Origin of the sequence: Bacillus sp. CH140a_4T (genome assembly GCF_008923725.1) — a bacterium.
Taxonomy (GTDB): Bacteria; Bacillota; Bacilli; order Bacillales; family Bacillaceae_G; genus Bacillus_A.
Map to the genome: position 1 here is coordinate 517,086 of NZ_WBPF01000013.1, position 57,671 is coordinate 574,756.

Here is a 57,671-nt window from a genome sequence, read left to right on the forward strand (position 1 = left end):
TTTATCCATTTCCTTTTAAAAAACAACCTATTACAAAATGAGAAATTATGGTTTTCATCCGTATATTTTACATACTATCCTTCTATCCAATCGAATATTTTTTCATCCTTTTTTCTATACCGAAAGCTTACTTTATAGAAAACTTCTTGTTTGATTTTGCACTGCAACGAAACGAGAATGGAATCATTTTCAAAGACGTAATTCCCACTTGCTTCGCCCTTTTCATATTGAAAGAAAAATGTATCTTCCTTTTCTTTTTGCTGTAAGTCTTTTTTTATATTTGTAATCGATTGACTTAGTAGTTCCTCCAGTACAAACTTTTGCTCTATTTCAATATAAAATTTTTTATCTATAAGTAACATATTCGTTTCGTATACAAAGAACGAAGTTAATAATACAAGAAAAATGATTGTTCCTGGCATCGTAAATCCATCTTGTTTTCTCATATATTTATTTCCATCTCGCTATACCTTACAGCTACACCTTCATATACTTTCCCACTCATATCTTTCACATTTATAAAGAGCAAGTGAGGGGTTACTTCATATGAAACCCTTTCAATATTTTGTAATATAACTTCTCTTCCGCGCATATTCACTTTTCTTATAAGATGATTATTCAATTTTTCGTACGTCACTTCATCTCCAGTACGAAGGCGGAAGCGCAAAAGATTATCTTTATTTTCAGGGACTATTTTTTCTACAAATGATACTTCACGAAATTCTAATTGTACTTGTCCTATAAACACATCCCATTCCCAATTATTTAATCCTTTCGATTGTTTGTTTTCTATTCCGATAAAGTTTAAACGTGGCAAGAGTAAAAAGAACAGTGATAACATAAAAAAACATACGATCATTTCTATTAAAGTAAATCCAACTTCTAATTTGTTTTTTCTCCTGCATAAAAGCATTGTTCCATCATTCTTCCTTTCACATCTTTCCACATAGCACAAACTTCATTTCCTCCCCAATATGTGTAATATACATTTCCATTTACGACTTTTTCTTTCTGTTGTTTTTCCTCATTCTCATACATATATAAAGCTGCTTCTCTTTTTAATAATACAAATGCATTATAACGAATTTGTATGTTCTTTCGTTCTTGCATAATTAATACTGTTTGCGGAAGTAGTAAAGATACCGCCATCATTACTATACTTAATGCCACAAGCATTTCAGCCATCACTGACCCTTTTTGACATTTCACGATACGTAAATCTCCCTCTTCCAAGCTGAAATACAACCTCATATTTATAACTTCGATACGAAAGTAAAATTGTACCACCTCTATTAATATTTCCACTCGGATTATATGTCATCGGATTGGGAAAAGTATTCAAATCAATTTGTATATCGCTATCATATTCTCTTTTAATGATAGCAATATTCGTACTCGATTCCCCTATATAGTACATATTTCTATCTTTATACCATCGTAATGTATAATGTTTTTGACGGTTTATCGCTAATTGTTGCATATACAAAATATCATTTGAAAACTGTCTCAAAAATTGTTCTATTTTTTGTTTTTCATATAATGAATGTACATTGTAATACATGACCATACTTAGTACAGAAATTGCAAAGAGAACGAGTAGCATTTCTAACAGAGTAAAACCTTTTTCTTTCACAGTTTCCCACTTGATACTGTTCCATCATTTGAAATATGAATGGATTCACCATTCGGACACTTATCAGATGTAATATATTTTTCATCACTTAGCTCTTTTAGCGAGGGAATTTTATTATGTTGTAATTGGTATACTTGTATTTGTGCTTCTATAGATTTCACATAAGCTTTACATCCTTTTCCTTCGACCGATGAACGCTGTGTAACTACATTAGGAATAATTAATAGTAATAATACAGTTATTACGACCATAACTAATAACATTTCTAAAAGGGTAAATCCCTCCTCATTCTGCATGTAAATACCTCCTAAATAGAATTCATCATTTGAAACATTGGCATAATCATCGCTAAATACATAAGAACGACTATTCCTCCAATACACGTAAATAAAATCGGTTGAATGATCACTAACATACGTTTAACTTTTTGCTCCATCTTCTCCATTATAAGATCGCTATAGTCACCTAATTCAATCGCCAAATTACCGTTTGCTTGTCCATGCGTAATAATATAAGATAGCTCTTCCTCGTAATATCCGCTTTTTGCAATAATAAATTGCAACGGTTCTCCCGCAATTAATTGGTGTTTAATTCGGCCCGCTTCATACTGAAAGAATGGATGATATTTTTGCTCCATCATTATTGTTAGAGCCTCAAGTACTGATAGTCCTCCGTGTAATAAGCCGCTCAATTGAGTGGCGAAATAATGCGAATGCTTTAAAATAAGAAATGTTTTTATGAGGGGAATACGAAGCATAATTTTTATCTGCTTCATATGCGGGAGTTTCCGAAAGTAAAATATATATACACTACAGCCAATTAAGACGATAAAAATAGTGCTAATAATAAGATAGGGTAGCAGCTTAATTGCACTTAATATTTGTTCTGTAAGTAAAGGTGCTGTAGAACCAAACGAACTATATACCATGTCAACCTGCGGTAATAAAATGCGGTTAAAAACAAAAATCATGATCATTAAAAAGAACGCCAAAAACATAGGGTACTGCATTATTTTCATCATATCTTTCCTATACTTATCCTTTTTATAAAGAAGTGAGCTCCCTTGTTGCAATGCAAAAGAAATATCACCATGTTGCTCGGCATAAAATAAATAGCTTAACATCTCCTGATGAAACTTTAATTGATGAAAAGAATCGTGTAGACTTTTTCCATCTTTTAACCCATCAATCATGCGCTGTAATTGTACTTTCTTTTCTAAAGGTAATTGAAACCGTAAAAATTCTAATGCCTGCAAAAGGGAGTATCCTTTTTCTAATAGTTCTCCTAATCGTTTCAGTAATACTACTTGATCACTTAAACTCCATATTTTCTTAAACATACACATCCTCTTCTAAAAATCCTAAAGCGTATCCTTTTCGTAGCGAAGATTCCAATGTCTCATGCTCGTATGTGACACATTCCCCGTTTGCTTCTTTAATCGCTTGTTTTAACTCATATCCATATAACAACTCATAAATACTCGCTTGTCTTACTTGCCTCATTGATTTACATAAAGTTGAACACTTTCTTTTGCAAAACGGACACTTCAATTCAACAAGTCGCTGTGCAGCTATTGCCAATAAAGATTGTTCAATCTCTTGCCTCGTTATGCCAAAGTCCATAAACCGGAGTATCGCTCCTTTCGCATTATTCGTATGCAATGTCGTCATTACTAAATGTCCAGTCAAACTTGCTCTTATAGCAATCTTCGCTGTTTCTTCATCACGAATTTCACCGACTAAAATAATATCTGGATCATGGCGTAAAATAGCCTTCAGTCCCGCCTCGTATGTGATACCTGCTTTTTCATTTATTTGAATTTGTAATACATCGTCCTTTCTTTTTTCAACTGGATCTTCCAGTGTAACGATGCGACGTGTTTTCTTTTTTCTAATTACCTCTAATAATGCATACATTGTTGTTGTCTTTCCTGAACCAGTCGGTCCCGTAAAGACGAGTAACCCATGCGAATAATGCAAAAAAGAAAGTAGTTTCTTCGCTGTACTTGGAAATAACGAAAGATGAGATAACGGCTGAATAGATGCTTGTAAATGAAGACGAATAACGAGACTTTCTTGATATACGGTTGGAAGCGTGGAAAGGCGCAAATACACTTCTTGTCCATCCATTTGTAAATACAATGAACCATTTTGTGGCTTCCGCCTCTCCCCTATATCCATGGATGCTAAAAATTTAAAGTGTGAAACAAGTTTTTCTCCAAATTCTTTTTCGATACGGTGTTTCGTCATTAAATCTTTTCCTATACGTAATTGAACCGCTACATCCTTCTTCCGGGGCACAATATGTAAATCCGAAGCTTGTACCCTACACGCCTCTTTCAAAATCATATTCGCAAAGCTTTCAATTCCATTCATCATTTTCCCTCCCCACTATGTATATAGCATGAAAAAATCCATAAGAAAAATTAACACTTTTGTATTTTCACTAGCGGAAAAAGGAAAAATATGTTTGTGAAATTATGAACAATTTCCGAATTATTGTCTGAAATTACCTATATGGAAGTTTATCTGTATTATAATGTTATTATCTTGGATAAAGTGATAAAGGTGGAGATCCTCATGGAACAAGCTTTAAAAATTACAGGTGTTTTAGCTGACCCAACTCGTTATTACATTTATAAATATATTTCTCAAAAACATAGTTACGTAACTGTACAAGAAATTGCAGATGAGTTTGACATTCATCCAAACGTAGCTCGTTTGCATTTATCTAAATTAGAAGATGTTCATATGCTGAAATCGGAAACGAAGAAAACTGGAAAAGGCGGAAGACCAAGCAGATTATATGTGTTATCTGAAGATGTAATCCAATTGCAATTTCCATTCCGTGATTATCAATTGTTAGCAAGAATAGCGTTTAATTCTTTACTTAGCCTTGGCGCTGCTGGTGAAAAAGCGCTATACGAAACAGGAAAACAATTCGGGGCCGAATTAATGCAACAACATATGCAGCGTTTACATGTGAATGAAGACGCTTTAACAGTAGAGCAAAAAGTCCAAATTGCAAAAGAAGCATTCTCAACAGCTGGTTTATCACCTGCATTTGAATTAAGTGCAGATGGAACGAAAATTTTCTATGATGTACACAATTGTCCATTTAAAGAAGTTGCTGTTCATCACCCAACTGAAATTTGTAATATGCACGGAGATATGATGAAAGGGATTTTTGAAATCCTATTCCCTAACACGGAATTAACACGAAATGATAGTCTACTAGATGGATGTAAATCTTGTAATTATAAGCTAACGATATAATTTCTCATATAAAAAGAAGTCATTTATAAATGGCTTCTTTTTATATGAAAGAATATTTACAATAGTAAGAAAAATAAACTATAATGAGATGAGGTTTACTTTTTTAGAAAAGGAGGGAGATGGCATGGAGCGCATGTTTCGCGTTCTCGGCTTTTGGACTGGAATTTTCTCGGTTATGTTTTACGTAGGGGATATGCAAGAGGCTGCACTACTATTTTTAGGACAAACAGGTTTCTTCGTACTTTTAAGCTATTTAAAATTAACAGAGCGTATGTATATATACGTATTCGGGGCATATTTAACTGTTTTCTTCATAGGATTTACATACTACACGACTTTCTTACATGTCCCTGGGGCTGGACATTAAAGATGGCATTTTGCCATCTTTTTTTTAATTCCGCAATTTCCTAGTTGACTTATAGGTTTTATTACCTTATATTCTATATAACAGATTGGAATTAGGGGGAATCAACATGAATACACTGCTTGTCGGAATTAACGTTGCAATCATGCTCATCTTAGTTGGCGTATTATATTATATGCAACGTAAGCATGTATCTTTTAATAAACGTGTATTTACTGCTTTAGGAGTCGGAATTATATTCGGTCTTATATTACAATTTATTTATGAACCAACTTCTAAAGTAATTATTGAATCGAATACTTGGTTTGGCTTAATCGGTAACGGTTATGTGAAATTACTTCAAATGATCGTTATGCCACTTATTTTAGTATCTATTATTTCAGCATTTACAAAATTACAGTTAACGAAAAACCTTGGTAAAATTAGTGGTCTTATTATCGGAATTTTAATTCTTACTACAGGAATCGCTGCAGCTGTTGGTATCGCTGCAAGTGCAGGATTTGATGTATCAGCAACAGGCCTACAACAAGGTGATGCAGAATCTGCTCGTCTGAAGCTAGTTGAAGAAAGATTTACTTCTATTGAAAAAACAACAATTCCAGATAAATTATTAGAGCTATTGCCTACAAATCCGTTTCTTGATTTAACAGGTGCTCGTCCAACATCAACAATTTCTGTTGTAATATTTGCAGCCTTTATCGGTATCGCCTTTATCGGTGTAAAACGAAAATATCCAGAACAAGCAGAACTATTTAAGAAAATGCTTGATGCTGTCTATGCAATCGTAATGCGTATGGTAACATTAATTTTACGTCTTACTCCATACGGCGTATTAGCTCTTATGGCAAAAACAGTTGCTGGTAGCGATATAAATGCTATTTTAAAACTTGGTAACTTCGTGTTAGCGTCTTATGTAGCACTTATCGTAATGTTCGTTATCCACTTATTATTAATTGCTCTATCTGGTTTAAATCCAATTCAATATTTAAAAAAGGTGTTCCCTGTATTAACATTTGCATTCACATCTCGCTCTAGTGCTGGTGCAATGCCATTAAATATTGAAGCGCAAAAAGAAAAGCTTGGTATTTCCGAAGGGATTGCCAACTTCGCAGCATCATTTGGAGTATCTATCGGGCAAAACGGTTGCGCAGGTATTTATCCAGCAATGCTTGCAATGATGGTCGCTCCAACTGTAGGAATCGATCCATTACAACCACAATTTATTTTAACTTTAATCGCTGTCGTTGCTATTAGCTCATTCGGTGTTGCCGGTGTTGGTGGCGGTGCAACGTTCGCAGCGTTAATCGTACTATCTACAATGAACTTACCAATCGGTATTGTCGCTCTTGTTATCTCAGTAGAACCATTAATCGATATGGGTCGTACAGCTCTTAATGTAAGTGGTTCGATGACAGCAGGTCTTATTTCTAGTAAATGGCTTGGTGAATTAGATCAAGATACGTACAATCAAGATGATACAAAACCTGGTGAAATTGCTTCATAATAAAAAGGACGCTAACAAAAACTGTTAGCGTCCTTTTTTAGTTCTTTCCATCTTTCTCTTTATCTTTTATACATAAGGCATCACGTATAGATATAACAAAAATATACCATTTTTCATTTTTTAATAACTATTAATTTTAAATTAAAGACTAACTATTATTCCTCATCTGCAAACTGTAAAAACTCTTCCAACCGCCCCTTTAACTCCTCCTCTATCTCACAATAAGATTCATCAACAAGTTCACCACTTAGCTTACTTCCCCAAAACCTTATTTGAAGCGGTACTCCTAAAAAATAATTACAACATTCCCAGATAGGAACTGTATAAAATTCAATCATCTCTCCTTCTTCATCTAATACAGCTATCGAAATGGATGAATAATATCCTGTTTCAAAAGGATCTTCTTTATCTCTGATGAGTTCTATAAATAATTCCATGTTTTTTTCTATGTACAAATGTGAATAATCTTTAAAAAGTTTAAATGATATTCTCTCTATTTCCTTCTCCATACACTGAATGTTCTCTTTTAACTCCAATGTAAAATCTTGTTCTTTATACTTCATTCTCGCCTCCTAAAACAGTGAAAAAAGAGAATACCAATCTCGTATTCTCTCATTCTTATGTTGCTACAATTATTGTTATTATCTCACAGCCCGTCCTTTTCACAAATAACCATTTTGTTCGCACCATGTATGAAATTGTCCTACATCTACTCCAACTAACACGATATCCTTTAGCTCTACATCAATGATTTGTTCTCCAATTGCAATAGCAAACTGCGATTCTAATTTTGTCTCGCTGTTCTTTACAATTCCAATTCGGTTCCGATGCGGTCCATCTTTTATATATGCTTTTTGTCCTACAATATCAAAGTTCAAGATTCTCACCTCTTTTATTGCGCTTTAATTTGAAATACGAACTAAAATTCGGAAAATTTCCTTTCATTGCACTATTTCTCTATATATATGACGAAACAATAAAAGAGTCCTTCCTTCTTTACAATTATTTTTTCTTTGTTTCATTTTTATGATTGAAACGTAAAGTTTATAATAAAATACACTTGGAAGCGCTTTCTATGTAATTTTTTATGTTATAATGTATAAGTAGAACTTCGTAAAGAGGGTTAAAAAATGAATACAAAAATAATAAAAAAAGTAATTGAAGCATTAAAAGTATATGGATTTCAGGATGTATCATTCTGTGACAAAACGAAGCAATTTTTATTTCATAACGAAACCGATATTATGAGCGGTTATGCAGAAATAACATATAGTAGTCAATTTGAAAAATTCAACGTACAAATTCATCCAATTGAAACACATCACCAAGCAGAGTTACAAGAGGTTGAAAGACATATACAGGCTTGTATAAGAAAAGTGGAATATTTAAATGCACTTCTTAGCGGGCAAACAAAACTCGATGACAAAATACTTATAATGTAAAAAAGAACGTGAGACTATCACGTTCTTTTTTACATTATACGTTCATCTTTTCCTTCAGTTGTAATCCTGTAATGGACTCTAATACATCCATTGCTTCTCCAAATGTCATATCAAAAATTGTCTTTTCTTCTATGTATGGAAATTGTTTAAAACGCTTTTCTAACATTTTCACGGCGTCCGACGTAAAGTGTGCACTATCAATGCCAAATTCTGTTTCAACAAGAACGATCCAATCTAACACGTGAAAACCTAATCCATTTACGAATGAAATAAGTTTTTCTTCTGGTTGTGAAGATAAGAATACGTATCGTTCCATCTCACTAAAAAGTTCTTCTCCTAAAATATCAGCTAATTCCTCATCATGTTCGCGTTCAATGATTTCTTCATAACCATAATCATCAACAAGCTCCTCAACTTCTTCACTATCCTCACAAATCAATTGACTAAGAAGTGCCTCTTTCTTAAATTCACTATTTTGTACAACTTCTAAAAAGCTCGTTTCCCAACCATTTTCTAATTTCATATTATGTACTCCTTTATATACGTTTCTTATCATCACTGTACCCAAAAGATCACTTTTATAACCTTTTATGTAGTTACTATTATTTCACATGATTCATAACATGAGACGCAAATTCAGTTGCATCTCCTTCAAAAATATTTATTTCTGGCAAATGATAGAACGTTGTTTGAAGCGGGTTTCTTTCATGATATACATATATCTTTTTTTCTAGCGCAATCGCCATTCCAAACTCTGTATGGCTCCCGTTTCCGCCATCTAATATAAGTAAAAATACGTCCGCATCTTTAATAGCATTCTTTTCTGCCTGACCAATGTCTCTTAATTGTTCTTGATTGACTGCTCTTTCGTTTCTTGTCCAATCATATGTATGGTTCCATCCTGCATGTTTCAGTTCATTTGCTATGGAACGTACAAGATGTTTATTTTGGAAACCTGAGGCGATATAAAAATTCATTTATATACACTCCTTCATTATGTACGGGAAACTCCTTTTAGCGTTACTTGCTATTAACATAATAAAGAACAACTTCAAAAAAAATCCCCATCTTTAAAACTTATTTGCGTTTAAATGATGGGATGCTTCATGATCTTCTTTTATTTTTTGTTTTTTATAACTTTCATCAGCTAACATTTCTAGTTCAGCTGTTATTTCTGATTTTTCAAGCTCTCTTTCTTGCGAAAATTTCCTTGAAATATAAACAATAACACTACCAACGTACAACACAAAGCATATAATAAGTGCAGTATTTTCATAGAGACTTAGCTCCAACACAGTCACTCCTAATCCATTCGTATTTTCACGCTTCATTAATTGGAATTTCCCTACTAATCCATTCATTATTGTAACATAAAAATATCAATCCTTGGAATCTTTCATCCTACTAAAAAAGACATGAGTGTTTCATCATGCCTCTGAAATATGTTGAATGATTGTTTGAATTGCTTCTTTTCCATTATATTTTTTTAATGCTGTTTTATACATCTCATTATTTTGATTTAATTCTTCAACATGCTTTATAAGAGAGTTCACAGTCACATCTTCTTCATACAATACGGAAGCATATCCTTGTCTCTCAAAAGACTCCGCATTTAGTATTTGATCTCCACGACTTGCAAATTTCGATAGCGGAATTAAAAGCATCGGCTTTTGCAATGTTAAAAACTCAAAAATGGCATTAGAGCCCGCACGTGAAATAACAAAATCTGTTATCGCTAATATGTCTGGCAGTTCTCCATGTACATATTCAAATTGTCTATATCCTTCTTTATTTTGTAAACTTTCATCAAGATTACCTTTTCCGCAAAGATGAACAATTTGATACTTTTTCAGAAGTTCTGGTAACGCTTCTCGAACCGTTTCATTAATTTTCTTTGCGCCCAAACTTCCTCCCATAATGGTAATAACCGACTTTTTACGTGAAAAACCTAAAAATGCTAAACCCTTTTCCCTATTTCCCTTTAGCACTTCTTCACGTACAGGAGATCCTGTATAAATTACTTTTTCTTTCGGTAAGTGTTTCGCAGCTTCTTCAAATGTAACAAATATTTTCGAAGCAAAACGGAGCGCAATTTTATTTGCTAGTCCTGGCGTCATATCAGATTCATGTAATAAAACAGGGACTCTGTTTAGCCATCCTCCAATTACGACTGGTACAGATACGAAACCACCTTTTGAAAAAATCACATCCGGTTTTAGTTTTCGAATTCTTACATATGCATCCATAACACCGATACGATAAACTTAACTAAATCTATACAATTCAATCAAATTTACACGAGTTAGTGCTTCATCGTGTTCTCGCAGCCCCAAAGGGACGAGGGGTATAACACTCCACACGAGGCAGTATCGTTACCTCCTATTATCAAGCATTTATTTTACCCATCTTGATAAATTTATCGCAGCATTTACATCCCTATCGTGATGGCTATTGCATGAAACACAACACCACTCACGTATTTTTAAACTCCACTGTCCTTCTGGTTGAACTGAATGGTCGTATTTTACGCCGCAACATGAACAAATCTTGCTTGAGGCGAACCATTTATCAGCTTTTACATATGCAATGCCATACTTCTCGCACTTGTATGATAAACATTGAAAGAAGAAGTGTAATTTTTGAAAGGAAAATGCTTTCGATAGTTTTTTGTTTTTTAACAGGTTTGAGATAGATAAGTCTTCCACAACAATCCTCATTGGTTTGGTTTTCACCAATTTAGCTGTTGCTTGATGGATATGGTTATTTCGGATATTCGTAATTTTCCTAGATAACCGCAGGTGCTCAGCTTTCGCTTTTTCATATCCGGCAGATTGAATTTTTACACCTTTTTTAAATCTCCTAGACATATCTCTTTGCGCTGACTTTTTCCTTTTCAAAAGTTTTTTAACCTTGGCATCTTTGTTTATATTTCGTTCTTTCATACCATTAGAAGCTACAAACAGCTCTTTTAACCCAACATCCACACCAATCGACTCATTGGTTAGTTCTTGGGATTCAAAATCTTCTTGGAACCCTACACTAATCCACCAGTGACGACCGTCAAATGTAACTCTTGGATTGGATGGCTTTTTGTTTCTTGGTAGTTGTTGACTTGTTTTCACTTCACCAATGGACTGAATATGAACCACTTTCTTTCCTATAACCAGTCTTTCATAATTGGCATAAAATCCTTGGATTACATCTTTTTTGGATTTATAAGAAGTGTGAGAACCATTTTTGTACTTTTTGAACGAATGTTTTCTCGCCGTATCAAAATCTTTTGAAGCCTGTTTGGGAACTTGTGCATTGATGTCATGTAACCACTCATATCGCTTTCGCTTCTTGATCTTTGTAAATCGTTTCTGTAAAGCTAACTGTGAAACAGATTTTCCAAATAGCTTATAGTATCTATCACTCATTCTTTTACAATAGTTATAAGCGAATCTTGCAGCACCAGCATGGTTTCTAAGCACTTGTTCTTGTTCAGGCGTTGGAATCAGTCTGACTTTCTTCGCCAATATCATCAGAATGTAACTCCTTTAATGAAAGATTTGTTCTTCTGAATCGTAGCGTGTTCCACCAGCATTCTCCTGAGACTACTCGGATGCAAACCTGTTAATTCTGATACTTGACTAACTCGTAAAAATTTCATTATTATTCTTACCTCATCAAACTCACAATAGCACATACGTTCGATAGATTCAATGAGGTTGGATAGATTTAATTAAATGTATCTCGTTCAACTAAGGGCGCAATTCCTTAGCCAGTTCTCTTATGAACTTCTCATGTTTTCACATGAGCGCAGACTATATGTTTATCTCTTTAGAGATAGAGGATTTTTCCACCACCATAGGCTTGTGATGTACTCTCGTCAGTTATACGAGATAGTCGTTGAACGTTCATCTTATCACTTTTGACTTAGATGATTCGAGGCGGAAGACCCATTGTTCTAGTGTTTAGGATTTAACCTTGCACCATCTGATTGATTTTTTCTGCTTTCGCGACATTCACGCTCGCTATTTTTAGCCACGTTGTAGTTCAATCAGCTTTAGGGATTGCCCGCAGTTAACCCTCACTACTAGCCAATCACTTGACTAGCAGGGCTTACTGATAGATTTAATTAACTTTCGTTATAATTGGTTAAATAAATCGTAACAGTTAGTTACCCTTCATTACAAGAAAGGGATCTTTTATATTTTTCAAATCAAAATAACGGCGTAGCTTTCCGCTTGCAATACTATGATACGGAATGCCTTCCTTTTCTATAATCGTTTTCTCAATTCCTTGATGAGAACCAATATAAGAAATATCCCAATTTTGTTCTTGTAAATGTGGAATGATGGCTAAATTAGGTGTTACATGCCCTGCCGAACCGCCACCTGTAAAGACTATTTTCTTCATACGTCTCCCCCTTCTACACTATAATACACTAAAATATCTTGCCTCAGGGTGAGAAAATACCATAGCCGTTACAGATGCTTCTGGCTCCATCATAAATCCTTCCGTTAATGAAATACCTATTTCTTCTGGATGAATAAGGTGGAATAATTTTTCTTGATCTGCAAGTTCTGGACATGCTGGATAACCGAAGGACACGCGTATCCCTCTATATTTCGTACGGAAACGTTCTTCCATCGTCAGTTCAGGTGAGTCCGGAATGCCCCAGCGGTCACGGATAAGCATATGTGTTTTTTCAGCAAGTCCTTCTGCTAGTTCAAGCGCTAACGATTGAATCGCATGGCTGCGTAAATAATCCCCCTTCGCCTTCCACTCTTCAGCAATGTCCCGAACACCTTCCCCAACCGTAACAGATAGGAAAGCAACATAGTCCATTTCATCTCCAACTGGTCGTAAATAATCACCTAAAGTACGATATGGCGCTTTTCCTTGTCTTGGGAATGTAAAACGTTCTATAACACGCGTATGATCTTCTGGATCATATATAACAATATTTTGTCCGTCGCTTTGTGCTGGGAAAAATTGATACACTGCTTTCGGTTTTAACCAAGATTGTCCTTCCTGCAATAATTCGTCTATTAAATCATTTAATTCGTGTGCTCTTTTATCTCCCTCTCGCAGAAGCTTCTTCACATTTCCTTTTAATCCAAGGTGATGTCCAAGTAACATCTGCCTATTTAAAAATGGAGCGAGATGAAGGGCTGGAATATCACTTAATACAATCCGCTTTGTTGAATCAGGCACGATAACCTCTGCCTTCGCTAATGGCTCAATTACTGCTGGAATCTCTACTTTCTTCTCCTCTTTTTCTACGATATGAAGATGACGCTCTTTTTTATCTTGTTTCATCTTCTCACGCTCTTCTTCCTTTTGAAGCTTATTAATAATATCAAGACCAGTCATCGCATCACTCGCATAGCATACGAGCCCTTTATATGACGGTGAAATACGGTTATCTGTAAACTTTCTCGTTAACGCTGCCCCGCCTACAACGATTGGAACATCAATATTTGCTGCTTTTAAATCTTCAGCGGTCGTTACCATTTGTTGCGCTGATTTTACTAATAAACCAGAAAGACCGATAATGTCAGGCTTCTTTTCTTGTACTTCTTGTACAATTCGATCCGAGCGAACATTGATTCCTAAATTAATAATCTCATATCCATTATTCGATAAAATAATTTCAACGAGGTTTTTCCCAATATCATGTACGTCACCTTTAACAGTTGCTAATAACACTTTCCCTTTTTTCGCACTATCACTAGATTCCATATGTGGCTCTAAATAGCTTACGGCAGCTTTCATACTTTCAGCACTTTGCAATACTTCAGCAACGATAAGCTCATTATTATTAAATAATCGTCCCACCTCATCCATTCCTGTCATAAGTGGACCATTAATAATATCCAAAGGTTTTCTTCCTTCTGTAAGTGCAAAGCTTAAATCTTCTTGTAATCCTTGTTTCGTACCTTCTACAATGTAATTTGCTAGCCTTTCATCAAGAGTTAATGTTTCTTGGATAACAACATCTTTCTTTTTTGCCGCGCGATAAAAATTCGTAAATTTTTCTAACGTCTCTTGCGTCGTTTCAAAAAGCAATGCATCTGCAAGACGTTTTTCTTCCTCTGGAATTGACGCATACCGTTCTAATTTTTCCGTATTCACAATCGCATAATCTAATCCTGCTTTCGTTGCATGATATAAAAAGACGGAATTTAATACTTCGCGTCCAGCTGGTGGTAAACCAAATGATATGTTACTTACACCTAAAATCGTTAAACACTCTGGTAACGCTTCTTTAATAAGACGAATTCCTTCTATCGTCGCTGCCGCCGAACCGATATATTCTTCATCACCTGTCCCTACAGGAAATACAAGTGCATCGAAAATAATATCTGACGGACGTATACCATATTTCGTCGTCAATAACTCATAACTTCTTTTCGCAATTTCGAGTTTTCTTTCCGCACTTACTGCCATACCGTCTTCATCGATTGTTCCAACTACAATTGCAGCACCATATTTCTGAAGAAGTGGTGTCACTTTTTTAAATCGTTCTTCTCCATCTTCTAAATTAATTGAATTAATAACAGCTTTTCCTTGAATATAAGTAAGAGCTCGCTCCATCACATTTTCATCTGTTGAGTCAATCATAATCGGTACTTTTAATACTTTCGTAACTTCTGCCAAGAAGTTTTCCATATCTTCTATTTCATCGCGATCAGGATCTGCCATACAAATATCAATAATATGAGCATTTTTCTTCACTTGTGCTCTTGCGACTTCAGCAGCCTCTTCAAATTTCCCTTCTGCTACTAATCGTTTAAATTTACGTGATCCAATAACATTTGTTCTTTCACCAACAAATAACGGTCTCATAGAGTCATCATATTGAAGTGCCTCTAATCCACTAACCCCGTGTCCAGTTCTTTCGTGGTGTTCACGCGGCTTAAGAGAAGCTAACACAGATTTCATTGCTTTTATATGTTCTGGTGTTGTACCACAACAACCACCGATAATATTAATCCATCCTTCTTCAGCAAATCGCTTTACTTTTTCGGCGAGAGAAGATGGAGATTCATGATAATGTCCATCTTCATCAGGAAGACCAGCATTTGGATAACAAGAAATGTAACACTCCGACAAATCAGATAGTGAACGAATATGGTCTCTCATAAACTCTGGACCAGTCGCACAGTTTAATCCAACAGATAATGGCTTCATATGTTCTATCGATAAGTAAAAAGCCTCAATTGTTTGCCCAGCCAGAGTCGTCCCCATCGGTTCAATTGTTCCCGAAATCATGATAGGTACAATTGTATTTAGTTCGTCAAAAGCTGCTTGAATTCCAATATACGCAGCCTTCACGTTACGCATATCTTGACTCGTCTCAACGAGTAATACATCAACTTCTCCCTTCAATAATCCTCTTGCCTGCCGCGTATAGGCTTCAATTAATTCTTCAAACGTCACACCACCAGTAACACTAATCGCTTTCGTTGTCGGCCCCATTGCTCCCGCAACATATACTTCCTTCCCGCTTGCTTTGACCGCTTGCTTTGCTAAACGTGCTGCCTTCTCATTTAGTTCCTCGTCTAAATGAGACAACGCATAATCACTTAATACAATATTTGTCGCCCCAAATGTATTTGTTTCAATAATATCCGCTCCAGCTTCAATATAAGCTTTATGAATCTTTAAAATGACATCAGGCCTTGTTTCTACTAAATATTCATTACACCCTTCGTACTCTTCTCCTCCGAAATCTTCCGCAGTTAAGTCCTCTTGCTGGATCATTGTTCCCATTGCACCATCTAATAGTAAGATGTTATTTTGTAATTTTTCTTCTATACATTTCATCAGTTAATACCTTCTTTCACTTCTTGCTTTTCTCTCACATATTTAACAAGGTGTTCTGTAATTTCATATTTTAGAAATGGTGTAATAAGATAAATGCCGTTAAAATATTTCATCGCCGCATCGATCAATTCTTGCGAAATGCGAATCCCTTCCTCAATTGCTGCCTCTTTCGTTTCATGTCCATCCATTCTCTCCCTTATTTCTTCAGGTAACGTAATTCCTGGCACCTCAAAATGAAGGAAATCTGCATTCCTTTTACTTATTAGTGGCATAATCCCAATAAAAATAGGTTGTTCCAAATGCTTTGTCGCTTCATACACTTCTTCAATTAACGCGATATCATAAATTGGCTGAGTTAAAAAATATTCGGCTCCAGCTTCTATTTTCCGTTCCATTCGCTTAACCGCTGCTTTTAAATGTCTTACATGCGGATTAAACGCACCTCCCACTGAAAACCGTGTTGCTGGACCTATTGATTTCCCTAAAATCGAGCGCCCATCGTTCATTTCTTTAATCATTTTAATGAGCTCAATAGAGGACAAATCATATACAGAAGTGGCACCTGGAAAATCACCGACGCGTGCTGGATCACCAGTTAAAGCTAACACTTCTTCCATACCTAACGCTGATAAGCCTAGTAAATGAGATTGTAGTCCGATGACGTTATGGTCTCTACACGTTAAATGCGTCAATACTGGAATATCATGCTTCGTTAATAATGCCCCCATTGCCATATTCGAGATGCGGGGCGATGCTAATGAATTATCTGCTAGAGTAATAGCATCTGCCCCAACTCTTTTCAATGCTCTTGCGCCTTCAAAAAATCGCTGCGTATTTAACGTTTTCGGTGGATCTAATTCCACTACTACTGTCGTTTGTTTTTTTGCTTTCGCTGCTAATGTGACATGAGCTTTCGAACGTTTCTCGTGTTTATGAACTACTTTCGGTCTTTGAACCGTATCCTTTTCTATTACAGGTGTAATATTTGCAATTGCACGCTTCATACTTTCAATATGTTCTGGAGTCGTGCCACAACAACCACCTAATAACCGAATACCTTGCTCAATAAACTTCGGCGTCATCGCTTCGAAATAAGCTGGACTTCCCTCATATACGTAACGTCCCTCCACATAATTAGGGAGACCTGCATTTGGATATGCTGACAAGTAGCCATTTTGCGGAATCGATATCATTTTAAAAGCTTCCGTCATATGAAGTGGTCCTAGTTGGCAGTTCAATCCAACGACATTTGCACCGTAATCTAAAAGCTGTTTTAATATTTCATTTACATCATTTCCATTTTGAGTCGTACCTGCCTCATGTAACGCTAATTGAGCTACAATTGGAATTTTCGTTTGTTTTCGTAACACCTGAACAGCATGAAGTAATTCAAATTCATCATAGAAAGTCTCTAATAGCAGCCCATCAACCTGTTCTTCTAGTAATGCACTTGCCTGCTCAAGTAGCATAAATTCTCTTTCTATATCAGTCGTTGTAACAGCTCCGATATGTTTCATACCACCAATTGTTCCTAAAATTGCATTTCTATCTGTAACAGATGCTTTCGCCAATTTTACTGCCGCTCTATTAATTTCAGTAACTTGATTTTCTAAACCATACATACGTAATTTTGCTTCATTTGCTCCGTACGTATTTGTTTGAATCACATCTGCCCCAGCAGCTACATATTGCTTATGAATCGATATAATTAAATCTGGATCAGATATGTTCAATTCTTCAAAACTACTTTGCAAACCATGTGAATGTAATAACGTCCCAACCGCACCATCACCTATTACAATTCCTTTTGATAATAAATCTAGTAATTTCACAAATCTCCCTCATTTCTATCAATATAAAAACCCCCTCTTCACTTTGAAGAGGGGGACATAATCGTTCCTCCTCTTATTATGCAAAACAATCGTTTTGCAGGTATTAGCACCGTTTCAAACATTTCGTTTGAAGGTTGCCGGGTTTCACAGGGCCTTTCCCTCCACCGCTCTCAATAAGAGTTTGTCTTTATTATTTTATTTATGTAGCTAAAAGGAAATGCGTTCCCCTTTTAACAATGTTTGTTAATTTTTTAATAAATTTAGCACGCACAAATACAAAAGTCAATGACACTTGCGGAAAAATAAAAATTATTTAAAATAAAGTTGCAATTCAATTATCTTTTGTTGTAAAGTTAAAAACATAATAAAATTTCATACGAACATTCTTATCTAGAGAGGTAGAGGGACTGGCCCTATGACGCCTCAGCAACCATTAACATTTGTTAATAAGGTGCTAATTCCAGCAAATTGTGAAAGATTTGACAGATGAGAAGAAGACTCTATTCAAACCGAAAGCCTTCTTCTTTAGAAGGCTTTTTTTATTTTACCCCGCATTAACGGGCAGTAAGATTCCCAACTCAAAATTCAGCTGAAACAAAGAAGTTAGGTGGGAATCAACTGCCCGTAAAAGCCCGATTGGTTCAACTAATAATCAGTGGGGATGAATCCCTCACTGATTAAAGTTTCACTTTACATTCACTTAATTGTTCATTTAAAAAGGAGGAATTTTTATATGTCAACTATTGAAACAAAACTAGCACAAATCGGAAACCGGAGCGAAACTACAACAGGAACTGTTAACCCACCTGTTTATTTTTCAACTGCTTATCGTCACGAAGGAATTGGTAAATCTACTGGCTTTGACTATTCACGAACTGGCAATCCAACTCGCGGTCTTTTAGAGCAGGCAATCGCAGATTTAGAATACGGTGAACAAGGTTATGCCTGTAGTTCAGGGATGGCAGCTGTTTTCCTCGTCCTTTCCCTATTCCGTTCCGGAGACGAACTTATTGTATCTGAAGATTTATACGGGGGCACTTATCGATTATTTTCTGAGCACGAAAAAAAGTGGAATGTTCGATGTAGATACGTAAATACACAATCTATTAAACAAATTGAAAAAGCTATCACAACTGAAACGAAAGCTATTTTCATAGAAACCCCAACTAATCCATTAATGCAAGTTACTGATATTGCCGCTGTCGCAACTGTAGCGAAAAGACACGGACTACTTCTTATTGTAGACAACACATTCTATACGCCTTATATACAGCAGCCATTAACAGAAGGTGCTGACATTGTACTTCATAGCGCAACGAAATATTTAGGGGGACATAACGATGTACTAAGCGGTCTTGTCGTTGCAAAAGGAAAGGAACTTTGTGAGGAGATCGCTCATTACCATAATGCCTCTGGTGCAGTCTTAAGCCCATTTGACTCATGGCTATTAATTCGTGGTATGAAAACGTTAGCGCTTCGTATGAGACAACATGAAGAAAATGCAAAAGCAGTTGTTGCTTATTTAAATGATGAAGACGGGGTGACAGATGTATTTTATCCCGGAAGAGGCGGCATGATCTCATTTCGTCTGAAAGATGAAACGTGGATTAATCCATTCTTACAATCTTTATCCTTAATTACATTCGCTGAAAGTCTTGGTGGTGTTGAAAGTTTAATGACCTATCCAGCAACGCAAACGCACGCTGATATTCCTGAAGAAATCAGAACAGCAAACGGTGTATGCAATCGTCTTCTTCGATTTTCCGTTGGCATTGAAAATAATAACGATTTAATTCAAGACTTAAAGCAAGCCATTAAACTTGTAAAAGAAGGTGTAAGAATATGAGTTATTCTATTGATACACTCTTACTGCACAACCAATATAAACATGACTTGCAAACAGGAGCTGTTAACGTTCCCATCTATAATACATCAACATTCCACCAGTTTGATGTAGATACGTTCGGAAAATATGACTATAGCCGCTCTGGTAATCCAACTCGTGAAGCTCTTGAAGATATCATTGCTTTATTAGAAGGCGGAACAAAAGGATTTGCCTTCGCATCAGGAATTGCAGCGATTTCTACTGCATTCCTCCTTCTTTCACAAGGTGATCACGTACTCATTTCAGAAGACGTATATGGAGGCACTTATCGAATTATAACTGAAGTTCTCTCCCGTTACGGTGTTTCACATACATTTGTTGATATGACCAATTTAGAAGAAATAAAGCAAAACATTAAGCCAAATACAAAACTCTTTTATGTGGAAACACCCTCTAATCCACTTTTAAAAGTGACAGATATTCGTGCTGTGTCTCAACTTGCAAAATCTATTGACGCCCTTACTTTTGTTGATAATACATTTTTGACACCACTATTCCAGAAGCCACTTGATCTTGGCGCCGATGTCGTTCTTCATAGTGCCACAAAATTCATTGCTGGTCATAGTGATGTTACTGCCGGATTAGCAGTTGTAAAAGATGCCGAACTCGCTCAAAAACTTGGATTTTTACAAAATGCATTCGGTGCTATTTTAGGTCCTCAAGATTGTTCTCTCGTACTTCGCGGGCTAAAAACATTACATGTACGTCTTGAGCATTCAGCTGCTAACGCCAATAAAATTGCACATTATTTACAAGAGCACGCTAAAGTTAAAAATGTCTATTATCCTGGCTTACAAACACACCTTAGATTTGATATCCAACAAGCTCAAGCTACATCAGCCGGAGCTGTCCTATCTTTCACTTTACAATCTGAAGACGCACTCCGCCAATTTTTATCAAAAGTAAAATTACCCGTCTTTGCAGTTAGTTTAGGAGCTGTCGAATCGATTCTTTCCTACCCAGCTAAAATGTCACATGCAGCACTATCGCAAGAAGCTCGTGATGAAAGAGGGATTTCTAATTCATTACTTCGGTTATCCGTCGGCCTTGAAAATGTTGACGATTTAATATCCGATTTTGAAAATGCCCTTTCTTATGTAGAAGAACCTGTAAATGCATAAAGAGAAAAGAAGATATGAAATTAAGTTATCATATCTTCTTTTTATGCTGTTGCGTATATTTTACTTTTCGTATAGTTCATAAAAAAACGAAAGAGCACCATCTATTTCCAAGTAATGAATTAATTGATATATTAAGAAGTAAAAAAGGGGCAAAAATAATGGATACTTGTGCAGATGTTTTAATCGTTATCGATCTACAAAACGGAGTATGTTATAGCGAAGAACATTTATTTGATTTACAAAACTTACTTACAAAAGTAAATAACAGAATTTCTTCATACAGAAAATCAAATAAACCAATTCTTTTCGTTCAACATTGTGATGATGATTTAGTACCCGAAAAAGAACTTTGGGCTATTCATGCTGATCTAGATATTCAAGAACAAGATTTTTTTGTAAGAAAGACACATGCCAATTCATTTTATAAAACAAATTTAAAAGAGATTTTAGATCAATTATCTGTACATCGTATTGAATTTTGTGGTGCCCAAACAGAGTACTGTATGGATGCTACGATTAAATTCGCTCATGGACTAGGATACGAAAACTTCATGGTACAGAAAGCAACCTCTACATTAAATAATCCATTTATGTCCGCAAAAGAGACAATTGGTTTTTATGAAAATATATGGAATCACAGATTTTTAAAATTGATACAAGGTGACGCTAGAATACATAACTAATGTCTTGGTAATTCTAAGATTTATCAGCTATATTCAAACATTTCGTTTTCATCATCAAGAAGCTGACTACATTCAGCTTCTTTTCTTTTAACCTGTTTTATATTCTATATATATCATTATAATTCCTTTGTCATATTATTTTAAAAATTTTGTATATTCATTTGAAAGAATAAGAAAATCATGGTAAGATTGTGTTACAAATATATCTATATCTTTCAATTTTTAAAACGCATCTAAATTTTCACCCAAAATTGTCATTTTACAAAACCGTGCTAAATCATCTACTTTATTTACATCAGGGTCTCTTTTCTTACAATTTCTTTACTTTAGGACTTTTTTTCTGCAACAACTGTTTTCTTTTCTTTAATTTTTTGGTATGTATAGTATGGTATAACAGCTCACACGGAGGTGGAAAAGAACATGTTAGAAACCTTTCAAAAAGAAATTGAACTATATGAAAGCAATGCAGAATTATTGAAAGTACTTGCTCATCCTGTTCGCTTATGTATTGTAAAGGGATTAATTGAACGTGGTCCAAGCAATGTTTCAACAATGTACACTGGCTTAAACATGCCACAATCTACAATTTCACAGCATTTAGCAAAGTTAAAAAGTGCTAAAATCGTTTCAAGTGAAAGAAAAGGATTGGAAATTTATTACAAAGTAGAAAACGAGACAATTATTCAACTCGTTCGCGTATTATTGGGTTAGGGACTCATAAACAGAGAAAAAGGACGTATTCTATATTTTTCATCTCATATCTTTAATATAAATATATATCATGAGAGGAAATATATGATGCTACATAAGTCGTATTAAAAAACAAGACACAGAAATATGCTGTGTCTTGTTTTTTATATTTTCAAATACCGATTCAAGTGTAACTGTTGCATATGTTTCGTATGTATCACAACATCAAACGCACTCCCTAATCCTCCGCTCAAAATCATAGAACGAACTGCACGATTTTGTTTTTGAGTTTCAGAAAAAGGATTTCTATCTTGGTGACCCGTAAGCTGATCTAATATTCCTGCTGCTAACAAAAACTCAGATTGCTTCTTATGCCATACTGTATGCATACCTTGCAGGCTAAACATCTCTTTCAGTTCGTCCCAATGAATATGAGTAGTAAGATCCATTTCACCTGGATGCGCTAAAGGATTACGGATTAACTTATGATCGTAATATCCTCGTAAACTTCCTTCCTGATGTGCAGGATGCATCCATTCTTCTTTTGTATATCCATAATCAACTGTAATACATACACCTCGTTGAAACCATTTCGCCATTTCTTTTATATATTTTTCCATCGCAATCGGCACTTCAAAACGCTGACCTTCAGCAAGATGAATATTATATTTCAATAAGTATCGACCAATGCTTTTATGTAACGGTCTACATACTTCTGCAAGTTTCCCTTCCCCTGTATACGTAACACGTACTTCATACAATATTCCATTTCTCTTCTCAATTACCTCAACAGGAAATGCATCAAATAACTCATTCGAAAAAAGAATTCCTTCGAACGATTCTCCCATTTCACTATGCGACGTATAATATGACACATTATAAAACGAACAAAGATTTTTCTGCTGTAATTTTCTATGAAAAGGGCTCATTTCAATCATTGAATAGTTTAAATCAATAAAGGTTTCCGGTGATAATTGTTTCCATTCTTGTAAAACATCATAGGCAAACTTCCCTGTTCCCCCACCAATCTCACAAATCTGTGGAGCAACTTCACCATTTTCAACAAGACGAATAAAAAACTTAGCAAAAGTTTTTGCAAACACAGAGGATACATTGCTACTTGTAAAAAAATCCCCTTGTCTTCCGATTTTTTCACGTTCTTTCATATAATATCCATGTTCCTCTGCATATAGTGCGAGGTTCATATATGTACTGTATGAAATTGAATAATCCTTTTCTTTTTCCATCCATTCTTTTAAAATGAGCTCCATCTCCATACTAGCTCCTTACTGTAAAAATGGATTATTTTCTTTTTCAAAACCAATGCTTGTTTCTGGACCATGTCCACATAGCACCGCTGTTTCATCAGGTAATACAAATAATTTCTCTTCAATACTTCCAATCAATTCAGCAAAACTTCCACCAGGTAAATCTGTTCTTCCGATACTCATTTGGAACAATACATCTCCAGAAAATACAGCACTCGCCTCTTTACAGTAATAAGAAATACTACCCGGAGAATGTCCTGGCGTTTCAAAAATTTCAAAATTAAATGAGCCAATTGCTAATGTACCTTCTGCATCAATAATATGATCTGCTGGTTTTGCTGTAATACTCCGATTCATCATAAAAATTTGAGAACCATTTACAGTTGCATCGCCTAACCAATCTGCTTCTTCTTTATGTACATACACAGGAATATGAAAAGCGTCTCTGACCGCATCAACAGCGCCAATATGATCAAAGTGAGCATGTGTTAATAAAACAGCCAGTGGCTTTAATTGTTCTTCTTGTAAATATGTAACGAGCTTCTCTCCTTCGTGACCAGGATCAAAGATAATACACTCATTTTGCTCATTCGTTAAAATATAAGCATTTGTTTGTAATGGGCCTAACGGCATTTGTATCCATTTCATATGAAAATCTCCTCCAATTATTAAACTTACTTTCAATGATACAACATTTTTTTCTCTTAGGAAAAGAAAGGATGCTATCTCGACAATCATTTTTAAAACATGTACAATATAAAAGAGTTAATATTCTAAAAACTCATATTTAGGAATGGGTAGACAGAGGAGGATATTGTATGGGCCTTGTTATTATTTTTGCACTAGTCACTCTGTTAGCTGTATTTGCTACGCTTAGAACACTTCGCGAAAAGAACTTTTTCGCAGGCGGCTTTGCAATTGCAACTGTACTCGTTTTCGGATGGTTTACGATTATGACTGTTCTATATAACGGGTACCCACCAGCAGCTTAATTCATTTACATGTTATTCTTCATCAAGATTGTGCGCAAAAAGAGGAAGGGGTTTCCCCTTCCTCTTTTCATAGTTCATAACTTATACCATCTTTGCTTCGTATTTGTGCTTTTTTACAAGCCAAGCTCCTCCGATAACACCTGCATCATTACCAAGTATTGCAATCGCTAACTTCGTGCTCTTTACAGCACGTGAAAAAGCATATTGCTCGAAATAACGTTGAATTGGCTCTAATAGTGCATCTCCAGCTTTAGACACGCCGCCGCCAATAACAATTTTCTCTGGGTTCAACGTACTAGCAAGGTTCGCTACAGCTAATCCTAAGTAAGAAGCTACTTTTTCTACTACTTCGCCTGCTAGCTCGTCACCTTGTCCAAGTGCTTCAAACACATCTTTTGATGTAATACGCCCTTCTTCTGCTAACATAGAACGTAGAACACTTTCTTTATCAGTCTCTTGTATTTTTTGCATAGCAACACGCACAATACCCGTTGCAGATGCTACAGTTTCTAGGCAACCAGACTTCCCGCAATTACACGGGAAAGCATTCTCTGTAACGACTGTAATGTGTCCGATTTCACCAGCAGCACCGCTTACGCCGTGTACAATCTCACCATTGGCAATTACACCACCGCCAACGCCAGTACCAAGAGTCATACAAATTAAATCTTTCGCTCCTTCACCAGCACCTTTCCACATTTCACCAAGCGCTGCTAAGTTTGCATCATTATCAATAACAACAGGTAATCCTGTTTCCACTTCTAATAAATCTTTTAACGGATAGTTTTTCCATCCTAAGTTAACCGCTTCATAAATCATTCCAGACGCCACGTGTACAGGACCAGGAGCTCCCATACCAATACCGATTAACTTACTTTTTAATTCGCCTAACTCTTCTAACTTTTTATCAATAGCTTTCGCTACATCAAGTGTAATATGTTTTCCTTGCTCATTTGTATTCGTAGGGATTTCCCACTTATGTAAAATTTCACCGTACACATTAATAAATGCTAATTTAATCGTTGTACCACCAAGGTCAACACCAACTAACCATTTCTCTTCCATGTTGCTTACCTACCTTTATCTAATTCTTATTTAGCTCTTTTTGAATTTCTTGCTTCAATAAAAATAAAGCTGTTTGATAGTCTTGTGGATCGATTAGCTGTGATTGATTTAATTCACGCAATTCATCTTGCATTAATTGTAAATCTGCAATTCGATCACCCGTATAAATAATCGTACCAAATTTCTTTAGCAATTGCTGAATATCATAAATAGATACCATTTTATCACCCTCTATGCTCACTTACTATAAAAAATTATAATAAGAAAACGTTCACATATTTTATTATAATCAAGAAGAAAAAGTCTCGTCAATTTTTATTTGTCTATACAAGCCCATTTTTAACCATTGTTCCTTTTTCTGTAATAATTTTTTCTATATTTTTATCAAACGGCTCTACTGGAATATGTTCTACCACTTGAAAACTATAAGCTAATGATAGCGTTTTCCCTTTATAATGCACGAGATAACGATCATAATAGCCACCGCCATATCCAATTCGTTCTCCTCGCTCTGTATAAGCTACGCCCGGCACGATTTGAAGATCAATTTCATCTGCATTCACTTCTTCCGTAAGTGCTGGAATTGGTTCACGTAAATTCATATACACCGTTTCTAATTGATCAAAATTACTAATTTTCCTAAAGGACATTGTTCGTGTTCCTTTATTACACTTCGGGACAACAACTTTCTTGCCCTCTTCCCAAGCTTTTTCGATAATAGGATATGTATTCACTTCATTTTCCATTGAGAGAGTGATTCCGATTGTTTTAGCTTCAGTCCACTCTTTTTGCGCATACAACGAACATGCAATTTGCTCTGATAAAGTTGTATACCGTTCTTCTGATAAAGAATTCATGTGCTCTATTATTCGTTTACGTAAACGTACTTTCTCTTCTCTCACACATTTTCCCCCTCACAGTGATACTTTTCTCTACGATGATAGTGTATCACTTTTAACAGAGGAATCGAATAAAAAAAGAAACAGTAGGAAAATATTCCTACTGCTTACTTTGTTTCACGGTGTAACGTAGACTTCTTGTCACGCTTGCAATACTTTTTAAGCTCGATACGCTCAGCGTTGTTACGTTTGTTTTTCTTTGAGATATAGTTACGATCTCCGCATTCTGTACATGCTAGAGTAATATTCACACGCATTCTTATTTCCCTCCAGTACTAATAACTTAAATCAGACTATACTATAATACCACTTTTAAAATAAAAATTCTACACCTTTTGATATTGTCTAATTTTTTCTATAAGGTTTTTCATGTTTTCCCTTGCTATTACTGGGTTTCTAGCATGTGAATACACTAAAAATTTCGGTTGTTTTGTGTCAGAAACGATATAAGACCACTCTTTTTCCGTATATTTGAACTGTACTCCTTCAAATATACCGTCTTCCTTTCTTTCCATATCAGCCAATAATTTCCTCATCACTTTCCCTTTTTCATTCCATGAACATACAACTTCATCACAAAGTAGATAGAGCGGAGGCGATTGCTCTACTATGCTGAGAAATGTTTTTCCTTGCAATGCTATTAGCTCAAATAATTTTCCTATTCGATATAAAATATCTCGCTTCCATCTCGCTTGAAACGACTTTTTTTCATCCTGCGTATAAAATAGAAGGTAACACTCTCCTAATTTCAAAGACATTGGGTAAATATTTCCTGTCGATTCAAGTAATAAATCTGGAATATCTACCTCTTCAAAATCTGTTCCTTGGTAAATATTACTGTGATTATCATATAACTCGAAATAATTTCCTTGCTCTGAAAACATAAGAGCCATATTTGCTTTACTTGATTTCATCAAAGCTTTCACATGATCCTTTTGTTCGCCCGCATAAATCCAAGTAACTGTACATCCGAGCCTTTGCAAAAAGAGCATAAGTAAATGTTGTAACATATCATTTCTTTTATTAATAAGAAGATGAAACTTCTGTTTTTGTATTTTCTCAATATCAATGCGTTCTAATACAGCCTCTATATAATCATGTAAAGAAACGTGGACTAGCTTATTCCGCCCCATTTCCTTCTCACATACGTAATAAAACGACTCAGACATATATACTTGTTCTATCGCTTTTTGCTGCTTATACGTTAATTGTACCCCATCCTTGCCATACAACTTTATAACAACCTCTTTTTCATTTTCTACTTGAATGAAAACCCCGCCTGCACATTGTAAATCCTGAATACTATACTGAAAAAGCGACTCGTTCATTTCTTTGCATTCCATCGTATGAACTCCGATACCATGAATCGCATGAAGAAAGAGATTTTTATAAGAGGTCGTTTCTATATGTTCTTGACTCCCGATTAATATACTTTCTCCTTTGGCAAAAAGAGATCCGTACGCCATCGCAACCTTTACAATAAATTGAGGAGTGATTTCAACATTGCCTCTTCCTACAATGCGGCTTTTTTGCAACCATCCTGCACTCTTTTCACTTTCTTGAACACCAGCCGATCCGACTACCGAATAGCTGTCAATCGCCTTATATGGCCATAGTTTTCCCTTTTGCTTAATTACCGTACTTTTCCCGATATGACAATGATCCGCTACAATGCTTTTTTGAAACAATGTAACGTCATCTTCCACCATTGTATGCTCTCCTATTGTCGTTTCTAATAACTCGCAATATTGCCCAATGTGAACATTTGCAAAAACAATACTTTTTTGAAGATGAGAATAGCTTGAAACAATACTATTTTTCCCGATAATGGAGTACGGTTCAATTACAGCTCCAGCACCAATCTTTGCTCCTTCTCCAATAAAAGAGGGACCGTGAATTTTCGTTCCTTTTCCAATCGTCACTCCTTCCCCCATCCATACCATCGGTAATACTTCCGTGTAAGGAATAGGTACTTGTAATTTTTTCGTTAACAAATCAAATTGTGCTTGTCGATATTGATCAAATGTACCAATATCTAACCAATAGCCTTCTGACAAATATGCAAATAACGCGTTCTTATTTGCCAATAACGGAAACACATCTTGACTGAAATCAAAAAATTCTCGGGGCGGTATGTAAGAGAAAATTTCTGGTTCCATAATATATATACCTGTATTCACAATATTAGAAACTACCTCATTCCAACTTGGTTTTTCTATATATCGTGTAACCTCTTGTTCTTTGTTCATTACAACTAAACCGAATGAGAGTGGATTTTCTACTTCCTTTACAAACATAGTTACCATTCTTTTCTTTTGTTCATGAAACGCAATGCCTTCTGATAATTGAAAATCAGTTAACGCATCCCCGCTTATGACGACAAACGTTTCATCCAGAAATTTTTCCGCTTGTTTAATACTCCCTGCGGTTCCAAGCGGTGGAGAGTCTTCAAAGTAATACAAATTGACGCCCCATTTGCTACCGTCACCAAAGTATTGTTTAATGGCCGTACTCATATACTGAACAGTAATGGCAATCTCACGAATACCATGCTGACGTAATAATTCAATATTGTATTCCAAAACTGGCTTCTCTAATAATGGCAACATCGGCTTTGGAGTATTACATGTTAATGGTCTAAGGCGTCGTCCTTTTCCTCCAGCTAAAATAACCCCCTTCATATACTTCAGCCTCCACTTATATAATGTTCAGTAACTTCATATACGATATGTATATTATCTAACCCGAATTAACTAGCAGTATAAAATGAAACTTTAAATTGTAGGGATTTTTTCATCTCCCGTTGATAGCTGACAAGCAGTAAAACTCCTTATATCCCCGTACCTTTCAGATACAAAAAGAAAGCGCTTACCATTAACTTAGTAAAATATTACTTACTAAATGAACAACATATATGTCCTATTTTTTCCATTATATTATGATACATCTTATCATCATAAACTAAAGGAAACAACGAGCTTTTTTTGTCATGTTTTGACTAAAAAAAGCAGGTGATGTTTCACCTGCCTTTTTACTTTATTCATTTAATAAGTAATGCTTCCCTTTTACTAAATAAAAAACATTTTCAGCAATATTTGTAATATGATCTGCTACACGCTCGATATATCTCGCCACAAAGGATAATTGTGTAATTTGTGTAATCGCTTCTGGTTGTTCTGGAACTGAAGATATAAATTCACGAATCGCTTTCCCATACATTTCATCAACTGAATCATCCATTTCGGCAATTTGTTTCGCAAAAGTTAAATTTTCTTGCTCATATGCTTCCAACGCTAACTGTAACATCTTATTTGCAATTGCAAACATTTCATCAAGATTGTGCAAACTAACAACCACTTCTTTTTCCCCAAGACGAATTGTTGATTTCGCAATATTAACAGCATGATCTGCAATACGCTCTAGATCTGTCGCTGTTTTAATTGAAATGAAAATCCTTCTTAAATCACTTGCTACAGGTTGCTGCTTCGTAATAAGCATAAGCGCAAGATCATTTATTTCCTCTTCTAAATTATCCATACGATAATCACCATCTATTACCTCTAATGCTTTCTCTACATCCCTTTTATGAAGACCTTCCATAGCAAGCAATAAAGCTGCCCTCGCTAGCTCTCCAAGCTCAATCACCTTTTGCTGTAACGTTTTTAAATCACATTGAAACTGTTCTCTTACCATTGTTTCTTCCCCCTCAATATTATGTGCCATTATATATAGATTCCCTACCTAGCCTACTTGTAATAAACCTTAAGATAGGAGAAGTATTACTTCTCTAATGAAATGAGGTAAAAACAAGAAATACCCTCTGTTAAGAGGGTATTTACTCTTATCCTTGCAACGATATCAACCGAATCGGCCTGTAATATAATCTTCTGTACGCTTATCTGAAGGTGTCGTAAATAATTTATTTGTATCTGTATATTCCACAACTTCTCCACTTAAGAAGAAAGCAGTTTTGTCTGAAATACGTGCTGCTTGTTGCATGTTATGCGTTACGATCACAATGCTAAAGTCTTTCTTTAACTCTTGAATTAATTCTTCTACTTTTAATGTTGAAATTGGATCTAGTGCCGATGTTGGCTCATCCATTAAAATAACGTCTGGTTCAATCGCTAAACAACGTGCGATACATAGACGCTGTTGCTGTCCACCAGATAAACCGTATGCATTATCATGCAAACGATCTTTTAACTCATCCCAAATCGCTGCTCCACGTAAACTTTTTTCAACAATTTCATCCAATGTTCTCTTATCACGAATACCATGAATTTTCGGTCCATATGCTACATTTTCATAAATAGATTTCGGAAATGGATTTGGCTTTTGGAACACCATTCCCACATGAGTTCTTAATTCTTCAACTGGGTATGATTTTTCAAATATATTGCGCTCTCTATATTCAATTACACCTGTAGTTCGCACGATTGGTACTAACTCTACCATACGATTTAATGTTTTTAAGTACGTTGATTTACCACAACCACTTGGCCCGATAATTGCTGTAACTTCATTCTCATGAATGCTTAAGTTAATATCTTTTAAAGCATGGTCTTCTCCGTACCATAAATTTAAGTTTTTCGTATCAAATACTACTTTCTTTGGTGCAGTCTCGATTTTCTCCTCGTTTTTCACCTGTACATTTACTACTGTTGCTACCATTTGAATTCCCCTTTCATCCATTTCCAACTTATTTTCGATTTCGTAACCATAAGACAAATATATTGATAAAGAGCAATAAACCTAATAAAACAATCATCCCAGCAGCTGCTACATACTGAAATTCTTCTTGCGGTCTACTCATCCAATTAAAAATTTGAATTGGTAAAACTGTAAATCTATCAAACATACTAAATGGAACATAATTTGCAAATGCAAGTGCCCCGATAACTAATAGCGGTGCCGCTTCTCCAATCGCCCTTGATATCGCTAACGTACAACCCGTTATAATTCCCGGGAAAGCAGATGGCAATACAATTTGATACATCGTTTGCCACTTCGTAGCACCTAATCCGTAAGAAGCTTCTAATAATGACCTTGGTACAGATCGTATCGCTTCTTGACTTGCTACAACAACTGTAGGTAAGACGAGTAAACTCATCGTCAGTGCCGCCGCAATAATACTCTCACCTAAATGAAGAGCATATACAAAAATAGTTAAGCCGAGTAATCCAAATACAACGGAAGGTACTCCTGCTAACGTTTGATTATTAATTTCTATTACCTTTTTAAATATAGATTCCTTCGCATATTGCTCTAAATAAAGAGCAGTTCCAACTCCAAATATAAAGGAGACTGGTATAACAATACTCATAAATAATATCGTTCCTGACAAAGCTGCAGCAATCCCAGCTTCTTTCGGATTACGCGAAGCGAAGTTTGTAAAGAAATCTAACGAAAGGTAACTTATACCTTTTTCAAAAATTTGAAAAAGCAAAATAAACAGTATTACTATTGAAAACAAAATAGCTATATAAAATAACATTTTGTAAACTCGATCTTTTAAAAAACGTAATGCCATATTTTCTTGTATTTTTTTATGATTCAACATTCGCATATTATGTCACCCTCCTAAAGCGGTGCATAATAAACTGCGAAATGATGTTCATTATAAAAGTAAACAAGAATAACGTTGCGCCTACAGCGTACATGCTGTAATACGTAATTGTTCCATGCGGAGCATCACCTAAACTCACTTGCACAATATAAGCTGTTAGCGTTTGAATAGAGTGTGTCGGATCGAGCGATACGTTCGGCGTGGATCCCGCTGCAATTACAACGATCATCGTTTCACCAATTGCCCTGGAAGCAGCTAATATAATCGCTGCCATAATCCCTGTAAAAGCCGAAGGGAACACGACTTGTTTTACCATCTCAAACCGAGTCGCTCCAAGTGCTAACGAAGCTTCTTTCGTCCCTTTCGCTACAGCTCTCATTGCATCTTCAGACAGAGATGCAATTGTCGGGATCATCATAAAGCCAATAACAATACCCGGACTAATCGCATTAAAAAACTGTAAATCTGGTATAATCCGTTGTAAAAGCGGTGTGACAACTGTTAATGCAAAGAAACCATATACAATTGTCGGAATACCTGCTAATAGTTCTAACATCGGCTTTAATACTTTCCTTGCACCGCCCGAAGCATATTCGCTTAAAAATACGGCACACGCTAAACCGATTGGAATTGCTACGAGCATAGCGATTGCTGTTACAAGTACCGTTCCACATATAAGTGGTAATATACCGAATTTAGGATCTTCAAAAAAAGGTAACCATTCTTTCTCTGTCAAAAAGGAGAGCAATGGTATTTTTTGAAAAAACATCATTGTTTCATTTGCCAGCGTAAAAATAATTCCAAGTGTCGTCACAATAGACACGCTAGCAATTATTTTTAGTAATAATGGAACGATTCGATTGATTCGCTGCGTTTTTTTTCTTTGTTTTGTATTTCTTTCAATCAAATGTTGTACAGAAAATGTAATTTGACTTTTGTCATTATGAGCCAAAGATGAAAACCCCTTTCCACCCTGACATTACCTTTTTATTCCTGTTAACATCCGCAGCTGTTCATTGTATTTTTCTTTTGGTAATTTTACATATCCTACCTCTTCAGCAAGATTACCAACATGCTGAATCATAAACTCAACATAATTTGCTACATTCATTTTATTTCGGATAGATTTATCATTTACATAAGCAAATAGCGACCTAGATAATGGCTTATATTTACCTGATTGAATCGTATCTTTCGTCGGAAGTACACCATCCACTTTTATTGCTCTCACCTTATCTCGATTGGCCATATAATAAGCATATCCTACAAAAGCAATGGCATTTTTATCATTCATTACCCCTTGCATAATAACTTGATCATCTTCAGACAAAGAGACTTTTTTTACAATGCGATTTTTTTGTAAGATGACATTTTGAAAATAATCATACGTACCAGAGTCTACACCTGGCGCATAAAACTTCACCTGTTCACGTGGCCATGAAGAATGAATTTGTGACCATCGCTTTTCGTTTCCATCTTCACTCCATAATAGACGTAACTCGTCTACTGTCATATTGTCTATCCAAGTATTTTGGCGATTCACAACGATCGTAAGACCATCGTAAGCAACTTCAAATGGTGTAAACTGAATGGAGTTTCTCTTCATTTCATTTTCTTCCACTTGTTTCATTACTCTCGAAGCATTATTTATATCCACTTCCCCTTTACTGAAACGATTAAATCCTCCTCCTGTTCCAGAAACACTGATGGAGATTTTCACGTTCGGATGCACCTTTGTATATTCCTCCGCTACCGCTTCTATAATAGGAAAAACCGTTGAGGATCCATCAACTCTCACTTCTCCCATTTCATTCACAGCAAATGCAGTAGACGTGCCAACATAAAGGATACATGTCGACAGTATGAAAACTTTAATCGATGCACTTATCCATTTCACGTGTTCTTCCTCCTAGAAGTAACCGGAAATAACAGGATTACAGATATAAGAATACTGCCAAACTATTAATTCGGTTTTAATTGTTTGTAAAAGTTTTGTAAAGTTCCACAAGAATCAACATAAGATGAAATTTCAATCCGTAGCTACCGTTCATCTTCACTGATGATCAGTCCATAAAATCGTTATCCTACATGGAGAATGCATACGTATCATTTATGAGGCCCCTTAATTTTCCGATATAATATGCTTGTCCACCTTATTAAAACGTATGCATGAATTATAAAAAAAAGCACACTATCTTTTCAGATAGTGTGCTTTTTTTACAACTTTTTTATTCATCATTTTGCTCTTTATTTTTCTTATCTATTTCATCTTGTGTAGCTTCACCATTTTCTACTTTTTTCAAATCAAAGTACGCATCCATAATGTCACGGCTAATATAACCGTTAATACCTGATTTATCATCTACCCAAGGCACAACAACAGAAAATGCTACTTCAGGGTCTTCAAGTGGCGCATAACCTACTAATGTTAAGTTATATGTCTCTTTGCGCTCACCTTTTGCATTTCTACCAATCTCTTTATCTCCGCCATACACAGTTTGAGCTGTACCTGTTTTACCAGCAGCTTTATATGGTGCACCTGCAAAGTATTTCGTAGCTGTACCACCAGAATCGTTAAATACTTGTCTAAATCCTTCCTGAACACGTTTAATTTGTGATTCAGGCATATCTACACGGTTTAGTACTTTCGGTTCCATTGAATGAACAACTTTTCCAACTTCATCTTGTTTCGCTGCCGGTTGACGAATTTCTTTTACAACTTGCGGCTGCATACGGTAACCACCATTTGCAATTGTTGAAACATATTGTGCTAATTGAAGTGGTGTATACGTATCATACTGTCCAATTGATAAATCTAATAGGAAACCTGGCATTTTATCTGTTCTACCTCTTTGTCCAGCCGTTTCATTCGGTAAATCAATTCCAGTTTTTACACCAAGTCCAAACTGACCGAAATAGTAACGCATCGTATCGTATGATTTTTGTTGTATATCTAACGTACCGCCTCGTACATAAGGAACACCAGCGATATTCATCGCTGTTTTAAACATATATACGTTAGAAGACATTTTTAACGCTGTAAGATCATTAATATAGCCCATTGTCTTCCAAGACGATTTTTTTAGCGGTCCTTTTAATACAATTGGTTCATCGAGTTGAACGGAACCTGGCTGAATCGCGCCTGTTTGATATCCAGTAAGTATCGTCGCACCTTTTACAGTCGATCCCATCGGATAAGAACTTGTCATCGTTCCTAATGCGAAATCTTGTACTTTCGTTTCGCCATTTTCATCCACTAATTGTTTTCCTGCCATAGATAAAACTTCACCATTTTTCGGATTCATCATTACAACGAATGCACGATCTAAAAGTGGTTGTGTACCTTTATATTTCAATAAACTTTTCGTGATAATTTCTTCTACACGCTTTTGTAATTCCATATCAATTGTTAAATTCAGATCATTACCACTTTGTCCTTTTGATACATTAATCGTTTCTAAAATATTACCGTTTTTATCTGTAATATTTTTCACTTCTGCTTTCGTACCGTGCAAACTATCTTCATATTGCTGTTCAAGATAACTTTTTCCTACTCGTTCATTTCGATTATAGTCACGAACAAGATAGTAATCTAGTCTTTCTCTAGGCAAACCTTCATCAGACGTTGACACCCCGCCAAGTACACTTCGGAATAAATCATCATAAACATATTTTCGATCCCAATCAACAGTCGTATCTACACCCGGTAATGCTGCTAGATTTTCACTAATAATCGCATATTCTTCTTCTGTAGCATCTTTTTTTATAACTTGTGGTGTCATTGCATATCCGCCGTCCATTTTGCTTTTAATCGCTAATATTTCTAAATCTTTTGCGGATAATTGATTCACTTCTTCTTCTGTCACACGACTTCGTTGACGCTCATCTAATTCTTTATCGTCAATTTTTTTATCTTTAAACTCTTGACGATCTTTATTCGTAATTTTGTCTTTAGCTTCCTCTTTATGCATAGCAAGCCAATAATCTTTTTTATCGCGATCTGTTAATTTATCTGTCGGTACTTCAATCAAATCTGCTAGCTTTTTCGCTGTTTCTAAGCGAGCCTCTGCAGTTGATCCTTTCATTTTTGTAAATGTAATCGTACGTACAGCTGCATTATCTACTACAGCTCGCCCATAACGGTCAAATATTTTCCCACGTGGTACAGGATTACTTATCGTCGAGTTCTCTTTCCTCTCCACTTCATTCTTGTATTCCTCACCGCGAACAATTTGTACATATCCAAGCCTTACAATAACCGCGGAGAACATTAAAAACACGCAGAAAAACAGCACGTTTAACCGAAAAGGAACGTGAGTCTTTTTCTTTTGTTGTTTCTGCTTCTTGCTCATACAAACCCCCTCTACCAACAGCTATGTAATGTGAAAGGGACACCTTCATACAGGTGTCCTCACTGCTGTCTTACATCTTTTTCTATTCTAGCATAAAACAACCGAGAAGTTAACCTTCTGGTTCTGTTTGATTCTGCGCAGTTCCTTGCGCTACAACACTTGTTTTACTCGCATTTCCCTCATCATATTTGACATTTTTAACTGCAAAATAAATAAGAAAATGTCCTGCACCTAAAATACATAATAAGTAAGGCAAACTTTTTTCAGGAGGAAAGAATAGTACAGCACATAAAAAACTTAGAATCGAGCAAATTCTTCCTGCATTTAACCATAATTCCCGGACAACTACATACTCTACACGCCACTCTCTCGCACTTTTCGCTCTACCAATTACATCATATGTCATGGACCCGTACGGAACGAGCAAAATAGGGTATGCAATCGCGATGCACGCTGCATAAATAAGTAATTTTGCGTATGTAACGTTGAATATAACTAAAAATACGACAGCATATAAAATAATGCCTCCAAGCAATATTGCTTTTTTCCGCCACTCTTTCTTTAACATACGAGTGACTAGGTAGTAACACACAAATGATACTGCCGAATTTACTAAGCTATATTTTCCTAATGCAAGCTCGCTATCCGTTGCTAAATACACGTACACGGAAATCACAAAAATAAACGTTCCCTCTCTTAACCCTTGAAAAAAATGAGCACGTGTAATTCTTCCCCAATTTTTATCAATTTTCCGCTCTTTCAATACTTGTACAATTTCATACCGACCTTCACATTCTCTCTTAGATACAAAAAAGCTTAAAATAACAGCAATTGCAAATAACAGTAACGAAAGAAAGAATATGACCGTATAGCCACTCCATTTTTCCATACGTGAAATTGTGTATCCAGCTGCTATCGGTCCAATCATGCCAGAGAAGGATGTAAGAAGTCCAAGAAACCCATTAAAGAAATCTCTTGTTTCTGGTTCTGTAATCTCAAATGTTAATAAGTTAAACGCGAGCCAGTAAAAACCATATCCAACTCCTAAAAGAGCCCCCATTAATAAAATATAGTGAGAAGCGCTTTTTCCCGCTACTAAAACAACGATAAAAAAAATAGCTAACGTCCCTACGCCTATTCGCAACAAGATTGAGCGATCAATACGCTTCGCTAATTTCCCACCTATAAGAAATGTGAGAGGCTGTAATACAACGCTGGCCAAATTATATAAGCCAAGATTCACATAATTTTGTGTTTGTTTCCATAAATAAATGTTAACAAACGTATTCGATAAAGAAATTGCGAGCGTGTATAAACCTCCAATAAGGAGCAATAACACTAAATCCCGATTCACTTCAACGTCACCAATTATATGTTTCCACTTCATACACACCTCTCCTTTACTTCATGTTCTAGTCTTCCAAAGACAGGCTCAATTATGTAAAAGGAAAGCACAGAAAAAAGCTAGGAGCATGCTCCTAGCTTTTTTCTATCGTTATTACAATTATTTTGCTTCTTGGTAACGTTTTTCAGCAGCGTTCCAATCTACAACATTCCAGAATGCACCGATGTAATCTGGACGACGGTTTTGGTAATTTAAGTAGTAAGCATGCTCCCAAACATCTAAACCTACAACTGGAGTTTTACCTTCAGTTAGAGGAGAATCTTGGTTTGGCGTGCTTGTTACTTCTAACTCACCATTATTTACTACTAACCAAGCCCAACCAGAACCGAAACGAGTTGCGCCAGCTTTTGCGAATTCTTCTTTGAATGCATCGAAGCTTCCAAATTTCGCTTCAATTGCAGTTGCAAGTTCGCCTACTGGTTGTCCGCCACCGTTTGGAGATAAGATTGTCCAGAAGAATGTATGGTTAGCATGTCCGCCACCATTGTTACGTACTGCTGTACGGATTGCTTCTGGTACTTCGTTTAAGTTTGCAACTAATTCTTCTACGCTTTTGTCAGCTAATTCTGCATGACCTTCTAAAGCAGCGTTTAAGTTTGTAATGTACGTGTTATGATGTTTTGTATGATGGATGTTCATTGTTTCTTTGTCAAAGTGAGGCTCTAAAGCATCATACGCATAAGGTAAATTTGGTAATTCGTGTTTTGCCATTGTTATATTCCTCCCAGTTTATGTATTGCCACTTAAGTGACATACAACTTCATTCTACCCTAATTGCCATAGGGTGCAAACAAATAAATCACATTGTCTTGCTATCATTAAAGTAGCAAAATTCCCACTTCTTTTCAATTAAAATGCTCATATATTCCGTAAAAAAAGCTCCCTTCTACAAGGAAGCTTCTTGATGACATAATAAACATGTGAAATGGATATGGACCCTGTAGGACTCGAACCTACGACCGGACGGTTATGAGCCGTCTGCTCTAACCAGCTGAGCTAAGGGTCCACAATTATGTATGTAACCATATATTAAATAAAGGAATTCCTATCGGATATATCCTTTAAGAAATGTAAGATAAATTTACCATATAAAAAAGAAAAGTGTCAATTGTATTTTTCTCATTCAAAAGAAGAAAATTAATAAAAAGAAATTTAGTTATCTCCACTATATGTAAATATAATATATCTTGAGATTCCCTAGATTCCTACGTTACAATGATTTTATACATACATAAAGGAAGTGAATCTATGTCCATATTTACCCAATTAGCCAAAAGCGTATATTCGCCTAAAGATATGGCGCTATTCCGTTTTCAAAAAATCGGAAAAACCATTTTGTATATTATGCTACTTTGTCTAATCACTACTATTCCAAGAACATTCTTTTACGGTAGCTTTATTCAAGATAGTGTTACCATGGTAAATCAAGCAATTGAAAAAGATTTACCTGATTTTAAAATTGAAAATGGTGAACTTAAAGCTGATATTGAACAACCTATTCAAAAGGAAGAGGGAGATGCTCTTTTCGTATTTGATCCAAATACAACAGATATAGAAAAATATCAGAACAAAACTGGTTTATTTATTTTAAAGGATAAAGTAGTTTCTATAGGAAATGGTCAAACACAAACATACTCCTACAATGATTTATTAGGGACATCTCTTGAGAAGAAAGATTTGCAAGATTTCATTTCTGTATTCGATAGTATTTATCCAATTTTATTAGCCGTTATCGGCGTATTAGTGTACCTATTCCAATTATTTATTACTTTCTTAGGAATTACTTTACTTGCGTTTATAGGTTCTGCTATGAGTGGTCAACGTAAATTATCTTATAAGCAAGTATGGACGCTAACTGCATACAGCTACACAATTCCAACAATCTTCTTTATGATCATGGATTTATTCAAAATTGTTGTACCTGGTTCAACATTCATTTATATCGCAGTTGTTTTAATTGTTCTATACTTAACAATCAAAGAAGTTCCAAAACCGAACGAAAAAAATGCCTAAATAGGCATTTTTTTTTTGGACAAGCATATATTCCTAGCAAAGGAGTGAAGAATATGAAAAGATTAGGTGTATTCTTATTCGTGCTTGTTCTTGGTTATATATTTTATTACGATATAAAAATCGGCACTTTACCGATGTTAAGTTCATATAAAAAAACAACCGCTGCCCAAACGATAAAGCAAGAAAATACAGATACAAAACAAAATAAAGAGAACAAAGCAGAAAAAGAAACAGATGTCACTTATAAAACAATTGAAGTCAAAACAGGTGAGACAGTTCTTTCTATTACCGAACAAATTAATAAGAAAAAAATCCCTTCCATCGAAAAGGTAATTGATGACTTTAAACAACTAAACAAAAGTACATCTGCTACAAAAATACAAATTGGAAAGTCTTATAAATTCCCGTTATATCAATAAGCAATCACTTAATCCTTGTCAATTACATAAAGGCGCTGATACAATAGTAAAAGTGAAACCGAGCACTTCGGTTTCTATAGCCCTGTATCACGTATACTTTCATTGATATGAGGGACTAAATAAGAAACTTCTTTTATAAGGAGAGCGATCTATTCGTGAATGAAATGACTCATCGTACAAAAACACGTCCAGTTAAAGTCGGTAATTTAACAATTGGCGGTAATAATGAATTAATTATACAAAGTATGACAACAACAAAAACACATGATGTTGAAGCAACAGTTGCTGAAATTAAACGTTTAGAAGAAGCTGGCTGTCAAGTCGTCCGTGTTGCTGTTCCAGACGAACGCGCAGCAAATGCTATTGCTGATATTAAAAAACAAATCAACATTCCACTTGTTGCTGATATTCATTTTGATTATCGTCTTGCTTTAAAAGCAATTGAAGGTGGCATTGATAAAGTACGTATCAATCCTGGTAACATTGGTCGTCGCCATAAAGTAGAAGCTGTTGTAAATGCGGCAAAAGAACGCGGTATTCCAATTCGTATCGGTGTAAACGCAGGTTCATTAGAGCGTCACATTTTAGAAAAGTACGGATACCCAACTGCAGATGGTATGGTTGAGAGTGCCCTACATCACATTAAAATTTTAGAGGACTTAGATTTCCACGATATTATCGTATCTATGAAAGCCTCTGATGTTAACTTAGCGATTGAAGCATACGAAAAAGCTGCTCGTGCTTTTGATTACCCATTACATTTAGGTATTACAGAATCTGGAACATTATTTGCCGGAACTGTAAAAAGTGCCGCTGGTCTTGGAGCAATCTTAAATAAAGGCATCGGGAACACATTACGTATTTCATTAAGCGCTGACCCAGTTGAAGAAGTAAAAGTTGCGCGTGAACTATTAAAGTCATTCGGCCTTGCATCTAATGCAGCAACACTTATTTCTTGTCCAACTTGCGGTCGTATTGAAATTGATTTAATTAGCATCGCTAACGAGGTAGAAGAATACATCTCTACACTAAAAGTACCAATTAAAGTTGCAGTACTTGGCTGCGCTGTAAACGGTCCTGGTGAAGCTCGTGAAGCTGATATCGGTATTGCCGGTGCACGTGGAGAAGGATTATTATTCCGTAAAGGGCAAGTTGTTCGTAAAGTACCAGAAGAAATAATGGTAGAAGAACTAAAAAAAGAAATCGATGTAATTGCTGCTGAAATGGCTGCTGAACGAGAAAAAGAAAAAGAAAAAGAAACACAAGAACAATAAAAAGAAGGTTGCCACAATATTTGTGGGCAACCTTCTTTTTTACGTAAAAAAAGCTCGTCAGTTATGTAACCGACGAGCTCTTATTTTGCACATTTTGGACAACGGCCATATATTTCAAACTTATGACCAGTTACTTCATAACCGTTAAAATCTTTATTCATAAAATCCATTGGGCAGGAAGTAATCTCTTTCGTCCCCCCGCAATCTAAACAAATAAAATGATGATGATGTTCCATAATAGAACATGTAAAACGAAAATGTTTTTCACCATTTAATTCCGTTTGTTCTAAAACACCGATTTCAGCAAACACCGTTAAGTTACGATAAATCGTATCAAAGCTAAGGCCTGGATAATCATCCTTCATATGCTCTAAAACGTCTTTCGCCGTTAAATAACGATTGTGAGCTGCAAATAACCTGAGCATTTCTTCCCTTTTCCCAGTATGTTTGTATCCTTTATCTTTCATTAGGCGTAAAGCTTCTGTTAGATTCATATCTATCCCTACTTTATGCAGTTTTTTTCTTTTTCCATAAAATCGCACCAATTAAAATAAGAACTGCTATCATAACAATTGTACCACCTGGTGCTAGATCAAGTTGATATGAAGCAAACATCCCACCAATTACTGCAATTTCACCAAATAAAATGGAAAAGAAAATTGTTTGTTTAAATCCATTTGCAATACGAATACTTGCTGCAACTGGTAACGTCATTAATGATGATACGAGAAGAACCCCTACTACACGCATTGATACTGCAATGACAAGAGCAACCAATATAATAAAAATAAAGTGAATCCACTTTGCACTCAAACCAGTTGATACAGCGTATTCCTCATCAAACGATAGTAAAAATAACTCTTTGTATAATAAAGTAATCGTTACAATAACAACAATTGCTACAATGCCGATGATTATTAAATCCGTACTTGTTACAGCACTTACACTCCCAAATAAATAACTAAATAAATCTGTGTTAAATCCATTTGCAAGTGAAATAAAAATAACGCCAATCCCCATTCCTGCTGAAAGAATAATCGGAATTGCTAATTCTTGATAATGTTTATATACAGTACGTAATTTTTCAATTAGTAACGCCCCACCAATAGAAAAAACCATTCCCATATATAATGGATTTAAAAATCCCCCTGTGAAAATTGTTTTTTCTAGTAGTAAACTTGCAGCAATACCCGATAATGTCACGTGGCTTAATGCATCCGCAATAAGCGACATTCGGCGAATGACAACAAATACACCGATAAGCGGCGCAACAAGTCCTATTAAAATCCCTGCATATAAAGAGTTACGTAAAAAGTCATATTGTAAAAAATCTTGTATCATTATATCCTCCCGTGATGCTCATGCTCGTGTTCTAAACGATGAACATGATGTCCATATAAGACGGACATTTCTGCATCTTCTAACTCTCGGAACTTCTCTACATTTCCATGGAAATGTAGATGTTGGTTTAAGCATGCAACATGTGTTACCTTCTCAGTAACAGCTCCCATATCATGCGTAACGAGAATTAATGTGATTCCTAACCTTTTGTTTAAATCCTCTAATATCTCATAAAAACTTTCTACATTCTTCACATCGATTCCAACAGTAGGCTCGTCCAAAATAAGTAATTCAGGATCACTAACGAGCGCACGAGCAATAAATACACGCTGTTGTTGTCCACCAGAAAGTTCTCCAATATTGCGCCCTCGGAACTCACTCATCCCTACATCAGCAATTGCTTTTTCTACCTTTTCCTTATCGCTTTTCGTGAAAAAGCGAAACAGCCCTTTTTTCGAAACGAGTCCCATTGACACAACTTCAAAAACAGTTGCCGGAAAACCAGAATTAAAGCTATTTGCCTTTTGCGACACATAACCAACTTTGTTCCATTCTTTAAACTTCTTACTATCAACACCAAACAAACGAATACTTCCCTGTTTTGGCTTTAAAACACCTAATAAACATTTTAGCAAAGTTGATTTCCCAGAACCATTTGGGCCAACTAAACCTAAAAAAGCTCCCTTCGGAACTTGCAAATTAATATCTTCTAACACATTTCGATCTTCATATCGAAATGACAATCCTTCTATTTCCAATATATTATTCATAGCATCTCACCTATTTTAATTCAGAATGATTCCGATTTATATCTACTTGAATTATAGTATAGCTTATTATAGTTGTAAACCAATCTGCATAAAATATATCAATTTTTTCAAGAAACCTTACTATTATAACAAAAAGCAGAGAAAAATTCTCTGCTTTCGAAAAATATTCCTATAAAGTAAAACCTTAATTAAATGAGTCCATCCCCTATCGATTATTCACCCTCAAATAGCGGGATACATGTTTTAGTGAATAGCCGATTTAAACTTACCACCATTTGTCTCTTGTGTATTCATAATCGTAACAAACGCATTCGCATCAATTTCATACACAATTGATTTTAACTTTGTCACTTCCAGACGCGTTACAACTGCATAAATCACTTCTTTTTCTTTATCCGTGTAACCGCCTTTCGCTACAAGCTTTGTAGTTCCACGACCAAGACGATGCAAAATCGCATTTGATACTTCCTCATATTGATCTGATACAATTAAAACCGCTTTCGTTTCATCTAAACCTTGAATGACTGTATCAATGGTTTTGAATGCGATATAGTACGTCATAACAGAATACATAGCTTGTTCAACACCAAATACAAATGCTGCCCATGCAAAAATGAATAAGTTCACAAACATTACAAATTCGCCAACAGAGAAAGGTAATTTCTTCGTTAATAAAATACCCATAATTTCTGTTCCGTCCATTGATCCACCATGGCGAATAACGAGCCCTACACCAATACCTAAAATAAGACCACCAAACACTGTTGCTAAAATTGGCTCTGTTGTAAATGGCGGAACAGCATGTAACGTTGATTCAATAAACGCTAAAGCTACAATACCGAACGCGGAAGATAGCATGAATGTTTTTCCGATTTGCTTATAACCCGAATACATAAATGGGATATTGAGAATAACGACTAAAGTAGAGAAACTTAACCACCAAATATTAGGAGTAAGATAATCTAATATAAGAGAAATACCAATAATTCCACCATCAATAATTTTATTTGGCATTAAGAATAGTTCAATCGCTACCGCTGCGCATGCTGCCCCAAATATAATCATAACTAAACGATAAATAAGATGGATAACACTTTCTTTTCGATGTTGCTTCTGCTCCATAAGTCCTCCTTATACTCTTTTTCTATAGTTTTGTCCTTATATTATAACATACGCTTCTTTTTCTCATGAAAAAGAAACTCTATACGAATATGTACAAGCTACGTACTCATATATTTCGATAGAAGAACGCGTGAAGGAGGATAACTCGATGAATCTCATTAAACAACTTGTAAATAAAAAATTAAATCATATTTCTACAAAAGAGTTATTGAAATATAGTAAAGAGTATGAGGTTTCTATTACAACTGCACAAGCTGATCAAATTGTTTTACTTATGAAAGGAAAGAATATTAATATTTACGATAATGACGAACGGCTAGAGCTCTTAAAACAAATAGCAAAAGTAACCTCCCCTGCTACTGCCCAACAAGTAAATACTTTATTTCAGCAATTACTAAAATAAGGAGGGGGAAAATCCCCCTCCTTATTGCTTATTGCGCTTTAATTTTCTCAAGAATTCCTTCATCAAAAGTACCATTTTTCAGCATTTCGATTTCTAATTTATATGGCGGCTTCTTATCTTTTTTATCTTCACCTACATATGGCGTTTCAAGAATTTTTGGTACGTGCATTAACTGTGGATGATGTACAATATGATGCAACGCTTTATAACCGATATGACCGAAACCGATATTTTCATGACGGTCCTTTCCTGCGCCGCGTACATTTTTACTATCATTAATATGAAGTACTTGTAAACGATCAATACCAACAATCTTATCAAATTCGTTTAATACACCGTCAAAGTCATTTACAATATCATATCCTGCATCGTGCGTATGGCACGTATCAAAGCATACGGATAGTTTTTCATTATATGTTACACCGTCAATAATCTTTGCAATTTCTTCAAAGCTACGACCGCATTCTGTCCCTTTACCTGCCATCGTTTCTAACGCGATGTTAACCGTCTGATCTGGCGTTAATACTTCATTAAGCCCTTTAATAATTTGTTGAATACCAGCATCCGCTCCTGCCCCAACGTGCGCACCTGGGTGAAGAACGATTTGTTTCGCCACACCTAATGCCGATGTTCTTTCGATTTCCATGCGAAGGAAGTCTACACCTAATTGGAATGTTTCTGGCTTCGTTGTATTCCCGACATTAATAATATATGGCGCATGTACGATAATTTCCTCAATACCGTTTAGTTCCATATGTTTTCTTCCTGCCTCTATATTCAATTCTTCAATTGGTTTTCTTCTTGTATTTTGCGGTGCACCTGTATAAATCATAAACGTTGTTGCACCGTATGAAACAGCCTCTTCACTTGCTGCTAATAACATTTTCTTACCACTCATGGAAACATGAGATCCAATCTTTAACATACAATCACCTCTTCAATATACAATAGATATAATGATAGCATAATTTGTAGAAATATGTAGCGAATTGTTTTTTTCCATTCTCCACTGATTATTATCCCGCAAATAGCCGGATAAAGTGAAACTTTAATCAGTGGGGGTTTTCTTCATCCCCCACTGATTATTAGTTGAACCAATCGGACTTTTATGGGCAGTTGATCCCCACCTAACTTCTTTGCTTTCGCTGAATTTTGAGGTGGGGGTCTTACTGCCCATTAAAGCGGGATAAAAAAAGATAAGGGGCTCCCCTTATCTTTTTTTATTGCTGTATTTTTTCTTTACTTTGTCACGTTCTGTTGCAAGTTTACGTTTATAGTTTGGTTTTACTTTTTTCGGCTTTTTAATAACTTTTGTTGCCATAACGTCAAGTTCATCATTTGGTTTCTTACGGCTCTTACGACGACGACGTTCACCTAAATCTGCCCACTCATCTCCGCGTAACTCTACATGCTTGAACTCAATATGACGTTGTTTTTCTAAACTATCTAACGCTTCTTCGTTTGCTGGGTCATAAATCGTCACTGCAATACCTGAATGCCCTGCACGTGCTGTTCTTCCAACGCGGTGAACGAAGAAATCTAGGTCTGATGGAAGTTCGTAGTTAATAACATGACTAATTCCTTCTATATCAATACCACGTGCTGCTAAATCAGTTGCAACAATATATTGGAATTCAAGATCACGAATTTGTTTCATCATTTTTTTACGATCACGCGGTGATAAATCTCCGTGAATTCGTCCAACTTTTAAGCCACGTTCCATTAATCCGTCAGCAACCTGATCCGCCATCTTCTTCGTATTCGTGAAAACAACTGCTAAATACGGTTTAAATTGTAGCAACATTTTGTTCACTAAATCGATTTTGTTACGATGTTTAGAAGGTACTAAATAATGCTCAATATTCCCAGCCGCAACTTGTTTTGGATTGATATGAATATGCTCTGGATTCTCCATATATTTCTTCAGAAACGGTTTTAGTTTTTGAGGAATCGTTGCAGAGAAAACTAGCATTTGCAAGTTTTTAGGCATGCGTGATGCAATTTTGTCTACATCATGAATGAATCCCATATCAAGCATTAAGTCTGCTTCATCGACAATAATCGTATTTGCTTTATGAACAAATAGGGCTTGCGCTTCTACTAAATCTTTAATACGTCCTGGTGTTCCAACTACAATATGAGGTTGTTTTTTCAACTTTTCAATTGATCGTTGTTTATCAGTTCCACCAATTAAACAACGTGCTGTAATCATTTGATCTTCCGCACAAAACTTTGTTAATTTCACGATTTCTTCGTAAATTTGTTGTGCTAACTCACGAGTAGGTGCTGTAATAACAAGTTGTACTTCTTCACGACCCGGATTAATTCTGTTCAATGTAGGAAGTAAGTATGCATGTGTTTTCCCAGAACCTGTTTGGGATTGTCCAATTACACTTACGCCTTTTTTCACGACCGGGAAAATTTTCTTTTGAATTCCTGTCGGCTCTGTAAAGCGTAGTTCACGAACTGCATCTATTAAAAATGGTTTAAAATCATACTGTGTAAAAGTTTGTTGTGTCATAAGTTACACCTTCTTTCTAAATTTCTACTGCGCGCACAAATCAGTCAAGTCTACATTATATCGAAATCTACAAGTAAAATCCATCTTTAGTTTAGGTTTTTATTTCAAAAACTAACCTTCTTCCCTCTTATTGCATATTGTATGTGTATATACCTAACTGAAGAAAGGAGGATTTCTCACATGTTTCCAAAACCCCATATAAGGCAAATGTATCCGAATCAAGGACAGCAACCTTATACACCATATCCAATTCCACAACTACCACCGGTGGCACAAAAAAAGAAAGGCTTCCTTGCTAAGCTCTTTAAAAAACACGATCCAACCGAGCCTTTCATGCAAATGGTTCCGCCTTATCGACAAATGGAAGGGCCGCCACCAATGATGCACCAGCAACCGCCGCCCCAATATCAACAGCACTACCAACAACAATACCCGCAGCAATACTCAGAGCAATATCAACCATACATGCAGCAGCATCCAGAGCAAATGATTCCCCCTCAAATGTATGAATCAAATGAAACACGCGGCGGTGCAACAACTACAGCAACATCAAGTAGTGGCATCGGCAGTTTTTTTGCGAATTTAATTTCGAATCCAACTAATATGATAAACAATATTGAAAAAGTATCCCAAGTCGTTCAATCTGTAAGCCCTGTCGTCGAACAGTACGGTCCTATTATGCGTAACCTACCCAACATTGTTAAAATCCTCACCTCTGGAAAAAGTACGGACGAAGATCCAACTGAAAATCCAGCTGAAGACATAACAGAAAAGGTTGTGGTAGCAACTCCGCCTCCTCCACAAAAAAAAAGAAAAAGAAAAAAAATAGTGATTGAGCCAGTCATAGAAAAAGAAGTACGAGAGGAGCCTGTTCAAAAAATAGCAACAAAACCAAAACTATATGTGTAACAATCCTTTGTTTTCTATCCACTCCTCCTTTATAATGTAAAAGACTATGCACAAAAGTATCCCTTGTTTAGAAGGAGAGGATTACTCATATGAAAATTGTTAAAATTTCCCCTCGTGGTTATTGCTACGGTGTTGTGGACGCGATGGTTATTGCACGTAACGCCGCATTAGATACATCATTACCAAGACCTATTTATATTTTAGGTATGATTGTTCACAACAAACATGTAACAGATGCATTCGAAGAAGATGGCATCATTACATTAGACGGTCCAAGTCGATTAGAAATTTTAGATAAAATCGATTCTGGTACTGTTATTTTCACTGCACACGGTGTTTCTCCAGAAGTTAAACAACGTGCAAAAGAAAAAGGTTTAACGACAATCGATGCCACTTGTCCAGATGTTACAAAAACACACGACCTTATTGAAGCAAAGAAAGCTGAAGGTTACCATGTCATTTATATTGGCAAAAAAAATCATCCAGAACCAGAAGGCGCAGTTGGTATTGCACCTGATATCGTTCATCTTATTGAAAAAGCTGATGATTTAAAAACATTAGAAATTCCAACAGATAAAATTTTAGTTACAAACCAAACGACGATGAGCCAATGGGATGTTCAGCATTTAATGGAGGACATTCAGAAGAAATTCCCAACAGCAGAATTCCATAAGGAAATTTGTTTAGCAACTCAAGTTCGCCAAGAAGCTGTTGCTAAGCAAGCTGATGTTGCAGACTTAACAATTGTCGTCGGTGATCCGAAAAGTAACAACTCAAACCGTTTAGCACAAGTATCACAAGAAATCGCTGGTACGAAAGCATATCGCGTTGCAGATGTAAGTGAAATCAAATTAGAGTGGCTACAAGGTGTAGAAAACGTAGCTGTTACAGCAGGTGCTTCTACTCCAACGCCAATTACGAAAGAAGTTATCGCTTTCTTAGATCAATATGACCCAATGAATCCCGCTACATGGGAAAGAATTCGAAAAGTACCGTTACAAAAAATATTACCTCGTGTAAAAGTGAAAAAAGAACAATAATAAAAACCGTTGCCTATGTGAGCAACGGTTTTTATTTGTCTTATACAAATGTAAATGGATCTGTATGTAACTGCGAAGCATGAATGTGTACATTCAGTTTCTTTGCATCTACTTCTTCTTGTAATTGCTTTTGTACACCTTGCTTCATTACCTTTTCAACATTATGTCCTGGATCAACTATATTTAAACCGAGCATCATCGCATCATGAGCAACATGATAATACATGTCACCTGTTACATATACATCCGCTCCTTTAAATTTAGCTTGATTGATGTATTTGTTACCATCGCCACCAAGTACAGCTACTTTACGCACTTTATCATCTAATTTCCCAACAACTCGTGCACCCTTCACATCTAATGATTGCTTTACATGTTCCGCAAACTGTCCAAGTGTCATTTCTTCTTGTAAATATCCTATTTTTCCAAGCCCTAATGTTTCGCCTTTGTTATCAAGTGGATACACATCATATGCTACTTCTTCATATGGATGTGCCGTTACCATTGCTTTAATCACTTTTCGCTGTAGTGAAGCTGGAATAATCGTTTCGATTCGCACTTCTTCTACACGTTCTAACCGTCCAGTTTCCCCGATATAAGGATTTGTTCCCTCTTGAGGTACAAACGTGCCTGCACCCTCGCTACTAAACGTACAGTGGCTATAATTGCCGATATGACCAGCACCTGCGTCTCCCAATGCCTTCCGTACTTCTTCTGCATGAGTTACTGGCACAAACACAACAACTTTTTTCATTTCTTCTGCATATGTCGGTGCCAAAACTTCTGTATTTTGCAATCCTAACGCCTCAGCAAGTAAATCATTTACCCCGCCCTTAGCAACATCCACATTTGTATGCGCTGCATAGATTGCAATATCATTTTTAATACACGTTTCAATAATTTTCCCATATGCCTTATCTGTATGAATCGCTTTTAGCGGGTTAAAAATTAAAGGGTGATGCGCAATAATGACATTCGCTCCTAATTGAATTGCTTCATCTACAACTTCCTCCGTTACATCTAACGCAATTAATACGTGCTGCACGGGTTTATTCAGCGCGCCAATCTGCAGGCCAATCTTATCCCCTTCCATCGCCAAATGCTTCGGATACATACTTTCAAATAAAGAAATAATTTCATGGCCATTTGGAATTTTACTCATGATAAAACCTCCTCTATCATTTTCATTTTCGCTTCTACTTCCGCTCGCTTCGTTTTTGTTTCTTCAGAATCAGCCGCACGTTCTAACTGCTTTAAAATATTTTGGAAGTTTTTTAGTTCTCCTTCCCATTTTTCAACGAAAGCATCACTTTTTTCTTTTGTTAAAAATGGTCCCATAAATAATTCAGCTTGTTTATTTTCGGAATAAGGCAATGCGATGTTTCCTCGCTCTCCTACTAAAATCTCGTAAATTTTCCCATCTTCTTTTACGATTTTTTCATGGATAAGCTCCCATCCATTCTCAATAAACCATTCACGAATATGATGCGCTGCAATATTCGGCTGTAAAATTAAACGTGTTACACCTTCTAATTTCTCTTTACCACTTTCTAAAATGTCACGAATTAACGCTCCGCCCATTCCGGCAACCGTAATTACATCTACTTCTCCTGGCGCTATAACTGCTAATCCATTCCCTTTACGCACATCTACTTTATCTTGTAAGCCACTTTCAGCTACAGTTGCTTGAGCAGAGCGAAATGGTCCATCTACAACCTCTCCTGCAACTGCTTTTGTAGCAATATTATTTATAATTGTATAACACGGTAAATACGCATGATCCGATCCAATATCAGCAACTGTAGATCCTACTGGTATTTCACGCACAACTTCTTCTAATCGTTTTGAAAGCTTTACTTCATTCATGTATTTCCATTACTCCTTCTCTTGTCAGTCTGTCTCCATGATAATGAATTTATAGTAGTTGTTGCAAGCCTATAACAACAATTCACTTCTCTATCACTCATCGTATTTTAGAAAATATAGAAAAACAAGCCCTTTGCATAAGCAAAAGGCTTGTCATACGAAACCTTATTTTTTCTTCGCTAACCAATCAGCTACTTTAGCGGCTTGATCAGCTGGAACTAAATTAGGTGGCATATTTCCTTTTCCTTTCGAAATAACTTCTTGAATCTCTTCTTTCGAAAGTTTCCCACCAATTTTTTGTAAATTAGGTCCTACTGCTCCTTGTAACTGATCACCGTGGCAGCTCGTACAGCTTTGCTTCACAATATCCTCTGGTTTTGATGCTGTTTGCGCTGGCTTCCCGCCATTTTTGGCATCAGCTAACTCTTTAGATTTATTTAGCCCCTGAAATGAAAATACAAACATAACGATAATACCTAATGCTGCAATAAGAGCGAACGGAATCAGCGGATTACGTTTCATATCTCTTCTCCCCCCTCTATACCCCTAAATAGTTAGATGATTCAGTCATTTCCATTGTACTTGAAAACGCTCTATCAGAAAAGAGTAAACTACTAATCGTTAAAAATATTCCATAAATTCAGTTTATTGTTTTTTATTGTTATATCGCTTATTATTTCGATAATTATTAACGTTTCTCATCATATTTTTCACTATTCTACATATATTTTTGTATATAATAAACAAAATTAATCGAAAAATCGAAAAATGAGCATTTGCAAATCAAAAGACAATTCTGTAAAATAAATTACAAGAAATTGTAATCGTTGCCGATAGCTAAAGTTTAACAAAAATTAACAAAATAAAAAAGTTTACTTCACAAAGGTGAAGTAAACTTAAAAAGAACCTATTCTAAGAAATCCTTAAGACGCTTACTACGGCTTGGATGTCTTAATTTACGAAGTGCTTTTGCTTCAATTTGACGGATACGTTCTCTCGTTACGCCGAATACTTTCCCAACTTCTTCAAGCGTACGAGTTCGTCCATCATCTAAACCAAAACGAAGACGTAGAACATTTTCTTCACGATCTGTTAGTGTATCTAACACATCTTCTAATTGTTCTTTTAGCAATTCATACGCTGCATGGTCCGCAGGCGATGTTGCTTCTTGGTCTTCAATAAAATCACCTAAATGGGAGTCATCTTCTTCACCAATCGGTGTTTCAAGAGAAACTGGCTCCTGTGCAATTTTTAAGATTTCGCGTACTTTTTCTGGAGCAAGATCCATTTCTTCACCAATCTCTTCAGGAGATGGTTCGCGTCCTAAATCTTGTAGTAATTGACGTTGTACACGAATTAACTTATTAATCGTTTCAACCATATGAACTGGGATACGAATTGTTCTTGCTTGGTCTGCAATTGCACGTGTAATCGCTTGGCGAATCCACCAAGTTGCATACGTACTAAATTTGAAACCTTTACGATAATCGAACTTTTCAACCGCTTTAATTAGACCCATATTCCCTTCTTGGATTAAGTCTAAGAAAAGCATACCACGGCCCACGTAGCGCTTTGCAATACTTACTACAAGACGTAAGTTTGCTTCTGCAAGACGACGTTTCGCTTCTTCATCGCCTTCTTCAATACGCGTTGCAAGTCGAATTTCTTCTTCTGCAGACAGTAAATCTACACGACCAATTTCTTTTAAATACATACGAACAGGATCATTGATTTTAACCCCAGGTGGTACACTTAAATCATTAAGGTCGAATTCTTCTTCCGCTTTTGTAATTTGGCGATTATTAGGACCTTCGTCATTGTCATTGTCACCAACTAAGTCAATCCCTTGTTCACCTAAATATTCATAGTATTCATCCATTTGATCGGATTCAATTTCAAATCCATTCATGCGTTCTGCAATCTCTTCATATGTAAGAACGCCACGTTTTTTTCCGAGCTCAGTGAGTTGTTCTTTCACTTGCTCAAGGGTCATTTCAGTTTCAATTTGTTTAGAACGAGCTGGTTTGTCAGCCATCTGTTCCCCTCCTTACGCGAGATACAAACATTCATTATACTAAAAATTTATCAAAAAAGCTATTTTCTCGCTTTTTGATTTTGTAAATATGCTACATAATATTTAGCAGCCTCTACAGGATCTGTTTTTTCCATTTGTTTTACCTTAAAGATGATTTCCATCTTTTCAAGTTTTTCTTGATGACGTCTGAGCGTCTCCAAATGGCCTTGTAACACTTCTTCGGTGTATTCTGGATTAATAAATTCATCCGTCGAAATATCAGTGATAATATTTTTCAACTTTTCATCAGAGAGCCAACTTAAAAATGTTCCGACTGAAGGTTCATTTCCCTTTTCATAATATGCGTATAGTTCATATAAAATCCCTTTATGTTCTTCTGTATGAAAATCTTCTATGTGGGATTCCATACGAACAGCCACTTCTGGACTTTGCAACATATGGTAAATAATTTCTCTTTCTGCCCTTTCAAAACCTGTTAACTTCGGTTTTGTTTGGACAATTTGAGATGGCTTAGAAACCTGTTTTACTTGTTTTTGCTGTACCTTTTGTTCTTTGCGATATTGGTGCAATTGATTCAAAAGAGTTTCCATTGAATACGAAAATTCTTGCGATAATGACTTCAAATATGATTCTGCCTGCATCGCATCCTGTAACAACGATAACTCTTTTAAAACACTTTTCACATATTCTTCTTTGCCAGACTCATCTTGCAAATTTTTCCCTAAACGCAAATAATTTATTTTAAAACCAACAAAACTTATACTTGATTTCACAAGATTTTCAAAAGCAGTTGTCCCATATTGTTGCACATATTCATCAGGATCAAGCTTATCTGGCAAGGATGTAACTTTCACTTGGCAACCAACTTTTAGTAATAATTGCCCTGCTTTCATCGTTGCTTCTCGCCCTGCTTTATCACCATCATAGCAAAGAACAACAGTTTCAACGTTACGTCGCAGAAGTTTTGCTTGTTCTTCAGTTAGAGCTGTTCCCATTGTCGCAACCGCTTCTTCCACACCACTTTTTACCGCAGCTAGTACGTCGGCATACCCTTCAAAAAGGACCACTTGCCCACGTTTTCTAATAAACGGCCTCGCTTGGTGGAAGTTATACAACAATTTACTTTTATGAAAAATCGGTGTTTCAGGGCTATTTAAATATTTCGGAGTGTCATCTCCTAACGCCCTTCCACTAAACGCTATCACTTTACCTTGTAACGTATAGATTGGAAACATAACCCTTCCACGGAAGCGATCATAATGACTACCATCCTTCTCGCTTCTTATGAGAAGACCAGCTTGTTCCATACTAGACAGCGACAAACCTCTTTTTTGTAAAATTTTCGTTGCTGCATCCCAAGCAGGTGACGCATAACCAATTTCAAACTTCTCAATCATCTCTTTCGTAATACCACGTTTTAACAAATACGAAAGTGCTTCATTTCCTTCTTCTGTATTTACTAATAAATGATGATAATACTTTTTCAAAAGTTCATGAGCCTGTTGCATGATGACAGTGTCATCAGATATGTCTTCTTGTTGTCCTTGCCCTGATGTATACTCTGCAACCGCAATTCCATTTCTTTCACCTAGCTTTTGAACAGCCTCGGTAAAAGCCAATCCTTCCATTTTCATTAGAAAGGAAAATACATTTCCACCTTCTCCACATCCGAAGCAATGAAAAATTTGCTTATCAGATGAAACAGAGAATGAAGGAGAATTCTCACCATGAAATGGACAAAGGCCGAAATAGTTACGCCCCTGTTTTCTAAGTTGAACGTATTCACCAATCACTTCTACAATATCCGATGATGTCCGAATCTGTTCAACAACTTCTTCGGGAATTCTGTTCCCCATAAATCCATCTCCGTGTCGTATTTTGTATTCGATAAAAATTTAAAAATTCCTTTATAATTCGACAATATTTTTTCTAAACTTATTAGAAATTGTTGTCGATCACGTTATCAAACGATTTTGCAGGCCCTTTTCTGCGTAATTTCACAGATACGTACCTACTATATAAAATTGTATCCATTTGCCCATCTGTTACAAATGTACCTCCTAGAGACAATACATATACAATTTTTTTACAAGAAGACTAGCAAGCACCATATCCTATGTGATCACGAGATCTGTTTTTTGCATGTTGATACATATAAAAAATCAACTTTAGCTTATTCAGTATCTACATAGATCCAATTTTCCTTGCTACTTCCTTAAACGATGAGCATACGATGTGACAAACAAAATTTCGACATGAACTTTCGTTCCAACTTGCACAATTTTCAGCATTCACAGGATATGCATCTGCATCAACTAATACGATATTGATGTTTTGCATATTTCTGTATTCTACATCCCTTCTGCGAATCCTTCCATAATATGCGTTTTCTTGTATAGATTTTGTCGATTTAACGTAATTACATGTCTTTTCGTAAATCCTATCCCTAGTTTATTCTGAAAAATTAAAGTCTAAACGTAAAATATAGGTTTTTATCACAATTTTTTATTATAATATATTTTCTTCAACTACGCTACATATCCCTTTATTTTTTCATCTTCTATTTCAGGATAACGAAACCCTGCCTTTAACATAATAAAAAGAGAGAAGAATATAAGTATAACCACTCCGCTATAATCTATTACGAAATCAATAGGCATAGTATTTCTCACGAGCGAAAAAAGCACATTCACCTTTGGTAAATGTGCTAAAACAATTTTTGGTTTTGCACTGCATTCACAATAATGTTGGCTGTTTCTTCAATCGCTTTATTCGATACATCAATTACTTGACAATTTATTTTACTAACTACATTCTCAAAGTGATCAATTTCTTCTTTAATACGATTAATATTGGCATATGTTGCACCGTCACTTAATCCAAGTGATTTCAATCGCTCTTTTCGAATATGATTCAACTTATCTGGCGTAATTTTCAAACCGAAGCATTTTTCTTTAGCCACTTGATATAATTCTTCAGGCGGATCTACTTCTGGTACGAGCGGTACATTGGCAACTTTCAAACGTTTGTTATGAGCTAAATATTGAGAAAGTGGTGTTTTTGATGTGCGCGAAATCCCAATCAACACGATATCTGCTTTTAAAATACCACGTGCGTCTCTACCATCATCATACTTTACAGCAAACTCAATCGCTTCAATCTTTTTAAAGTATTCTTCATCTAATCTACGAACAACACCCGGCTCATATCTTGGTACTTGCCCTGTAATTTCTTCAATTTGATCGATAAGAGGCCCGATAATATCATATGCCTCTACTCCTTCTTTCGCAGCCTCTGTCACTAAATACTGACGCATGTCAGGCTTTACTAACGTAAAACAAATAAGCGCTTGATTGCTCTTAGCAATTGAAATTACTTCTTTTAATGTCCCTGTATCTTCTACATACGGTACACGTCTAATATCAGGAGCAAATGGGAATTGCCCCATCGCTGCTCGAACAACCAAATCAGCCGTTTCTCCAACAGAGTCAGATACGACATATACGATTTTATTATCCATTACATTACCTCACTTTAAACAAATTACACTTATTCGTTATTTACTAAGTTTACAAACGCGCGTGTAATATTTGTTTTTGTAATTCGTCCAATCACTTCTAAACCTTGTTTCGTATCTTTTACAACTGGCATCGCATCAATCTGTCTTTCTATTAATTCCATCGCAATATCATATAAAGAATCTTCTCTACGACACATCGCAATGTTTGGCATCCTTGTCATGATAATATTAACCGGAAGAGAGGTTAAATCCTGCTTTCCTAGGCTAGCTCGTAATAAATCTTTACGAGATACAACGCCAACTAATAGAGTCGATTGATCTACAACGAATAATGTACCTACATCCTCTAAAAACATAGTACAAATCGCATCGTATACTGATACATTTTTATCAATTACAGCTGGTCTAGATTGATAATCTTGTACTTTAATTTTCTTAACAGCTTCAGATAATAGCTGCCCCCCAGTTTTACCCGTATAAAAATAACCTACGCGTGGACGCGCTTCTAAATAACCAGCCATCGTTAAAATTGCTAAGTCTGGTCTTAGCGTTGCACGTGTTAATCCTAATTGCGCAGCAATTGACTCCCCTGTAATAGGACCGTGATCTTTTACAATCTGAATGATATGTTCTTGCCGTTT

58 protein-coding genes, 1 tRNA gene, 2 pseudogenes and 2 riboswitches (1 of these 63 only partly in view) are annotated in these 57,671 nt (G+C 35.8%); of the genes and pseudogenes, 15 read left to right on the forward strand and 46 right to left on the reverse strand.

What is annotated here, in order from left to right; all coding sequences use genetic code 11:
* Positions 1-74: 74 nt before the first annotated feature.
* Genes comGG through comGA form a run of 7 tightly spaced genes read right to left on the reverse strand, consistent with a single transcriptional unit; the run spans position 75 to position 4,008 of the window.
* The gene (gene comGG, locus F8162_RS11435) at positions 75-446 is read right to left on the reverse strand and encodes a competence type IV pilus minor pilin ComGG (protein WP_151633175.1); all 372 of its coding nucleotides are present in this window, start codon (positions 444-446) and stop codon (positions 75-77) included.
* Entirely contained in the window at positions 443-913 is a 471-nt protein-coding gene (gene comGF, locus F8162_RS11440) for a competence type IV pilus minor pilin ComGF (protein ID WP_151633177.1), read from the reverse strand. Before comGF ends, comGG begins: the two co-directional genes overlap by 4 nt.
* On the reverse strand, positions 883-1,185 hold the full coding sequence (comGE, locus tag F8162_RS11445; protein WP_151633867.1) for a competence type IV pilus minor pilin ComGE: 303 nt from the start codon (positions 1,183-1,185) through the stop codon (positions 883-885). The genes comGF and comGE overlap by 31 nt, the downstream gene beginning before the upstream one ends.
* The gene (comGD, locus tag F8162_RS11450; protein WP_151633179.1) at positions 1,178-1,633 is read right to left on the reverse strand and encodes a competence type IV pilus minor pilin ComGD; all 456 of its coding nucleotides are present in this window, start codon (positions 1,631-1,633) and stop codon (positions 1,178-1,180) included. The genes comGE and comGD overlap by 8 nt, the downstream gene beginning before the upstream one ends.
* Positions 1,630-1,929: a comG operon protein ComGC gene (gene comGC / locus F8162_RS11455; RefSeq protein WP_016086289.1), complete on the reverse strand. Its 300-nt coding sequence runs from the start codon at positions 1,927-1,929 to the stop codon at positions 1,630-1,632. The genes comGD and comGC overlap by 4 nt, the downstream gene beginning before the upstream one ends.
* Before the next feature lie 11 nt (positions 1,930-1,940).
* Positions 1,941-2,972, reverse strand: a complete 1,032-nt coding sequence (gene comGB / locus F8162_RS11460; RefSeq protein ID WP_151633181.1) for a competence type IV pilus assembly protein ComGB — start codon at positions 2,970-2,972, stop codon at positions 1,941-1,943.
* A complete protein-coding gene (gene comGA / locus F8162_RS11465) occupies positions 2,965-4,008 on the reverse strand; it encodes a competence protein ComGA (protein WP_151633183.1) in 1,044 nt (347 codons plus the stop codon). Before comGA ends, comGB begins: the two co-directional genes overlap by 8 nt.
* A 204-nt stretch (positions 4,009-4,212) precedes the next feature.
* Between comGA and F8162_RS11470 the strand changes: the two genes are divergently transcribed.
* From F8162_RS11470 to F8162_RS11480, 3 genes are all read left to right on the forward strand, one after another.
* Positions 4,213-4,908: a helix-turn-helix transcriptional regulator gene (locus tag F8162_RS11470; protein ID WP_151633185.1), complete on the forward strand. Its 696-nt coding sequence runs from the start codon at positions 4,213-4,215 to the stop codon at positions 4,906-4,908.
* 124 nt (positions 4,909-5,032) lie between these two features.
* Complete coding sequence (locus F8162_RS11475; RefSeq protein ID WP_151633187.1) at positions 5,033-5,275, forward strand: DUF2626 domain-containing protein; 243 nt, start codon at positions 5,033-5,035, stop codon at positions 5,273-5,275.
* Positions 5,276-5,381: 106 nt separating this feature from the next.
* Entirely contained in the window at positions 5,382-6,776 is a 1,395-nt protein-coding gene (locus tag F8162_RS11480) for an L-cystine transporter (RefSeq protein ID WP_151633189.1), read from the forward strand.
* Positions 6,777-6,931: 155 nt separating this feature from the next.
* Here the strand turns inward: F8162_RS11480 and F8162_RS11485 are convergent, their stop codons facing one another.
* Together F8162_RS11485 and F8162_RS11490 are read right to left on the reverse strand one after the other, a co-directional pair.
* Positions 6,932-7,339 (reverse strand): hypothetical protein, encoded by a 408-nt coding sequence (locus F8162_RS11485; protein WP_151633191.1) that lies wholly within the window; start codon positions 7,337-7,339, stop codon positions 6,932-6,934.
* Positions 7,340-7,438: 99 nt separating this feature from the next.
* Complete coding sequence (locus F8162_RS11490; RefSeq protein ID WP_151633193.1) at positions 7,439-7,654, reverse strand: DUF3912 family protein; 216 nt, start codon at positions 7,652-7,654, stop codon at positions 7,439-7,441.
* Positions 7,655-7,906: 252 nt separating this feature from the next.
* Between F8162_RS11490 and F8162_RS11495 the strand changes: the two genes are divergently transcribed.
* Entirely contained in the window at positions 7,907-8,218 is a 312-nt protein-coding gene (locus tag F8162_RS11495) for a hypothetical protein (protein WP_151633195.1), read from the forward strand.
* A 34-nt stretch (positions 8,219-8,252) separates the two neighbouring features.
* On the opposite strand, the gene F8162_RS11500 is transcribed toward F8162_RS11495, so the two are convergent.
* The 8 genes and pseudogenes from F8162_RS11500 to F8162_RS11535 form a co-directional block, all read right to left on the reverse strand.
* The gene (locus F8162_RS11500) at positions 8,253-8,741 is read right to left on the reverse strand and encodes a hypothetical protein (RefSeq protein WP_151633197.1); all 489 of its coding nucleotides are present in this window, start codon (positions 8,739-8,741) and stop codon (positions 8,253-8,255) included.
* Between the two features lie 79 nt (positions 8,742-8,820).
* Positions 8,821-9,195, reverse strand: coding sequence for a nucleoside 2-deoxyribosyltransferase (locus F8162_RS11505; RefSeq protein WP_151633199.1), 375 nt, complete (start codon positions 9,193-9,195; stop codon positions 8,821-8,823).
* 93 nt (positions 9,196-9,288) lie between these two features.
* Complete coding sequence (locus F8162_RS11510; protein WP_000817964.1) at positions 9,289-9,549, reverse strand: DUF3966 domain-containing protein; 261 nt, start codon at positions 9,547-9,549, stop codon at positions 9,289-9,291.
* A 96-nt stretch (positions 9,550-9,645) separates the two neighbouring features.
* A pseudogene (gene murG / locus F8162_RS11515) lies at positions 9,646-10,470 on the reverse strand (undecaprenyldiphospho-muramoylpentapeptide beta-N-acetylglucosaminyltransferase); the annotation flags it as partial.
* A 141-nt stretch (positions 10,471-10,611) separates the two neighbouring features.
* Positions 10,612-11,742 (reverse strand): RNA-guided endonuclease InsQ/TnpB family protein, encoded by a 1,131-nt coding sequence (locus F8162_RS11520; protein WP_151869332.1) that lies wholly within the window; start codon positions 11,740-11,742, stop codon positions 10,612-10,614.
* Between the two features lie 640 nt (positions 11,743-12,382).
* Positions 12,383-12,619, reverse strand: a pseudogene (locus F8162_RS11525) (glycosyltransferase); the annotation flags it as partial.
* A gap of 18 nt (positions 12,620-12,637) precedes the next feature.
* On the reverse strand, positions 12,638-16,036 hold the full coding sequence (metH, locus tag F8162_RS11530) for a methionine synthase (RefSeq protein WP_151633757.1): 3,399 nt from the start codon (positions 16,034-16,036) through the stop codon (positions 12,638-12,640).
* Entirely contained in the window at positions 16,036-17,868 is a 1,833-nt protein-coding gene (locus tag F8162_RS11535) for a bifunctional homocysteine S-methyltransferase/methylenetetrahydrofolate reductase (RefSeq protein WP_151633755.1), read from the reverse strand. Before F8162_RS11535 ends, metH begins: the two co-directional genes overlap by 1 nt.
* Before the next feature lie 70 nt (positions 17,869-17,938).
* Positions 17,939-18,048, reverse strand: a riboswitch (SAM riboswitch).
* A 203-nt stretch (positions 18,049-18,251) separates the two neighbouring features.
* A riboswitch (SAM riboswitch) is annotated at positions 18,252-18,361 on the forward strand.
* 240 nt (positions 18,362-18,601) lie between these two features.
* Between F8162_RS11535 and metI the strand changes: the two genes are divergently transcribed.
* The 4 genes from metI to F8162_RS11555 all read left to right on the forward strand — a co-directional run bounded on the left by metI (position 18,602) and on the right by F8162_RS11555 (position 22,268).
* A complete protein-coding gene (metI, locus tag F8162_RS11540) occupies positions 18,602-19,714 on the forward strand; it encodes a cystathionine gamma-synthase/O-acetylhomoserine thiolyase (protein WP_151633753.1) in 1,113 nt (370 codons plus the stop codon).
* Positions 19,711-20,874, forward strand: a complete 1,164-nt coding sequence (gene metC / locus F8162_RS11545) for a cystathionine beta-lyase (RefSeq protein WP_151633751.1) — start codon at positions 19,711-19,713, stop codon at positions 20,872-20,874. Before metI ends, metC begins: the two co-directional genes overlap by 4 nt.
* 158 nt (positions 20,875-21,032) lie before the next feature.
* Positions 21,033-21,557 carry a cysteine hydrolase family protein gene (locus tag F8162_RS11550; RefSeq protein WP_151633749.1) on the forward strand — a complete coding sequence of 175 codons (525 nt, stop codon included), beginning with the start codon at positions 21,033-21,035 and terminating at the stop codon, positions 21,555-21,557.
* Positions 21,558-21,977: 420 nt separating this feature from the next.
* Positions 21,978-22,268 carry an ArsR/SmtB family transcription factor gene (locus F8162_RS11555; RefSeq protein ID WP_000894375.1) on the forward strand — a complete coding sequence of 97 codons (291 nt, stop codon included), beginning with the start codon at positions 21,978-21,980 and terminating at the stop codon, positions 22,266-22,268.
* Between the two features lie 143 nt (positions 22,269-22,411).
* Here the strand turns inward: F8162_RS11555 and F8162_RS11560 are convergent, their stop codons facing one another.
* Both F8162_RS11560 and F8162_RS11565 read right to left on the reverse strand, forming a co-directional pair.
* Positions 22,412-23,524, reverse strand: a complete 1,113-nt coding sequence (locus tag F8162_RS11560) for a class I SAM-dependent methyltransferase (RefSeq protein WP_151633747.1) — start codon at positions 23,522-23,524, stop codon at positions 22,412-22,414.
* Between the two features lie 9 nt (positions 23,525-23,533).
* The gene (locus tag F8162_RS11565; protein WP_151633745.1) at positions 23,534-24,163 is read right to left on the reverse strand and encodes an MBL fold metallo-hydrolase; all 630 of its coding nucleotides are present in this window, start codon (positions 24,161-24,163) and stop codon (positions 23,534-23,536) included.
* Positions 24,164-24,333: 170 nt separating this feature from the next.
* Between F8162_RS11565 and F8162_RS11570 the strand changes: the two genes are divergently transcribed.
* Positions 24,334-24,507: a DUF2759 domain-containing protein gene (locus F8162_RS11570; RefSeq protein WP_000524846.1), complete on the forward strand. Its 174-nt coding sequence runs from the start codon at positions 24,334-24,336 to the stop codon at positions 24,505-24,507.
* Between the two features lie 81 nt (positions 24,508-24,588).
* Here F8162_RS11570 and glcK read toward each other — a convergent pair whose 3' ends face one another.
* From glcK to F8162_RS11640, 14 genes are all read right to left on the reverse strand, one after another.
* Positions 24,589-25,572 carry a glucokinase gene (glcK, locus tag F8162_RS11575; RefSeq protein WP_075308013.1) on the reverse strand — a complete coding sequence of 328 codons (984 nt, stop codon included), beginning with the start codon at positions 25,570-25,572 and terminating at the stop codon, positions 24,589-24,591.
* Between the two features lie 19 nt (positions 25,573-25,591).
* Positions 25,592-25,792 (reverse strand): YqgQ family protein, encoded by a 201-nt coding sequence (locus tag F8162_RS11580; protein WP_000253699.1) that lies wholly within the window; start codon positions 25,790-25,792, stop codon positions 25,592-25,594.
* Positions 25,793-25,895: 103 nt separating this feature from the next.
* Positions 25,896-26,474, reverse strand: coding sequence for a 5-formyltetrahydrofolate cyclo-ligase (locus F8162_RS11585; RefSeq protein ID WP_151633743.1), 579 nt, complete (start codon positions 26,472-26,474; stop codon positions 25,896-25,898).
* Between the two features lie 104 nt (positions 26,475-26,578).
* Complete coding sequence (gene rpmG, locus F8162_RS11590; RefSeq protein ID WP_001265616.1) at positions 26,579-26,728, reverse strand: 50S ribosomal protein L33; 150 nt, start codon at positions 26,726-26,728, stop codon at positions 26,579-26,581.
* Positions 26,729-26,797: 69 nt separating this feature from the next.
* Positions 26,798-29,152 (reverse strand): sugar phosphate nucleotidyltransferase, encoded by a 2,355-nt coding sequence (locus F8162_RS11595; protein WP_151633741.1) that lies wholly within the window; start codon positions 29,150-29,152, stop codon positions 26,798-26,800.
* A gap of 355 nt (positions 29,153-29,507) precedes the next feature.
* Positions 29,508-30,164 carry a phosphate signaling complex protein PhoU gene (gene phoU / locus F8162_RS11600; protein ID WP_151633739.1) on the reverse strand — a complete coding sequence of 219 codons (657 nt, stop codon included), beginning with the start codon at positions 30,162-30,164 and terminating at the stop codon, positions 29,508-29,510.
* Between the two features lie 165 nt (positions 30,165-30,329).
* On the reverse strand, positions 30,330-31,145 hold the full coding sequence (pstB, locus tag F8162_RS11605) for a phosphate ABC transporter ATP-binding protein (protein WP_151633737.1): 816 nt from the start codon (positions 31,143-31,145) through the stop codon (positions 30,330-30,332).
* A gap of 28 nt (positions 31,146-31,173) precedes the next feature.
* On the reverse strand, positions 31,174-32,040 hold the full coding sequence (gene pstA / locus F8162_RS11610) for a phosphate ABC transporter permease PstA (protein WP_151633735.1): 867 nt from the start codon (positions 32,038-32,040) through the stop codon (positions 31,174-31,176).
* 1 nt (position 32,041) lies between these two features.
* Entirely contained in the window at positions 32,042-32,992 is a 951-nt protein-coding gene (gene pstC / locus F8162_RS11615; protein WP_151633733.1) for a phosphate ABC transporter permease subunit PstC, read from the reverse strand.
* Between the two features lie 27 nt (positions 32,993-33,019).
* On the reverse strand, positions 33,020-33,937 hold the full coding sequence (gene phoX, locus F8162_RS11620) for a phosphate ABC transporter substrate-binding protein PhoX (protein WP_151633731.1): 918 nt from the start codon (positions 33,935-33,937) through the stop codon (positions 33,020-33,022).
* A gap of 331 nt (positions 33,938-34,268) precedes the next feature.
* Positions 34,269-36,392 carry a peptidoglycan D,D-transpeptidase FtsI family protein gene (locus F8162_RS11625; RefSeq protein WP_151633729.1) on the reverse strand — a complete coding sequence of 708 codons (2,124 nt, stop codon included), beginning with the start codon at positions 36,390-36,392 and terminating at the stop codon, positions 34,269-34,271.
* A 109-nt stretch (positions 36,393-36,501) separates the two neighbouring features.
* Positions 36,502-37,779, reverse strand: coding sequence for an MFS transporter (locus F8162_RS11630; protein ID WP_151633727.1), 1,278 nt, complete (start codon positions 37,777-37,779; stop codon positions 36,502-36,504).
* Positions 37,780-37,896: 117 nt separating this feature from the next.
* Positions 37,897-38,508, reverse strand: coding sequence for a superoxide dismutase [Mn] (sodA, locus tag F8162_RS11635; RefSeq protein WP_001052034.1), 612 nt, complete (start codon positions 38,506-38,508; stop codon positions 37,897-37,899).
* Between the two features lie 221 nt (positions 38,509-38,729).
* Positions 38,730-38,803 (reverse strand) — tRNA-Ile (locus tag F8162_RS11640).
* A gap of 242 nt (positions 38,804-39,045) precedes the next feature.
* Here F8162_RS11640 and F8162_RS11645 point away from each other — a divergent pair.
* From F8162_RS11645 to ispG, 3 genes are all read left to right on the forward strand, one after another.
* On the forward strand, positions 39,046-39,810 hold the full coding sequence (locus tag F8162_RS11645) for a DUF1189 domain-containing protein (protein ID WP_000021903.1): 765 nt from the start codon (positions 39,046-39,048) through the stop codon (positions 39,808-39,810).
* 53 nt (positions 39,811-39,863) lie between these two features.
* Entirely contained in the window at positions 39,864-40,229 is a 366-nt protein-coding gene (yqfZ, locus tag F8162_RS11650; RefSeq protein ID WP_151633725.1) for a protein YqfZ, read from the forward strand.
* Between the two features lie 164 nt (positions 40,230-40,393).
* Positions 40,394-41,503, forward strand: a complete 1,110-nt coding sequence (gene ispG / locus F8162_RS11655; protein ID WP_122950842.1) for a flavodoxin-dependent (E)-4-hydroxy-3-methylbut-2-enyl-diphosphate synthase — start codon at positions 40,394-40,396, stop codon at positions 41,501-41,503.
* A gap of 80 nt (positions 41,504-41,583) precedes the next feature.
* Here ispG and F8162_RS11660 read toward each other — a convergent pair whose 3' ends face one another.
* The 4 genes from F8162_RS11660 to F8162_RS11675 form a co-directional block, all read right to left on the reverse strand.
* Positions 41,584-41,997 carry a Fur family transcriptional regulator gene (locus tag F8162_RS11660; protein ID WP_001054512.1) on the reverse strand — a complete coding sequence of 138 codons (414 nt, stop codon included), beginning with the start codon at positions 41,995-41,997 and terminating at the stop codon, positions 41,584-41,586.
* A gap of 13 nt (positions 41,998-42,010) precedes the next feature.
* Entirely contained in the window at positions 42,011-42,844 is an 834-nt protein-coding gene (locus F8162_RS11665; protein WP_097819263.1) for a metal ABC transporter permease, read from the reverse strand.
* Positions 42,844-43,614, reverse strand: coding sequence for a metal ABC transporter ATP-binding protein (locus F8162_RS11670; RefSeq protein WP_151633723.1), 771 nt, complete (start codon positions 43,612-43,614; stop codon positions 42,844-42,846). The genes F8162_RS11665 and F8162_RS11670 overlap by 1 nt, the downstream gene beginning before the upstream one ends.
* Before the next feature lie 243 nt (positions 43,615-43,857).
* A complete protein-coding gene (locus F8162_RS11675; protein ID WP_000435955.1) occupies positions 43,858-44,736 on the reverse strand; it encodes a YitT family protein in 879 nt (292 codons plus the stop codon).
* A 148-nt stretch (positions 44,737-44,884) separates the two neighbouring features.
* Here F8162_RS11675 and F8162_RS11680 point away from each other — a divergent pair, with 148 nt between their 5' ends.
* On the forward strand, positions 44,885-45,139 hold the full coding sequence (locus F8162_RS11680; protein ID WP_001048965.1) for a DUF2624 domain-containing protein: 255 nt from the start codon (positions 44,885-44,887) through the stop codon (positions 45,137-45,139).
* Positions 45,140-45,167: 28 nt separating this feature from the next.
* Here F8162_RS11680 and F8162_RS11685 read toward each other — a convergent pair whose 3' ends face one another.
* Positions 45,168-46,064, reverse strand: coding sequence for a deoxyribonuclease IV (locus F8162_RS11685; protein WP_048531206.1), 897 nt, complete (start codon positions 46,062-46,064; stop codon positions 45,168-45,170).
* 285 nt (positions 46,065-46,349) lie between these two features.
* Complete coding sequence (locus F8162_RS11690) at positions 46,350-47,660, reverse strand: DEAD/DEAH box helicase (RefSeq protein WP_151633721.1); 1,311 nt, start codon at positions 47,658-47,660, stop codon at positions 46,350-46,352.
* Between the two features lie 180 nt (positions 47,661-47,840).
* On the opposite strand from F8162_RS11690, the gene vrrA reads away from it, so the two are divergent.
* Positions 47,841-48,569, forward strand: coding sequence for a VrrA/YqfQ family protein (gene vrrA / locus F8162_RS11695; protein WP_151633719.1), 729 nt, complete (start codon positions 47,841-47,843; stop codon positions 48,567-48,569).
* A gap of 89 nt (positions 48,570-48,658) precedes the next feature.
* Entirely contained in the window at positions 48,659-49,609 is a 951-nt protein-coding gene (locus F8162_RS11700) for a 4-hydroxy-3-methylbut-2-enyl diphosphate reductase (RefSeq protein WP_151633717.1), read from the forward strand.
* A gap of 40 nt (positions 49,610-49,649) precedes the next feature.
* Here the strand turns inward: F8162_RS11700 and F8162_RS11705 are convergent, their stop codons facing one another.
* The 7 genes from F8162_RS11705 to F8162_RS11735 all read right to left on the reverse strand — a co-directional run.
* A complete protein-coding gene (locus F8162_RS11705; protein WP_151633715.1) occupies positions 49,650-50,771 on the reverse strand; it encodes a Nif3-like dinuclear metal center hexameric protein in 1,122 nt (373 codons plus the stop codon).
* Complete coding sequence (locus tag F8162_RS11710; RefSeq protein ID WP_151633713.1) at positions 50,768-51,475, reverse strand: tRNA (adenine(22)-N(1))-methyltransferase; 708 nt, start codon at positions 51,473-51,475, stop codon at positions 50,768-50,770. The genes F8162_RS11705 and F8162_RS11710 overlap by 4 nt, the downstream gene beginning before the upstream one ends.
* A 165-nt stretch (positions 51,476-51,640) precedes the next feature.
* Entirely contained in the window at positions 51,641-51,997 is a 357-nt protein-coding gene (gene cccA / locus F8162_RS11715; RefSeq protein ID WP_151633711.1) for a cytochrome c550, read from the reverse strand.
* Positions 51,998-52,382: 385 nt separating this feature from the next.
* A complete protein-coding gene (rpoD, locus tag F8162_RS11720; RefSeq protein ID WP_000764061.1) occupies positions 52,383-53,510 on the reverse strand; it encodes an RNA polymerase sigma factor RpoD in 1,128 nt (375 codons plus the stop codon).
* 59 nt (positions 53,511-53,569) lie between these two features.
* Positions 53,570-55,366 (reverse strand): DNA primase, encoded by a 1,797-nt coding sequence (gene dnaG, locus F8162_RS11725; protein ID WP_151633709.1) that lies wholly within the window; start codon positions 55,364-55,366, stop codon positions 53,570-53,572.
* A gap of 851 nt (positions 55,367-56,217) precedes the next feature.
* Positions 56,218-57,030, reverse strand: a complete 813-nt coding sequence (locus F8162_RS11730) for a pyruvate, water dikinase regulatory protein (protein WP_151633707.1) — start codon at positions 57,028-57,030, stop codon at positions 56,218-56,220.
* A 29-nt stretch (positions 57,031-57,059) separates the two neighbouring features.
* Positions 57,060-57,671: the 3' portion of a helix-turn-helix transcriptional regulator gene (locus F8162_RS11735; protein WP_000583755.1), read on the reverse strand. 21 nt of this gene lie beyond the right edge of the window; only the last 612 of its 633 coding nucleotides appear in the window; its start codon lies beyond the right edge, outside the window — the gene reads right to left on this strand; its stop codon occupies positions 57,060-57,062.

Excerpts from the sequence above, each read along its gene's own strand:
- rpmG (WP_001265616.1), bottom strand. The coding sequence starts at position 26,728 with ATGCGTGTGAATATTACTCTAGCATGTACAGAATGCGGAGATCGTAAC.
- ispG (WP_122950842.1), top strand. The coding sequence starts at position 40,394 with ATGACTCATCGTACAAAAACACGTCCAGTTAAAGTCGGTAATTTAACA.
- pstB (WP_151633737.1), bottom strand. The coding sequence starts at position 31,145 with ATGGTAGCAACAGTAGTAAATGTACAGGTGAAAAACGAGGAGAAAATC.
- F8162_RS11475 (WP_151633187.1), top strand. The coding sequence starts at position 5,033 with ATGGAGCGCATGTTTCGCGTTCTCGGCTTTTGGACTGGAATTTTCTCG.
- rpoD (WP_000764061.1), bottom strand. The coding sequence starts at position 53,510 with ATGGCTGACAAACCAGCTCGTTCTAAACAAATTGAAACTGAAATGACC.
- F8162_RS11675 (WP_000435955.1), bottom strand. The coding sequence starts at position 44,736 with ATGGAGCAGAAGCAACATCGAAAAGAAAGTGTTATCCATCTTATTTAT.
- F8162_RS11505 (WP_151633199.1), bottom strand. The coding sequence starts at position 9,195 with ATGAATTTTTATATCGCCTCAGGTTTCCAAAATAAACATCTTGTACGT.
- F8162_RS11660 (WP_001054512.1), bottom strand. The coding sequence starts at position 41,997 with ATGAATCTAACAGAAGCTTTACGCCTAATGAAAGATAAAGGATACAAA.
- metC (WP_151633751.1), top strand. The coding sequence starts at position 19,711 with ATGAGTTATTCTATTGATACACTCTTACTGCACAACCAATATAAACAT.
- dnaG (WP_151633709.1), bottom strand. The coding sequence starts at position 55,366 with ATGGGGAACAGAATTCCCGAAGAAGTTGTTGAACAGATTCGGACATCA.
- cccA (WP_151633711.1), bottom strand. The coding sequence starts at position 51,997 with ATGAAACGTAATCCGCTGATTCCGTTCGCTCTTATTGCAGCATTAGGT.
- F8162_RS11670 (WP_151633723.1), bottom strand. The coding sequence starts at position 43,614 with ATGAATAATATATTGGAAATAGAAGGATTGTCATTTCGATATGAAGAT.
- F8162_RS11730 (WP_151633707.1), bottom strand. The coding sequence starts at position 57,030 with ATGGATAATAAAATCGTATATGTCGTATCTGACTCTGTTGGAGAAACG.
- comGB (WP_151633181.1), bottom strand. The coding sequence starts at position 2,972 with ATGTTTAAGAAAATATGGAGTTTAAGTGATCAAGTAGTATTACTGAAA.
- sodA (WP_001052034.1), bottom strand. The coding sequence starts at position 38,508 with ATGGCAAAACACGAATTACCAAATTTACCTTATGCGTATGATGCTTTA.
- F8162_RS11560 (WP_151633747.1), bottom strand. The coding sequence starts at position 23,524 with ATGGAGATGGAGCTCATTTTAAAAGAATGGATGGAAAAAGAAAAGGAT.
- comGA (WP_151633183.1), bottom strand. The coding sequence starts at position 4,008 with ATGAATGGAATTGAAAGCTTTGCGAATATGATTTTGAAAGAGGCGTGT.
- comGG (WP_151633175.1), bottom strand. The coding sequence starts at position 446 with ATGAGAAAACAAGATGGATTTACGATGCCAGGAACAATCATTTTTCTT.
- F8162_RS11680 (WP_001048965.1), top strand. The coding sequence starts at position 44,885 with ATGAATCTCATTAAACAACTTGTAAATAAAAAATTAAATCATATTTCT.
- metI (WP_151633753.1), top strand. The coding sequence starts at position 18,602 with ATGTCAACTATTGAAACAAAACTAGCACAAATCGGAAACCGGAGCGAA.
- F8162_RS11645 (WP_000021903.1), top strand. The coding sequence starts at position 39,046 with ATGTCCATATTTACCCAATTAGCCAAAAGCGTATATTCGCCTAAAGAT.
- F8162_RS11690 (WP_151633721.1), bottom strand. The coding sequence starts at position 47,660 with ATGACACAACAAACTTTTACACAGTATGATTTTAAACCATTTTTAATA.
- F8162_RS11705 (WP_151633715.1), bottom strand. The coding sequence starts at position 50,771 with ATGAGTAAAATTCCAAATGGCCATGAAATTATTTCTTTATTTGAAAGT.
- phoU (WP_151633739.1), bottom strand. The coding sequence starts at position 30,164 with ATGGTAAGAGAACAGTTTCAATGTGATTTAAAAACGTTACAGCAAAAG.
- F8162_RS11480 (WP_151633189.1), top strand. The coding sequence starts at position 5,382 with ATGAATACACTGCTTGTCGGAATTAACGTTGCAATCATGCTCATCTTA.
- pstA (WP_151633735.1), bottom strand. The coding sequence starts at position 32,040 with ATGCGAATGTTGAATCATAAAAAAATACAAGAAAATATGGCATTACGT.
- F8162_RS11710 (WP_151633713.1), bottom strand. The coding sequence starts at position 51,475 with ATGAATGAAGTAAAGCTTTCAAAACGATTAGAAGAAGTTGTGCGTGAA.
- F8162_RS11570 (WP_000524846.1), top strand. The coding sequence starts at position 24,334 with ATGGGCCTTGTTATTATTTTTGCACTAGTCACTCTGTTAGCTGTATTT.
- glcK (WP_075308013.1), bottom strand. The coding sequence starts at position 25,572 with ATGGAAGAGAAATGGTTAGTTGGTGTTGACCTTGGTGGTACAACGATT.
- F8162_RS11485 (WP_151633191.1), bottom strand. The coding sequence starts at position 7,339 with ATGAAGTATAAAGAACAAGATTTTACATTGGAGTTAAAAGAGAACATT.
- F8162_RS11700 (WP_151633717.1), top strand. The coding sequence starts at position 48,659 with ATGAAAATTGTTAAAATTTCCCCTCGTGGTTATTGCTACGGTGTTGTG.
- F8162_RS11665 (WP_097819263.1), bottom strand. The coding sequence starts at position 42,844 with ATGATACAAGATTTTTTACAATATGACTTTTTACGTAACTCTTTATAT.
- comGE (WP_151633867.1), bottom strand. The coding sequence starts at position 1,185 with ATGGCTGAAATGCTTGTGGCATTAAGTATAGTAATGATGGCGGTATCT.
- F8162_RS11555 (WP_000894375.1), top strand. The coding sequence starts at position 21,978 with ATGTTAGAAACCTTTCAAAAAGAAATTGAACTATATGAAAGCAATGCA.
- yqfZ (WP_151633725.1), top strand. The coding sequence starts at position 39,864 with ATGAAAAGATTAGGTGTATTCTTATTCGTGCTTGTTCTTGGTTATATA.
- F8162_RS11565 (WP_151633745.1), bottom strand. The coding sequence starts at position 24,163 with ATGAAATGGATACAAATGCCGTTAGGCCCATTACAAACAAATGCTTAT.
- F8162_RS11685 (WP_048531206.1), bottom strand. The coding sequence starts at position 46,064 with ATGTTAAAGATTGGATCTCATGTTTCCATGAGTGGTAAGAAAATGTTA.
- F8162_RS11595 (WP_151633741.1), bottom strand. The coding sequence starts at position 29,152 with ATGAAGGGGGTTATTTTAGCTGGAGGAAAAGGACGACGCCTTAGACCA.
- F8162_RS11510 (WP_000817964.1), bottom strand. The coding sequence starts at position 9,549 with ATGAAGCGTGAAAATACGAATGGATTAGGAGTGACTGTGTTGGAGCTA.
- F8162_RS11470 (WP_151633185.1), top strand. The coding sequence starts at position 4,213 with ATGGAACAAGCTTTAAAAATTACAGGTGTTTTAGCTGACCCAACTCGT.
- F8162_RS11495 (WP_151633195.1), top strand. The coding sequence starts at position 7,907 with ATGAATACAAAAATAATAAAAAAAGTAATTGAAGCATTAAAAGTATAT.
- F8162_RS11550 (WP_151633749.1), top strand. The coding sequence starts at position 21,033 with ATGGATACTTGTGCAGATGTTTTAATCGTTATCGATCTACAAAACGGA.
- F8162_RS11580 (WP_000253699.1), bottom strand. The coding sequence starts at position 25,792 with ATGGTATCTATTTATGATATTCAGCAATTGCTAAAGAAATTTGGTACG.
- F8162_RS11630 (WP_151633727.1), bottom strand. The coding sequence starts at position 37,779 with ATGAAGTGGAAACATATAATTGGTGACGTTGAAGTGAATCGGGATTTA.
- metH (WP_151633757.1), bottom strand. The coding sequence starts at position 16,036 with ATGAAATGTATAGAAGAAAAATTACAAAATAACATCTTACTATTAGAT.
- F8162_RS11500 (WP_151633197.1), bottom strand. The coding sequence starts at position 8,741 with ATGAAATTAGAAAATGGTTGGGAAACGAGCTTTTTAGAAGTTGTACAA.
- comGF (WP_151633177.1), bottom strand. The coding sequence starts at position 913 with ATGCTTTTATGCAGGAGAAAAAACAAATTAGAAGTTGGATTTACTTTA.
- vrrA (WP_151633719.1), top strand. The coding sequence starts at position 47,841 with ATGTTTCCAAAACCCCATATAAGGCAAATGTATCCGAATCAAGGACAG.
- comGC (WP_016086289.1), bottom strand. The coding sequence starts at position 1,929 with ATGCAGAATGAGGAGGGATTTACCCTTTTAGAAATGTTATTAGTTATG.
- F8162_RS11625 (WP_151633729.1), bottom strand. The coding sequence starts at position 36,392 with ATGAGCAAGAAGCAGAAACAACAAAAGAAAAAGACTCACGTTCCTTTT.
- F8162_RS11520 (WP_151869332.1), bottom strand. The coding sequence starts at position 11,742 with ATGATATTGGCGAAGAAAGTCAGACTGATTCCAACGCCTGAACAAGAA.